This is a genomic window from Mesorhizobium sp. M0830, from assembly GCF_040319965.1.
Classification (GTDB): Bacteria; Pseudomonadota; Alphaproteobacteria; order Rhizobiales; family Rhizobiaceae; genus Mesorhizobium.
Genome location: NZ_JAMYOR010000017.1, coordinates 54,479 through 111,003, shown reverse-complemented (window position 1 = coordinate 111,003; position 56,525 = coordinate 54,479). Strand labels below are relative to the sequence as shown.

The window sequence follows — 56,525 nt, the reverse complement described above, 5'->3', positions numbered from 1 at the left end:
AATCCTCGGCGAGGTCACGTCAACCGAATGCCGAAATTACTTCACCGAGGCTGGCTATGCCCAACCTAAATTCATCCCGCTCTAACCTATTGCCGCCAACGCTCGTCCAACGCGGCTTCCTTTCCCTCCGGAGGGGGAAAGGTGGCGCTGCGAAGCAGCGACGGATTGGGGGAAGCCGGTCGTCAAACGAACAGCCGATGACAAGTGAGTACGAACGAGGTGGTCTGATGTCAGCGTCATTCAGACAACCATGGTGTGATCTCACTCGACGATCGCAATGGCAAAGCCGTCGTAGCCCTTCGCGCCGACCGTCTGGATGGCGGTGCCGTCCAGATGCTTCTCGCCGCCGATAAACGAGAACGCAGCGCGCGCGCCTTCGACTTTGGCGTCGCGACCATCCTCATTCAGCACGGCACCGTCGCGGATGACGTTGTCGCAGATGATGACGGTTCCGGGCAGAGACAGCCGCATGGCCCAGGACAGATAGTGCGGATTGTTCGGTTTGTCGGCGTCGATGAAGATGAGATCGAACGGCCCGGCATTCTCGGCCCCCAGAGCCGCAAGCGACTGAAGGGCCGGCCCGATCCGCAAGTCGATCCGCGCCGACACCCCTGCCCGCTCGAAATTCGATCGCGCGACCTTTGCATGGTGCTGATCGAGTTCAAGCGTCACGATCCTGCCGTCGGCGGGCAATTCCCTTGCCATCCAGATGGTCGAGTACCCACCAAGCGTGCCGATCTCCAGCACGTTCTTGGCGCCGCGGATACGCACCAGCAACGACAACAGTTTGCCTTGCGCGGCCGAGACATCGATCGCAGGCAAACCCTGATCGTGGTTGGCCGCCAGAACGGCATCAAGAACGGGATCTGAATCAAAAAGGGAGGCGACGATATAATCGTCGACAACGGCCCAGGTCTTTTCGCTCATGGCTTTCTCCTCAGATGCGGATATGGAAGCCTAAAGCGTGTCGCGTCTGAACGGAATTCGGGCGAGGTCTTTGACATGCTTCAAACGCGAAAAAGGGGCCGCTTGGGCCCCTTTTTCTTCTTCTCGTCTTCCGCGCTTACTGCGCGGCGTGCGTCATGTCGGCAAGCATCGGCTCGGCAACTTCCACACCGGAGGCCTTGCGGCGCTCGTCGATGATCAGTTCGTCGCGCGATGTGGCGATGCGCCGGATCTGGCTCATCGTGCCGCCGGTGCCGGCCGGGATAAGCCGGCCGACGATGACGTTTTCCTTCAGTCCCTGCAGCATGTCGGTCTTGCCGGCAACAGCAGCTTCCGTCAGCACTCGGGTCGTCTCCTGGAAGGAGGCGGCCGAGATGAAGGACGGCGTCTGCAGCGAAGCCTTGGTGATGCCGAGCAGCACGGGCTGGCCTTCGGCCGGCTTCTTGCCGTCCTCGACCAGGCGATCATTGACCTCCTCCAGCTCGATCACGTCGACGTGGTCGCCCGGAATGTAGGTCGAGTCGCCCTGCGTGGTGATCTCGACCTTCTGCAGCATCTGGCGAACGATCACCTCGATGTGCTTGTCGTTGATCGACACGCCCTGCAGGCGGTAGACTTCCTGGATCTCGTTGACGAGGTAGGAAGCAAGTGCCTCCACGCCCTTGATCGCCAGGATGTCGTGCGGCGCCGGGTTGCCGTCGAGGATGTAGTCGCCCTTCTCGATGACGTCGCCGTCCTGGAGGTGGAACGGCTTGCCCTTCGGGATCAGGTATTCGACCGGTTCAAGCGTCGAGTCATGCGGCTCGATGATGATGCGACGCTTGTTCTTGTAGTCGCGGCCGAAGCGGATCGTGCCGTCGATCTCGGCGATGATGGCGTGATCCTTCGGACGACGTGCCTCGAACAGTTCGGCAACACGCGGCAGACCGCCAGTGATGTCCTTGGTCTTGGCGCTTTCCATCGGGATACGCGCCAGCACGTCGCCGGGGCGAACCTGCGCACCCGGCTCGACCGAAAGAATGGCCTCGACCGAGAGCAGGAAGCGGGCGTCGCCGCCCTTCGACAGCTTGCCGACCTTGCCCTTGGCATCCTGGATGGCAATTGCCGGCTTCAGATCGTTGCCGCGTGGCGTCGAGCGCCAGTCGATGACCTCACGCTTGGTGATGCCGGTCGACTCGTCGGCCGTTTCCTGAACGGAAATGCCGTCGACCAGATCCTCGTACGACACCCTGCCCTCGATTTCGGTGAGGACCGGACGGGTATAGGGATCCCACTCAGCGATACGCTGGCCGCGCTTCACCTTGTCGCCATCGTCCACGAAGATACGCGAACCATAGGTGAGACGGTGCGTGGCGCGTTCCTTGCCGGCTTCGTCGAGGATCAGCACCGCCATGTTGCGGCCCATGACCATCTGCTGGCCGTCGGAGTTGCGCACCACGTTGCGGTTGCGGATCTCGACCTTGCCCTCATAGGAGGCTTCAAGGAACGAGCTGTCCACCACCTGCGCGGTACCGCCCATGTGGAAGGTACGCATGGTGAGCTGGGTGCCCGGCTCGCCAATCGACTGCGCCGCGATGACGCCGACTGCTTCACCCTGGTTGACCGGGGTGCCGCGGGCCAGATCGCGACCGTAGCAGACCGCGCAGACGCCAACCCTGACTTCGCAAGTCAGTGCCGAGCGAATGCGAACCGACTGGACGCCGGCCTTTTCGATCTGTTCCACGTCACGCTCGTCCATCAGCGTTCCGGCCTTTACCAGGATCTCGCCCGACACCGGATGGGTGATGTCGTCGAGCGACGTACGACCAAGCACGCGCTGGCCGACCGAAGCGACGACCTGACCGGCATCGACGATCGGCTGCATGGTAAGGCCCTTGTCGGTGCCGCAGTCGACGGAGTTGACGATGCAATCCTGCGCCACGTCGACAAGACGACGGGTGAGGTAACCCGAGTTCGCCGTCTTCAAGGCGGTGTCGGCCAGACCCTTGCGGGCGCCGTGGGTCGAGTTGAAGTACTCGAGCACGGTCAGGCCTTCCTTAAAGTTCGAGATGATCGGCGTCTCGATGATTTCACCCGACGGCTTGGCCATGAGGCCGCGCATGCCGGCAAGCTGACGCATCTGGGTGGGCGAGCCACGCGCACCGGAGTGCGACATCATGTAGATCGAGTTCATCGGCTTTTGACGGCCATTGTCCTCGAACTCGACCGCCTTGATGCGGGCCATCATTTCGTCGGCGACCTTTTCCGAGCACTTGGCCCAGGCGTCGACGACCTTGTTGTACTTCTCGCCCTGCGTGATCAGGCCGTCATTGTATTGCTGCTCGTATTCCTTGGCCAAAGCCTCGGTGTCGGAGACCAGCTTGATCTTGGCGTCCGGGATCAGCATGTCGTCCTTGCCGAACGAAATGCCGGCACGGCAGGCATGGCTGAAGCCGAGCGCCATGATGCGATCGCAGAAAATGACCGTCTCCTTCTGACCGCAGTGGCGGTAGACGGTGTCGATCATCTTGGAGATGTTCTTCTTGGTCATCTCCTGGTTGGCGGTCTCGTATGGCACGTTGACATTCTTCGGCAGAAGCTCGCCGATGATCATGCGGCCAGGGGTGGTGTCGTAGATTTTCGACACGACTTTGCCTTCGGCGTCGACCGTGCGGAAGCGTCCCTTGATCTTGGCGTGCAGCGTCACCGCCTTGGTCTCGAGCGCGTGCTGGAGTTCGCCCATGTCGGCAAACACCATGCCCTCGCCCGGCTCGTTCTGGTTGACGATCGAGAGATAGTAGAGACCGAGAACCATGTCCTGCGACGGCACGATGATCGGCGCGCCGGAAGCCGGGTGCAGGATGTTGTTGGTCGACATCATCAGCACGCGGGCTTCAAGCTGCGCTTCCAGCGACAGCGGCACGTGAACGGCCATCTGGTCGCCGTCGAAGTCGGCGTTGAAGGCCGTGCAGACCAGCGGGTGCAGCTGGATCGCCTTGCCTTCGATCAGGATCGGCTCGAACGCCTGGATGCCCAAGCGGTGCAGCGTCGGCGCGCGGTTCAACAGCACCGGATGCTCGCGGATGACCTCGTCGAGGATATCCCAGACTTCCGGACGTTCCTTCTCGACCAGCTTCTTCGCCTGCTTGACGGTCGAGGAGTAACCCTTGGCGTCGAGACGGGCGTAGATGAAGGGCTTGAACAGTTCGAGCGCCATCTTCTTGGGCAGGCCGCACTGGTGCAGCTTGAGCTCCGGACCGGTCACGATGACCGAGCGGCCGGAATAATCGACGCGCTTGCCGAGCAGGTTCTGACGGAACCGGCCCTGCTTGCCCTTGAGCATGTCGGACAGCGACTTCAGCGGACGCTTGTTGGCGCCGGTGATGACACGGCCGCGACGGCCGTTGTCGAACAGCGCATCGACGGCTTCCTGCAACATGCGCTTTTCATTGCGCACGATGATGCCGGGGGCGCGCAACTCGATCAGCCGCTTCAGACGGTTGTTGCGGTTGATGACGCGGCGATAGAGGTCGTTCAGATCCGACGTGGCGAAGCGACCGCCGTCCAGCGGGACGAGCGGGCGCAGGTCCGGCGGGATCACCGGGACCACCTTCATGATCATCCATTCCGGACGGTTGCCGGATTCCATGAAGTTCTCGACGACCTTGAGCCGCTTCAGATACTTCTTCTGCTTCAGCTCGGAGGTGGTCGAAGCAAGTTCCGAACGCAGGTCGCCGGCGATCTTCTCCAGGTCCATGCCGGCCAGGAGGTCGTGAATGGCCTCGGCGCCGATCATGGCGGTGAAGCTATCCTCGCCATACTCGTCGACGGCGATCATGTACTCTTCCTCGCTGAGCAGCTGGTGCTCCTTCAGCGCGGTGAGGCCGGGTTCGGTGACGATGTAGTTCTCGAAGTAGAGGACGCGCTCGATGTCCTTCAGGGTCATGTCGAGCAGCGTGCCGATGCGCGACGGCAGCGACTTCAGGAACCAGATGTGAGCGACAGGTGCCGCCAGCTCGATATGGCCCATGCGCTCGCGGCGAACGCGCGACAGCGTGACTTCGACGCCGCACTTCTCGCAGATGACGCCCTTGTACTTCATGCGCTTGTACTTGCCGCACAGGCACTCATAGTCCTTGATCGGGCCAAAAATGCGCGCGCAGAACAGACCGTCACGCTCCGGCTTGAAGGTGCGGTAGTTGATGGTCTCCGGCTTCTTGATCTCGCCGAAAGACCAGGACAGAATCTTCTCAGGGCTGGCAAGCGATATCCGGATGGAATCGAACACCTGCGCAGGCGCCTGCGGATTGAAGAGATTCATGACCTCTTGGTTCATGCCGTTCTCCTTTTCGGGGTCCTCGAAAACCCCTTGCATCTAGTCGCGAGCCAAACGCCCGCCGTCTTTGTCGGCCACTGGCCGTCGAATTCGATTGGCGCGCCGCGGAATCCGTGGCGCGCCATTGCCTTACTCAGCCGCGTCGGGCAGCCGCATAGGGCCGTCCTCGAGCTTGGTGTTCTCCAGCTCGACATTGAGGCCGAGAGACCGCATTTCCTTGACGAGAACGTTGAAGCTCTCGGGGATGCCGGCCTCGAAAGTGTCGTCGCCACGCACGATCGCCTCGTACACCTTGGTGCGGCCGGCGACGTCGTCGGACTTCACCGTCAGCATCTCCTGCAGCGTGTAGGCGGCGCCGTATGCTTCGAGCGCCCAGACCTCCATCTCGCCGAAGCGCTGGCCACCGAACTGCGCCTTGCCGCCCAGCGGCTGCTGGGTGACGAGCGAGTACGGACCGATCGAACGCGCGTGGATCTTGTCGTCCACGAGGTGGTGAAGCTTGAGCATGTAGATGTAGCCCATCGTCACCTTGCGATCGAACGGCTCGCCCGTGCGTCCGTCATAGAGCTGCGACTGACCGCTGGTGTGCAGGCCCGCCTGCTCCAGCATGATGTTGATATCAGCCTCATGGGCGCCGTCGAACACCGGGGTCGCGATCGAAACGCCGCGGCGCATCTGCTCGCTGAGGCGAACAATGCTCTCGTCGTCATAGTCGCGTACCGGCTCGTTGCGGTCGTTAGACGGAATGAAGCTCTCGAGCGTCTTGCGCAGCGGCTTGATGTCGCCGGCTGCCTTGTACGTGTCGATCAGCTCGCCGATCTTCCTGCCCATACCGGCGCAAGCCCAGCCCAGATGCGTTTCCAGGATCTGGCCGACATTCATGCGGCTCGGCACACCCAGCGGGTTGAGCACGATATCGGCATGAGTGCCGTCCTCGAGGAAAGGCATGTCCTCGACCGGAACGATCCGCGACACAACACCCTTATTGCCGTGACGGCCGGCCATCTTGTCGCCGGGCTGCATCTTGCGCTTCACGGCCACGAAGACCTTGACCATCTTCATGACGCCCGGAGGCATTTCGTCGCCGCGCTGGACCTTCTCGACCTTGTCCATGAAACGCTGTTCGAGCGCCTTCTTGGAATCGTCGTACTGGCCACGCAGGGCTTCGAGTTCGCTCTGGAGCTTTTCGTTCTCCACGGCAAACTGCCACCACTGCGAACGCGGATACTCGTCGAGCGTATCCTTGGACAGCGTCGAGCCTTTCTTGAAGCCCTTCGGTCCAGCGATCGCTTCCTTGCCGACGAGCACGTCGGAAAGACGCGCATAGACGTTACGGTCCAGGATGGCCTGCTCGTCGTCGCGGTCCTTGGCGAGGCGTTCGATCTCCTCGCGCTCGATCGCCATGGCGCGCTCGTCCTTCTCCACACCGTGGCGATTGAAGACGCGCACCTCGACGACGGTGCCGAAGGTGCCCGGAGGCATGCGCATCGAGGTGTCGCGCACGTCCGATGCCTTTTCGCCGAAGATGGCGCGCAGAAGCTTCTCTTCCGGCGTCATCGGGCTTTCGCCCTTCGGCGTGATCTTGCCGACCAGGATGTCACCCGGCTGAACTTCGGCACCGATATAGACGATGCCGGCTTCGTCGAGGTTCTTCAGCGCTTCTTCCGAGACGTTTGGAATATCGCGCGTGATTTCCTCCGGGCCGAGCTTGGTATCGCGCGCCATGACCTCGAACTCCTCGATGTGGATCGAGGTGAAGACGTCATCGGCGACGATGCGTTCGGACAGGAGGATCGAGTCCTCGTAGTTGTAGCCATTCCACGGCATGAACGCGACCAGCACGTTGCGGCCGAGCGCCAGATCACCGAGCTCGGTCGACGGACCGTCGGCGATGATGTCGCCCTTGTTGACCCGATCGCCCATACGAACCAGCGGACGCTGGTTGATGCAGGTGTTCTGGTTCGAACGCTGGAACTTCATCAGCCGGTAGATATCGACGCCGGACTTGCCCGGATCGAGATCCTCTGTGGCGCGGATAACGATACGCGTCGCGTCCACCTGGTCGACGATGCCGCCGCGGCGGGCGCCGATGGCGGCGCCCGAGTCACGGGCGACGATCGGCTCCATGCCGGTGCCGACGAACGGCGCCTCGGCGCGCACCAGCGGCACGGCCTGACGCTGCATGTTCGAGCCCATCAGAGCGCGGTTGGCGTCGTCGTTTTCCAGGAACGGGATCAGGGCCGCGGCCACCGACACCATCTGCTTGGGCGACACGTCCATCAGATCGACGTTTTCGCGCGGCGCCATCATCACTTCGCCGGCGCTGCGGCAAATGACGAATTCGTCGACGAAACCACCGTTCTTGTCGAGCTCGGCGTTGGCCTGCGCGACATGGTGCTTGGCCTCTTCCATCGCCGAGAGATAGACGACGTCATTGGTCAGCTTGCCGTCGACGATCTTGCGGTACGGGCTCTCGATGAAGCCGTACTTGTTGACGCGTGCGAAGGTGGCCAGCGAGTTGATCAGACCGATATTCGGGCCTTCCGGCGTCTCGATCGGGCAGATACGGCCGTAATGCGTCGGGTGCACGTCTCGCACCTCGAAGCCGGCGCGCTCACGGGTCAGACCGCCCGGTCCAAGCGCCGAAAGGCGGCGCTTGTGGGTGATCTCCGACAGCGGGTTGGTCTGGTCCATGAACTGCGACAGCTGCGAGGAACCGAAGAACTCGCGCACGGCGGCAGCCGCCGGCTTGGCGTTGATCAGGTCCTGCGGCATGACCGTGTCGATCTCGATCGAGGACATACGCTCTTTGATCGCGCGCTCCATGCGGAGCAGGCCGACGCGGTACTGGTTTTCCATCAACTCGCCGACCGAACGCACGCGGCGGTTGCCGAGATTGTCGATGTCGTCGATTTCGCCCTTGCCGTCGCGCAGTTCGACCAGCGTCCTGACCACGGCCAGGATGTCGTCCTTGCGCAGCACGCGCACGGTGTCCTCGGCCTTGAGCTCGAGACGCATGTTCATCTTGACGCGGCCGACGGCCGACAGATCGTAGCGCTCCGAGTCGAAGAACAGCGAGTTGAACATGGCTTCGGCGGTTTCGAGCGTCGGCGGCTCGCCCGGGCGCATGACACGATAGATGTCGAACAGCGCGTCCTGGCGGCTCTCGTTCTTGTCGACGTTGAGCGTGTTGCGGATATAGGCGCCGACATTGACATGGTCGATGTCGAGAACCTTGATCTCGTCCTCGCCCGTGCCGAGCAGCACCTTCAGCGTCTTCTCGTCGATCTCGTCGCCGGCTTCGAGGAAGATCTCGCCGGTGGCGTAGTTGACGATGTCCTCGGCCAGGTAGTTGCCGAGCAGATCCTCGTCGGTCGCCTTGATCGCCTTGAGACCCTTCTCGCCAAGCGCCCTTGCCTGGCGGGCGGTGATCTTCTTGCCGGCCTCGACAACGACTTCGCCCGTATCGGCATCGACCAGGTCGCCGACAGCCTTGAGGCCGCGGAAACGCTCGACGTTGAACGGAATGCGCCAGTGGTCGCCCGCACGCACATAGGTGATCTTGTTGTAGAAGGTCGACAGGATCTCTTCGCCGTCCATGCCGAGCGCCATCAGCAGCGACGTCACCGGAATCTTGCGGCGACGGTCGATGCGGGCGTGCACGACGTCCTTGGAATCGAACTCGATGTCAAGCCACGAACCGCGATAGGGAATGACGCGCGCGGCAAACAGAAGCTTGCCCGACGAGTGCGACTTGCCCTTGTCATGGTCGAAGAAGACGCCCGGCGAGCGGTGCATCTGCGAGACGATGACGCGCTCGGTGCCGTTGACGATGAAGGTGCCGTTCAGGGTCATGAGCGGCATGTCACCCATGTAGACGTCCTGCTCCTTGATGTCCTTGATGGACTTGGCGCCGGTATCCTCGTCGATATCGAACACGATGAGGCGCAGCGTCACCTTGAGCGGTGCGGCATAGGTGAGGTCGCGCTGACGGCATTCGTCAACGTCGAATTTCGGTCCTTCGAACTCGTACTTCACGAACTCCAGCATCGAGGAGCCGGAAAAATCGGAGATCGGGAAGACCGACTTGAAAACGGCCTGCAGTCCCTCGTCTGGACGCCCACCCTTGGGCTCCGCCACCATCAGGAACTGGTCATAGGACGCCTTCTGAACCTCGATCAGGTTCGGCATCTCCGCAACTTCCGGGATCTTTCCGAAGAACTTGCGTACGCGTCTGCGGCCATTGAAAGTCTGGGTCTGGGCCATCGTCGCTCCTTAGCTCTAAACTCGGGACGAACCTCGCCGCGGCTCGCCTTGCATGCTGGGCTACCTTGGCGGCAACCCTCTGTCTGTTTCCCGGTGCCTGTCGGCTGCCGGCTAGAACGGGAGAAAACCCGTTTCCTGAAGGCCGGTTTTCGGCCCTCAGGAAAGAGGTTCTCGTACGTCTCGCGTTACGCGTCCTCCCTTCCAGGCGAAGGGAGTGGCGGACGGCGCGAGGCCGCCCGCCGCTTTTACGCTTACTTCAGGTCGACCTTGGCGCCGGCTGCTTCCAGCTGGGCCTTGAACTTGTCAGCGTCGGCCTTGGAAACGCCTTCCTTGACCGGCTTCGGAGCCGCTTCGACCAGGTCCTTGGCTTCCTTGAGGCCAAGACCGGTGATGGCGCGGACTTCCTTGATGACGTTGATCTTCTGAGCGCCTGCCTCGGTGAGGACGACGTCGAATTCCGTCTTTTCCTCGACCGGAGCAGCTGCGGCCGCACCACCGCCAGCGGCGGCAACAGCCACCGGAGCAGCGGCGGAAACGCCCCACTTTTCTTCCAGAAGCTTCGACAGCTCGGCCGCCTCGAGGACGGTCAGCTTCGAAAGGTCGTCTACGATCTTTGCGAGATCAGCCATTGTTGTATTCCTTCATAAGGTTCGAACGTGTGTTTGTGATAGCGAGGAACGGCCTCATGCCGCCTCGTCCTTCCGGGCGTAAGCGCCGATGACGCGCGCGACCGAGGCCGCTGGCGCATTGACGATCTGGGCGATCCGGGTTGCCGGCGTGGCGATCATGCCAACCAGCCTGGCGCGCAGCTCATCGAGCGACGGAAGTGTGGCGAGTGCCTTCACACCGTCGGCATTGAGCGAGGTGGTGCCCATTGCGCCGCCGAGAATGACGAGCTTGTCATTTCCCTTGGCGAAATCGGACGCGACCTTCGGCGCCGCAATCGGATCCTCCGAATAAGCAATCAGCGTCTGTCCCCTGAACAGCTCGATGATCGATGCGGAGTCCGTGCCCTGAAGAGCGATTTTGGCGAGACGGTTCTTCGCGACTTTGACGGTGCCACCGGCGGCGCGCATTTTCGACCGAAGGTCGTTCATTTGCGCGACGGTGATACCGGCGTAGTGGGCCACGACCACTGAACCTGCGTTCGAGAACGCACCGTTCAGGCCCGTGACGAGTTCGCGTTTTTCCGCTCTGTCCACTGCCTATCTCCAGTTGACCCCTGCCCCATTAACGGGGACAGGCGTCGGGTTGCCTTTGTCGGCCGGGCCATCCAGTAACGGATCTCCCGAACGACGCTCGAGGATCCTGCCCCCTTTCGCCACATCGACAGTCAAGCCGGCGATGCGCAGACAAAAGGCAAACACGGTTCGAACCTTTCATTGGAGCGATCGCTCCGTTGTCCGGTCTTCACCCGTCTCATGCAGGCCCAAATCGAATTAAGGCTTCTGGGCCGCCTGCAATCTCGGACAGGATGTCCGGAAACCTCTCGGTTTCCGGTACCGGGCCGCCGACAAGTCGGAGGCCCGGAATTCACTTGCGGATCAGGCCTTTAGCGGCCCGATCCAAATGTTCGTATCAGGACGCTGTGAGCGTCGCGACGTCGAGCTTGAGGCCCGGACCCATCGTCGAGGTGACCGACACCTTCTTCACGTAGTTGCCCTTGGCACCAGCCGGCTTTGCCCTGGTCACCGCGTCGGCGAAGGCGCGGATGTTCTCTTCCAGAGCCGTGACCTCGAACGAGACCTTGCCGACGCCGGCATGAACGATGCCGGCTTTCTCGACGCGGAACTCGACAGCGCCGCCCTTCGATGCCTTGACGGCGGCGGCAACGTCGGTGGTGACGGTGCCAACCTTCGGGTTCGGCATCATGCCGCGCGGGCCGAGCACTTTGCCCAGACGGCCGACGAGCGGCATCATGTCCGGAGTGGCGATGCAGCGATCGAAATCGATCGTGCCCTTCTGGACGATGTCGACCAGATCCTCGGCACCGACGATGTCGGCGCCGGCGGCGCGAGCTTCGTCAGCCTTGTCGCCGCGCGCAAACACAGCGACGCGCACCGAGCGGCCGGTGCCGTTCGGCAGGTTGACCACGCCGCGGACCATCTGGTCGGCGTGGCGCGGGTCGACGCCGAGGTTCATGGCGACTTCGATGGTCTCGTCGAACTTGACCGAGGAACGGTCCTTGAGCAGCTTCAGCGCGTCACCCAGGGCATAAGCCTTGTTGGGATCGATGCCTTCGCGGGTCTTCGATACACGCTTTGCAATCTTTGCCATGATCTTAGCCCACCACTTCCAGACCCATCGAGCGGGCGGAGCCCTCGACCATACGCATGGCCGCTTCGACGTCGTTTGCGTTCAGATCCTTCATCTTCGCGGTTGCGATCTCGCGGACCTTGTCGCGCGAAACCGTACCGGCCTTGACCTTGCCCGGCTCCTTGGAACCAGACGTCAGGTTGGCCGCCTTCTTCAGGAAGTAGCTCACCGGCGCCGTCTTCATGACGAAGGTGAAGGACTTGTCCTGGTAGTAGGTGATGACGACCGGAACCGGCGATCCCTTTTCCATTTCCTGGGTCTGCGCGTTGAACGCCTTGCAGAATTCCATGATGTTGATGCCACGCTGACCAAGCGCCGGGCCGATCGGGGGAGACGGCGTCGCCGATCCCGCTTTCACCTGGAGCTTGAGCTGGCCTGCAATTTTCTTAGCCATCTCTTTTCCTGCCTTTGTCTATGCCGGCCCAACTGTCTGGGAAACCCGGCGGTTGCAGTCTGGTGGTGCGATCCATGCGGCCGGCTAAAGCCGCACTCGTCTCCCACCGCCCTCAAGAACCGCGCGATCTCCGCGCCGCTCTTTCCTGCCGCGCTTGGCGGCAGGGATTTCGGATCAGCCCTTTTCGACCTGTCCGAATTCCAGATCGACAGGCACGGCGCGCCCGAAGATCGAAACTTCCACCTTGAGCCGCGCCCGCTCCTCGTCCACTTCCTGGACGAAACCATTGAACGACGCGAAGGGACCATCCGAAACGCGGATCGCCTCGCCGATCTCGAACGTGACCGAGGGCTTGGGCCGCTCGACGCCTTCCTGCACCTGGTTCAGGATGCGCTGGGCTTCCGCCTCGGTGATCGGCACCGGCTTGGAGTCACCCAGGAAGCCGGTGACCTTCGGCGTGTTCTTGACCAGCGAGAACACAGCGTCGGTCAGATTGGCCTTCAGCAGTACATAGCCCGGGAAGAACTTGCGCTCGGCATCGACCTTGCGTCCGCGGCGAACCTCGACGACCTTCTCGGTCGGAACCACGATCTGGTGGATGTCGGCGGACAGGCCCTTCTGCTTGGCCTTGTTCTCGATATCCTCTGCGACCTTCTTTTCAAAGTTCGAATAGGCGTGGACGATGTACCAGCGCGCGGTCATTTCAAGACTTCTCCGTAATCGCCGGACTTAGCGTCCGATGCCCAGAATCTGTTCGACCGCGAGGCCCATGAGCTGATCAGCGGTGAAGAAAAAGATCATCGCGATCACAGCGAAAGCCAGGACCATGACCGTCGAGATCATCGTTTCGCGCCGCGACGGCCAAGTCACCTTGGCGGTCTCCGCGCGAACCTGCTGGAGAAAGACGAAAGGATTTGTGGTTTTCGAAGCCATATGCCGCTCTGTCTTCAAGACCCGTTGGCCGGGTCCCCTGGATGATCCCGCTGGCCGGGACGTGCCGCCTGAGCCAATCTCGCGCCGAATCAGCGCAAACAATTCGCCCATGCAAATCAGACGCGTAAAGCCGGCTTCCCAGCTCCACGCGTCGCGTGTCTGTTTCGTCTACATAAAACCGATTCTTGATCCACGCAAGTGGCAAGTGTCCGCTTTATGACCAAACGCCGCCTCGGAACCATCCAGTCGTTCCGTCCCGGCTATGGCGCCCTTATGCCCCAATTGAGCCAATATGGCAAGCGGGTCGCCGATTTTCAAAGGGTAGACCGTAGAAATATCGTTTTGAAACGCCATTTCGAAAAATGGCGAAATATCACGTTGAGTGCCATTTCGAGAAATGGCACGGGCAGCAGGGCTCGAACCTACGACCTGCGGTTTTGGAGACCGCCGCTCTACCAACTGAGCTATGCCCGTATCGTGCGCATGTCGGCGCAGCAGGCGCTTCCTAAAAGCTTCCGCTCGCTCTGTAAAGAGTGGTTTGCACGCAAACGCGCCTTAAGCCCGTTCCTCAGCACCAGATGTTCGAGGCTGGAGCCACCTCACTCGCGCCAGCGCAGGACCTTGAAGTTTTTCAGCATCGCTCCGGGACCTCCCGTGGCGACCGAAAGCTACTTTGGATCCGGCGGCCGATACGGCCCGCCAGGCACGCCCCAGCCCCAGGCCGGCATCGGTTCCGTCTCGGGATCGCAGGTTTCGCCGAGATTGGAGTTCATCTTGGCCAGCCGCGATCCCCATTCGACATAGCCCATGAAGGCCGAACGGAATTCCGGATCGTCGGGCAGGCCGACCGCGTCGGCGGCATCGGCAAGGAGGTTGATCCAACGGCGGCGCTGCTCCTCGGTCAGATGCTTGCCCAGATGGTGCATGACCATCTCGCGATGGCCGCCCAATTGCTCGCTGTAGGTTTTAGGTCCGCCGAACACCTCGCCGATGAAGGCCGCGACATGGGCGGGATGATCCGGCGACATGGCCTTGAACACCGGCCCGACGATCGGGTCCTGCGCCACTCTGTCGTAGAAAGTCCGGGTCAGCCGGTTCAACGCCTCGCCGCCGCCGGCCCAGTCGTAGAGTGTCGGGATATCCTGGCTCATTCTCGATCCTCCGCCGGCCCCGTAGCCGCCAGCAGCGACGATAGCGGAAAAGTCGAGAATGGCTCAACCTGCCTCGATGGCCAGTCTTCGACCTCGGCGCCCTACAATTTGGCGGGCGCGTCAGCCTCGGCATTGGCGGAAGGCCGGATCCGGCAATTCTGCGGTTTCGGCACAGCGCCGCAGATGGTGGCGCCGGTCAGCGCGTCGACGGATTGCGAGCTCGTCGTCAGCCCGAGCCTCAGCATCATGCCTGGTTCCAGCTGCCGCTCGACCGAGCGCCCCTCGATCGCCGCGAACAGAGCAGGGCCGAGCGCCATCTCCTCGAGATAGGCCTTGACCACCTGCTTTTGCCCCATCGGGTAAAGGCTAAGCCGCGCACGGGAACCGACAAGCCGTTTCGCCCCGCCGGCAAGCATAAGCGCACAGGCCGAACCGCATTCCACTCCCGCATCGATGCTCAGCCCGGCATAGGCGCCCTCCTTGGCCAGGCAACTCCACTTTGCCGGGTCACAGTCGACGAAGTCGGTGCGGCCAACGGCGACGTCGAGCTTCCTTTGGTGGATAAGCCGTCCCGCCGCCAGAGCGCCAAGCAGGTCGCCACCTTTTGAGCTGATCACGACAGGCAGTTGCCGGTCGCCAAGCGTGGCAAGCAACTGGCGCAGTTTTTGCGGGGTCTGAGGCGTGATCGCACCTTCCGCCGAGATCCATTCCGGGCAATCCGGATTGCACAGTGGATTGCTGCCGCGAACCACGACGAAACGCATGTCGTCATCGCGCTGCACGCCCTCGGGCTCGGCCGGCAGTGGGGCAGGCTTGGCCGCGGTCGTCAGGCCATCGGGCTTGTTCCCCGGTATTTCCAGGCAATTCCCGGCCAATCGGTCCGGCCTGCACAGGCCTGCGGCGGTCAACAGGTCCGCAGCATCCAGGCTGGTGACCAATTTCATCCTCAGCATGTCGTCGAGGGCGATCTGGTGGATTTCGGTGGCCGGCGTGCTCTTCATCGTTTCGAGTACGCCCTGATCGATGCCCATCTCGTCGAGATAGGCCGCCAGCCTTTTCTCCACCGCCTTGCTCATCTCGTAGGTCTTGTAGCTGCCGGCGTCCTGGCGGCTGACGATCCTTGTGTTGAGCACTTTCTTCTTGCCACCCACGATGCGGTAGGTGGTCCTGTATTGCAATTTCGTGCGGATGTAGGTCGTGGTGATCTGGTGGACGCCGAGAAACGCCCATTCGCCAACCACACGCCGGACACCGCCGGCAAACATCAATGGGCAGGCGGAGTTGCACATGGCGCCGTAGTCAACGACATCGCCGAGGTAATGGGCGCCATTCTTGTTACGGTCCTGGCAACCCTCCGCGTCAGGGTGGCAACCGGAGAACACCGTCTTGCCGATCGCGATATCAAGCATGTTCTTGCGCATCAGCCGGCCAAGCGCCAGCGCCGCCTCGACATTGCCGCCGGGAGAATCCACGACAATCGGCAAGCTTCGCCCACCAAGCGTCTTCAGCATGCGCCTGAACAGGGCCGGCGTTCCGGCTTCTATCGAGCCTTCGGCCGAGATCCATTCCGGGCAGGTCGGCTCGCACCCCGGTGCATTGCTGCGGACAATGACGAACCGCATCGTCGGACCGGGACCCGGGGCAGTATCCGCCGCAAAGGCACGTCCCGCAACAAGCAACGCCAGCAGGCAGATCAGCCGCAGCGACCACAATGCCCGCCGATGGAAAAGGCGCTCTGAGAGCATTTGGAAAAAAGCCCCTTATTGGAAATGTATACTAGACGAGGTCCAAAGGCTTGCAACAGGACTCGGGCGGCAAGGCGAACACCCGATCGCCAGGCAAAAGAAAAGGGCGGCCCCAAGGACCGCCCTTTCCGTCTCGAAGCCGACCGGCACAGGCCGGTGTCGGTTATTCCTTGATGGTGACGACGATGCCCGCACCGACGGTGCGGCCGCCTTCACGGATAGCGAAGCGCAGCTTCTCTTCCATGGCGATCGGCACGATCAGCTCGACATCGACGGTGATGTTGTCGCCCGGCATCACCATCTCGGTGCCTTCCGGCAGCGACACGATGCCGGTCACGTCGGTCGTGCGGAAATAGAACTGCGGACGGTAGTTGGTGAAGAACGGCGTGTGACGGCCACCTTCGTCCTTGGTCAGGATGTAGGCTTCGGCCACGAACTTCTTGTGCGGCTTGACCGTACCCGGCTTGGCCAGAACCTGGCCGCGCTCGACACCTTCACGGTCGACGCCGCGCAGCAGCGCGCCGATGTTGTCGCCAGCCTGGCCCTGGTCGAGCAGCTTGCGGAACATCTCAACGCCGGTGCAGGTCGTCTTGGTCGTCGGACGGATGCCGATGATCTCGAGTTCCTCGCCGACCTTGACCACGCCGCGCTCGACGCGACCGGTCACCACTGTGCCACGGCCCGAGATCGAGAACACGTCTTCGATCGGCATCAGGAACGGCTTGTCGAGCGGACGAACCGGGGTCGGGATGTAGGCATCGACCGCAGCCATCAGCTCACGGATCGCGTCCTCGCCGATCTTCTTGTCCGAATCTTCCAGAGCAGCCAGCGCCGAACCCTTGACGATCGGAATGTCGTCGCCGGGGAACTCGTTCTTGGTCAGAAGCTCGCGAACCTCGAGCTCGACCAGTTCGAGCAGCTCGGCGTCGTCGACCTGGTCGACCTTGTTCAAAAACACCACGATCGACGGCACGCCGACCTGACGGGCGAGCAGGATGTGCTCGCGGGTCTGCGGCATCGGGCCGTCGGCAGCCGACACGACCAGGATCGCGCCGTCCATCTGCGCGGCACCGGTGATCATGTTCTTCACATAGTCGGCGTGGCCGGGGCAGTCGACGTGAGCGTAGTGGCGGTTGGCCGTCTCGTATTCGACGTGCGCCGTCGAGATCGTGATGCCGCGCGCCTTTTCTTCAGGGGCAGCGTCGATCTGGTCGTAGCGCTTGTATTCACCAAAATACTTGGTGATCGCAGCCGTCAGCGACGTCTTGCCATGGTCGACGTGGCCAATCGTGCCGATGTTCACGTGAGGCTTGTTACGCTCGAATTTACCTTTTGCCATAGTCTCTTTCCTTGGACGGCCCGGATCTTCAGTTCGGTCGAAGACCTTCAGTTCAGTCGAATGCGGGGCGATTAGCGACAAAGGCCAGAAAACACAAGCGTCTTTTGGCTGGGTGCCGTCTCACTCAGTCCGAACCATCGATCCGATTGCGGGGATGTGGCCCGGATATAGGAAAGCTCAATACCAAATGAAACGGGTGACAAGCCGATCGACTGAAGCCGCGTTAGCGCTGCCGTGCTTGCGTAATCCCCTGTCTGATCCACGGCCGGGCCATGGACCATTGCTGAAGTCATCGAGGTCTGATCTCCTGACCGGATGCATTTCATCCCACCCTCAATCCGTGGCCCGTTGTTCATGATCGTTTCGACGGGATCGTATCTCGTCAACGACACGATGATGAAACTCGCCACGTCAGGCCTGCCGTCCTACGAAGTGCTGTTTCTGCGCGGTGCCGCGGCGACACTCTGGGGCTTTCCGCTGTTGTTCGCACTGGGCTACGGCAAGCAGATTCCGTTGATCTTCGACGGCCGTGTGCTGCGCAGAAACCTGCTCGAGATGGCGGCGATCCTCTGCTATGTCGTCGCGCTCGCCAACATGCAGATCGCCGATTCCACCGCGCTCGGACAGATCACGCCGCTCTTGATGCTGGTCGGCTCCTCGATCCTGTTTGGCGAACGGATCGGCGGGCAGCGCATGGCGCTGATCGGGCTCGGCTTCATCGGCGCGCTGATGGTGGCGCAGCCGACCATGCAAGGCATTTCCGTCTACGCCCTGCTGGCGCTCGGCAACGCAGCCCTTGCGGCGGCGCGCGACCTTGCCGGCCGGCGGGTCTCGGCCGAGGTGCCTGGGATGATCGTGGCGATTTCCGCCGTCGTGGTTGTGCTGATCGGCGCCGGTGCCGCGCATCTGGTTTCCGAGCGCTGGGTGATGCCCGGGATGCACCACCTGCTGCTGATGGCCGGCGCCGGATTTTTCCTGATCTTCGGCCACTTCTTCATCTTCATGGCCTACCGCGTCGGACCGACCAGTGCCGTGGCGCCATTCTACTATTGCTTCACCGTCTGGGCGGTGATTTCAGGCCTACTGGTGTTCGGGCAATTCCCCAACGCGCTGGCGATCTGCGGCATCCTGCTGGTTGTCGGCAGCGGGCTGACCATCGTGTCGCTGGATCAGCGCAAGCGCCGGCTGACTGTCGTCGCGTAGTCACCGTCTCGTCGAGCCAAGCAGCACCGCGCGGCGTCCCGGTCTGCCGATCGTAGGAATGAAAAACTGGAGCGGGTAGCGGGAATCGAACCCGCATATTCAGCTTGGAAGGCTGCTGCTCTACCACTGAGCTATACCCGCGCCTTTCCTGAAGTACCGGATTCACCCGAAAAGCGCCATGCACTTTTCGGTCCGATTCTTCTCGCGTTTCAGGGCTTCCGGGCCGGCAGTGGTGGAGAGGGTTGGATTCGAACCAACGTAGGCTAAGCCAACGGATTTACAGTCCGTCCCCTTTAACCACTCGGGCACCTCTCCAATCTGCCGCCGGAGCCATGCAACGAGGCATTCGCGCCAATCCGGACCCGAGATATGTCTTCTCCGAAACCAGCGCAGCGCCTTATGGCGGCAAGCCCATTGGGTGTCAACCGCGCAACCAGCGTTTTTCGTTTCTGTTCGCCGGCTGCGGCGACGGGCCGTATCCTTGGCCGGAGGACACGGCTATAGAAGCCAGCCATGAGCGATAAAACCAACACCCCGAAAGACACCCATTACGCCAAGCTGCGCCGCGCCTATCGCGACGAGAAAAGCGGCGGCGCGCCGGCGTTCAGGCCGCGGCAGCCGGTTCCGCCGGGCGAAAATGCCGCGGACGGCCTGGTGCGGCTCTATGGCCTGCACACGGTGCGGGCGGCACTCGACAACCCGCGCCGCAAGATCAGGAAGATGATGGTGACGCGCAATGCGGCCGAGCGCCTCGAAATCGCCGATCTCGCCGCCCTGCCCTTCAAGACGGAACTGGTCGAACCCAGGGACATCGACAAGGTCACCGGCTCGGACGCCGTGCACCAGGGCGTGGTGATCGAGGCCGAGCCACTGAAACCGAAGCGGCTCGATGCACTCGGCGATGCCAAGCTGGTGCTGGTGCTCGACCAGATCACCGATCCGCACAATGTCGGCGCCATCATGCGCTCGGCGGTCGCCTTCGGCGCCGGCGCGCTGATCACCACGGCTCGACACAGCCCGCAGGAATCCGGCGTGCTGGCAAAATCCGCCTCCGGCGCGCTGGAGCATATCGACCAGATCGAGGTGAAGAACCTCGCCGATGCGCTCGGCCAACTGCACGAGGCCGGTTTTCAGACCATCGGCCTCGATTCGGACGGGCCGGCGGAACTCGAAACCAGCTTTGCCGGTGACAAGATAGCGCTGGTGCTGGGTGCCGAGGGCAAGGGCCTGCGCCAGAAGACGCGCGAGACGGTGACGACGCTGGCGCGGCTCGACATGCCCGGCGCCATCCATTCGCTCAACGTATCCAATGCCGCGGCGATCAGCCTTTACGTGGCGCGGACATTCTTGAAGCGCGGCTGAGCCAGGACGGCAGAAACATCTGGAAACGAGAAACAGGTTCCAGCGACAGACGCCGGAACCCGTTCTTCGACAGGAAAGAGTTTGCGGCTTGGGAACGTTGCGCCGCCCTATGCCGCTTTACCTTTGGTTTCGGCTGCCTTGCTACCGACCTCGAAATTCGCCATCCGCTCCAGCGCCCTGACCAGGGCCGAATGATCCTCCTTTGCGCCGCCATTGGCCGCGCAGGAATTGAACAGCTGCTGCGTGGTCGAGGTGTTGGGCAGCGACACGCCGAGCGCCTTAGCACCCTCCAGCGCCAGGTTCAAATCCTTCTGATGCAGCTCGATGCGGAAACCCGGAGCGAAGGTGCGCTTGACCATGCGCTCGCCATGCACTTCCAGAATGCGCGAAGCCGCCAGCCCGCCCATCAGCGCCTGCCTGACCTTGGCCGGATCGGCGCCGGCTTTTGACGCAAAAACAAGCGCTTCGGCGACGGCTTCAATGGTCAGCGCGACGACGATCTGGTTGGCCACCTTTGTGGTCTGGCCAACGCCGTTGGGGCCGACCAAAGTGATGTTCTTGCCCATCTTCTCGAAGATGGGTTTGGCGCGCTCGAACGGCTTTTCCTCGCCACCAACCATGATGGTCAGCGACGCAGCCTTGGCCCCGACCTCGCCGCCCGAGACCGGCGCGTCGAGATAGTCGCAACCCAGCTCGTTGATCTTCTTGGCAAAAACCTTGGTGGCGATCGGCGAGATCGAGCTCATGTCGATGACCAGCTTGCCCTCCGTCAGGCCGGACGCGACGCCATTGTCGCCGAACAGAACGTCGGCGACCTGTGGGGTGTCGGGCACCATCAGGATGATGATGTCGGCAGCCTTGGCCACAGCCGCATGGCCGGAGACCGACTTCAGGCCCTTGGCGACGAGATCAGCAGGCGGCTTGGAGCGATGATCGCTGGCGATGACCTTGTAGCCCGCATCCAGCAGATGCCCCGCCATCGGCGCGCCCATGATGCCGAGGCCGATGAAACCGATGGTTTCCATTGTGGTTCTCCGTTTTTTGTTAGGGCGAAAGAACGCGAACTTAGTTTGTTAGCCTCAGCGACTAAGCCGCCGCGCTCCCCTTCCCGCTCAATTCCCTGAACCATCCCAACCCAGCTTCCGTGCCGGCCTTCGGCTTGTATTCCGCCCCGATCCAGCCGGAATAGCCGATGCGGTCGATGTGCTCGTAGAGGAACGGAAAGTTGATCTCGCCCGTCCCCGGCTCGTGACGGCCGGGATTGTCCGCAAGCTGGATATGCGCGATGCGGCTGAGATTAGCCTCGATAGTACGGGCGAGATCCCCCTCCATGATCTGCATGTGATAGATGTCGTACTGCAGGAACAGGTTCTTCGACCCGATACGATCGATCAGCGCCAGCGCCTGTTCGGAGTGTGTGAGGAAGAAACCCGGAATGTCGCGCGTGTTGATGGGCTCGATCAGCAGCCTGATGCCGGCCTGTTCCAGCTTCTCCGCCGCGAAGGCGAGATTTTCGGCAAAGACATCCTCCAGCACTTTGCGGTCGGCGCCCGCCGGCGCGATGCCTGCCAGGCAGTTGACCTGCTGGCAGCCAAGCGCTTGCGCATAGGCGACCGCCTTGGCGATGCCCTGGCGGAATTCCGGCACGCGGTCCGGCAATGCGGCAATACCGCGCTCGCCCTTGCCCCAGTCGCCTGCCGGCAGGTTGAACAGCACCTGGGTCAGGCCGTTCTTCTTCAGCCGGGCAGCGACGATTTCGGGCGCATGGTCATACGGGCCGATATATTCGACGCCCTTGAAGCCGGCGCGGGCGGCCGCATCGAAACGGTCGAGGAAGTCATGCTCGCCAAAGAGCATCGACAGATTGGCTGAAAACCGTGGCATTCGTCTTGTCCTTCTTCTCAATCCAACATCACGATCGCCGTGGGCGCATCTTCCTGATGCTCGGCAAGGTCCTCGAATTCGGTGATCTTGTCGATCTCGGTGCCCATGGAGACGTTGGTGACGCGTTCGAGGATGAATTCGAGCACGACCGGAACCTGGTGTTCTTTCATCAGCCGCTGCGCCTCCTTGAAGGCGGCGGCAAATTCCTCGGGCTTGCGCACCCTGACCGCCTTGCAGCCCATCGCCTCTGCAACCGCAACGTGGTCGACGCCATAGCCAGCTTCGGGATCACCTGATCGGTTGATGTTCTCGAAGGCGAGACTGACCTCGAAATCCATCGAAAAACCGCGCTGCGCCTGGCGGATCAAGCCAAGATAGGCGTTGTTCACGACGACATGGAGATAGGGCAATTTGTGCTGCGCGCCGACCGCCAGTTCCTCGATCATGAACTGGAAATCATAGTCGCCCGACAGCGCGACGATGGTGCGGTCGGGATCGGCGGCGCGAACGCCAAGGGCTGCCGGCAAGGTCCAGCCGAGCGGGCCGGCCTGGCCGCAATTGATCCAGTTGCGCGGCTTGTAGACATGCAGGAATTGCGCGCCGGCGATCTGCGACAGGCCGATCGTGGTGACATAGGTGACGTCGCGGCCAAACGCCTTGTTCATCTCCTCGTAGACGCGCTGCGGCTTCAGCGGCACCTGGTCGAAATGCGTCTTGCGCTTCATCGTCTTCTTGCGGGCCTGGCACTCTTTCGCCCAGGCGGACCAGTCGCGCAGTTTTCCTGCCGTCTTCCACTCGGTGGCAACGTCGAGCAGCATCTTCAGAGCCGCACCCGCATCCGACACGACGCCGAGGTCCGGCGCGAAGACACGGCCGATCTGGGTGGGCTCGATGTCGATATGGATGAATTTTTTGCCCTTGGTGTAGACATCGACCGAGCCGGTGTGCCGATTGGCCCAGCGGTTGCCGATGCCGAAGACGAAGTCGGCCTCCAGCATCGTCGCATTGCCATAACGGTGCGAGGTCTGCAGGCCGCACATGCCGGCCATCAGCCGGTGGTCGTCCGGGATCGCGCCCCAGCCCATCAGCGTCGGGATGACCGGAACGCCCGAGATTTCGGCGAATTCGATGAGCAGATCAGACGCATCGGCGTTGATGATCCCACCGCCGGCGACGATCAGCGGCCTCTCGGCCGCGTTGAGCATCGTCAGCGCCTTTTCGGCCTGCGCGCGCGTCATGGCCGGTTTGAACGGCGTCAACGGCTCATAGGCATCGATGTCGAACTCTATCTCGGCCAGCTGAACATCGACCGGCAGGTCGATCAGCACCGGGCCCGGTCGCGACGAGCGCATCAGATGAAACGCCTTCTGCAGCACCATGGGCACCAGATAGGGCTCCATGACGGTGACCGCCCATTTCGCGACCGGCGCGGCGATGGCTGATATGTCGACGGCCTGGAAATCCTCCTTGTTCAGGCGCGCGCGTGGCGCCTGACCGGTGATGCACAGGATCGGAATGGAATCCGCGGCGGCCGAATAGAGCCCGGTAATCATGTCGGTGCCGGCCGGACCCGAGGTGCCAATGCACAGGCCGATATTGCCAGCCTTGGCGCGGGTATAGCCCTCCGCCATGTGCGAGGCGGCCTCGACGTGACGGGCAAGCACATGGCGGATGGTGCCCCTCGCCTTCATCGCCGAATAGAACGGATTGATCGCCGCGCCCGGCACGCCGAAAGCGCAGGAAATACCTTCCTTTTCGAGAACGAGAACCGCGGCATCGACAGCGCGCATCCTGGCCATTTCCAGCCCTCCACAGGGTTTGTCATTGTTGGATTGGCCAAGGATGCCAGCAAGTCAGCTATTTTTCAATTTTTTCAGAATATTTTTTCATTTCTAGAAAACTGCGACTATATCTTGATTTTATTGGATTTTCTGTTTTCCAGAAACGCATCCATCCAACCGAGTGAAAAAGTTTTTCATTGCCTGTTTGGCGAAATCGGCGAGAATGGCGACATGGAAACAACAGAAAAACGCCAGCGCGGCCGCCCGCGCGCTTTCAACGGCCCATCGGAGGCTTCGGTGCAGTCGCTCGATCGGGCGTTGCGTATCCTGGCCATCGTCGCGGAGGGCAGCGGCCTGTCGTTGAGCGAGATATCGGCGCAGAGCGGCTTGGCCGCGTCGACCGCCTACCGCATGCTGACGACGCTGCAAAACCACGGCATGGTCGAATTCGATACCAGCGATCAGTTGTGGTCGATCGGCGTCGAGACCTATCGAATGGGCGCGGCCTTCCTGCGCCGCCGCAAGCTGGTCGACCGCGCCCGTGTCGTCATGCAGGAGCTGATGGAGAGAACCGGCGAGACCGCCAATCTCGGCGTCGCCGAGGATGATTGCGTGATCTTCGTCAGCCAGGTCGAGACCCATCAGGCGATCCGCGCCTTCTTCCGGCCGGGCACACGCAGCCCTTTCCATGCGTCGGGCATCGGCAAGGCGGTGCTGGCGCATCTCGAGCCGGAGCGCGTCGGAACTATCCTGCGCAAGGCAGGGCTGCAGCGCTTCACCGACAAGACGCTGTCCGACATCTCCGCCCTCGCCCACGATCTGGCACGAATCAAGCTGCGCGGCTGGTCGGTCGACGACGAGGAGCGGCACCCCGGCATGCGCTGCGTGGCGGCCGCCATCTTCAACGAATTCGGCGAGCCGATCGGCGGCGTTTCGGTCTCCGGGCCGACCGTGCGGGTGACGCCGGAGCGGCTGGCCGAAATCGGCCCGCTGGTGCGCGATGCCGCGGCCGAGGTGACCAGGATGATCGGCGGCGTCAGCTCGGCCTGAGATCATACGAACAGCGAAAAGAGAGGCGGTGGGGCGCCCCTCTTTTCAGCTGATTGGAACGCCACCTCCTCTCAGAGCCGGCAGTAGTGACGATAGCCGTCGTGGCCGATATAGGTGTCGGAGTCGACGTCGTAGCTTGCGTAACGATCGTAGCAGCGGCGGACATGCCATGAGCCGCCGTCTTCGTCGACATAGACGGTCCGGGGCTGCTGGGAGAGCAGGCTGCCCAGTACAAAACCGCCAACGCCTGCGGCGATGCCGATACCGATGTCGCGGTTGTGATGGCTGTGGGCGGCCGAGGGCTGAACGGTGCCGAGCAGAGAGCTGGCGGCGACGGCGGTGGCGATGACGCCGGAAACGAGTGTGCGCGTGAACATGATGATCTCCTTGCTTCGTTGACCGAGGCGATCCATCCGCCTCTTGATCATCTGTCGCTGCGGCAAGGAAAAAGGTTCGAATCTTTTTTCGATTTTTCTGGAACGGCTTGGTTCGCTTGGGCCGTGGTCGTGCTGGCGGCCAGTTCGGCCCGCAGAGATCGGCGAGGACGTTGACGATGGCCAATGTCCTCTTTGCTAGGGAGATCGGTAGCTTCGCCGGCGGCCTGCTTCGTGGCTACTCTCTCACCCCATGCCCGTGACGTGGCGAAGCCAGAAGGCGAGCGCGATGAAGCCGATGATGGTGGTCACGCCAACCCAGTCGACATTGGCCTTCTTCACATCGTTGATGATCTTCACCAGCAGCATCCAGGCTACGAAGATGATCGGGAGAATGATGACAAATCTGATCATGCCACACCCCTGCTCGAAGCGATTGCAACGTTTCCATATGTAGGAAACAATCCGGCGGTTTTCAGGATGCCCTCCCCGACGGCCCACATCACATGCCGGGCAAACGGAGTTTTGTCTTTACTGGCGCAACAAATATGTTAACCGGAGTGCCGTGCCCTTGTAGCTCAGCTGGTAGAGCAGCGGTTTTGTAAACCGAAGGTCGGCGGTTCGATTCCGTCCGGGGGCACCATCCCACACGAGCCTCGACGACGTTCGGGAACAGTTCGGTCGGTTTACCGCTAACCGCAATTCGATCGGTATGCTTTGCTCACTGCTCAAGCGCTTCGATATTCGCGAGGACGCGCTGGAGCAGCGACACGAGTGTGTCGACCTCCTCCGGCGACAGACCTTTCATGATATCGGCATTGCCCTGCCGCAGTATCGCGCGGCCAGCCGGCAATCGCGCAAGCGCTTCGTCCGTCAGCGATATCAGGCTCGAGCGCCCGTCGCGCGGATCGGGCTCACGCTTGACGATGCCATCGCGCTCCATCCGGGCGAGCATCTGAGCCATGGTCGGCTGCTCCACCTTCGCCCAACGCGCGAGTTCCGTCTGTGACAGTCGTTCTCCATCCTTGAGTGCCACCAGTACGGGCAACTGCGCCGTGGCGAAGCCGAGGTCGCGCAGCCGCGCGTCGCCGATACGGCTCAGTTCGCGTGCGATACGGCTGAAGTAATGGCCAGGATGGCGAAGCGGCTCCCAATCATCATCGGTATTGGGCATTGCATAGGCTCCTATGTTCATTTACATAGGCTCCTATGTACATGGAGGTTGATGATATGGCAATGGATCGGATCGCGATCATCGGCGGCGGCCCCGGCGGGCTGTTGCTGGCGAGACTGCTGCAATTGGGCGGTCTCTCCCCCGTCGTGTTCGAGCGGGATGCGCATGCCGGGGAGCGGCCGCAAGGCGGATCGCTCGACCTGCATGACGAAACTGGCCAACGCGCGATGCGGCTGGCGGGCCTAGAATCCGAGTTCACCACTGCGGCCCGCCCCGAGGATCAGGGGGACCGGCTTTGCGACGTTGACGGCACCCTGCTGTTCGACCGCAACGGGCCCGCTGACGATCGGCCCGAAATCGATCGGACGATCCTGCGTCAGATCCTTCTGGATGCGCTCACGCCCGGCACGGTGCGCTGGGGACATCGCGTCCTCGAAATCACGCCTGCCGACGATGGCCATGCGCTGATCGGCGATAGGTGGTGCGAGCGCTTCGATGTGGTGGTCGGCGCAGATGGCGCATGGTCGCGCGTTCGACCGCTGCTCAGCCATGCCGTGCCAGCCTATGAAGGCGTGACATTGGTCGAACTGGGCTTCGGCGTAGAACGGCATCCCGCCATCGACGCACTGACAGGCAGTGGCAAGATGTTTGCGGTCGGTAACAATCGCGTCCTGATCACCCAGCGAAACGGGCTCGGCCATATTCGCGGATATGCCGGCCTGCGCCTGGACGAGGCGACCGCGCGGAACTGGCAGGCGGTGTCGCCCGAAAGGGTGCGCGCAGAGTTGCGTGAGCCCTTCGCCGAATGGGCTCCCGCGTAGGAAATCATCGAGACCGGGGATTTCATCGCGGTCCGTCCACTCTATGCGCTGCCTGTCGGGCATCGCTGGACCAGTCGTTCGGGGCTGACTCTCCTGGGCGATGCGGCGCACCTGATGTCTCCCTTCTCGGGTGAAGGGGTGAATCTCGCGCTCGCCGATGCAGTTGATCTCGCCGAGGCATTGACCTCGGGCCACGGCTGGCGGGCCGTCACCGGATATGAAGAGGCAATGGCGGGACGGGCTGCCATCGCGGCAGAAGGGGCTGCTCAGGGCCTGAGCGGCGCCTTCTCGTCCGAGGGAGCTAGTCCGGTTTTGCAACATTACTTGTCACGGGTGAATGAACATTGACAGCAGACAAGGTGGTTGGACCCCGGTGGTACCCAGTTCACTGGCGGGTAACTTGGTTACTGGCAGTCACAAGAGGCACCGATAACTTTGCAGCTTGATGAGCTTTCGTGCCCTTCTTCACCGGGCACGCGAGGTCGACTTTATGGATGTCGCGCTGTTTTACGCCGCCTTGTTCTATGTCGGCTGGATCGCGAGCGCCGGTCCAACATAAACAATGCAGCTAGCTTAGTAGGTCCGCCATTTCAAACCCAATCGCCGCCACCAATATCCGGTTCTGCCTCCGTATCGCCGCGCGCAGTTCCGGTATCTTCGCCGCGTCGCGCTTCACGAACTCAATGAACATCATGTTCATGTTGTTGAAGACCAGTTCGCCGAGCGCTTCCCCATCGATGCCGCACCAGGCCGAGCGCCTGCAGCCGGGCGATGAGCGCGCGGATCTGCTTGGTGAGCGCGCGGTCTTGCCCGGTATAGGCCTGGCCGAACGGCCACTCGCCCGGTGGCATCGCGCTCTGCCAAAACAGGACTGACATCCTGTTATCCGACGGCATCCTCTATGACGGCACGCTGATCGATCGACGTCTATCACTCGGACATCCCCGACTACATGGCGACACTCACTCGCCTGAGCGACCTTGATGTCCGACCGCCCCGATATCTTTTATGAGGCGCTCGCAATTTGGGCAGATGCGTTCGCCCTGGTGAACGTATTCCTCACCCTCACTGACTTATAGACATAAGCGGTCCAGATGCCGGTCCCTACAAACGACGCTATGGCTGCCAGCAACGCATCACCTGCGAGCACCTTGTTCGCCGGAACGCCCAGAAGTGACGCGATCCAGATGGTGTCCAGGATGAATACGACCGGAATTGCAAACCACTGGAACAGAAACAACCGCGGGAAGCGGTGGCTTCGCCGCAGCATCGAAACAAGCACGACCAGCTGAAGCACCAGAAATGCCAGATTGAGGGCAAGCTCGCCATAGGCCGCCATGACCCCGTTCGGGAGAGCCATGAGTTGCTGGTAGCCTTCGGCCGAAATGGCCAAGTTGGCGAGTGTGCGCAGCGGTGACAATGCCTGACCGATCGCCAGCAGCATCAGCCAGCCGCCGATGCCGACAAGAGCCTCAGGATTCTGTGACGGCTTCGTGGCTGATCGAACAGCAAAGAAGACAGGCACGCCGATCAACAGCAGCACGATCGCCCAATGCCAGATGGAAAACGCCCCCATTTACCCCTCCCCTATTTATGCCCCTATAAGTTGTACCAGATTTCAAATTCAACTCAAGAGGCGAGCCTCGTCTGAAACCAAGTCTTATGCCGAGCGACGATTTCTCCTGTCTGCTCCTGACTCCTCACACCCCGATCGCCGCTACCAGTAGCCGGTTCTGCCTGCGTATCGCGGCGCGTACCTCCGGGGTCCTCGCCTCGTCGCGCTTCGCGATGAACATGGTGTCATGTTGCTGAAATCAGTTCGCCGAGCGCTGCCCTCGTCGATATCACTGCCGTATAAGGCCAAGCGCCTACGGCCGGGCGACCAGGGGCAAATCCGCGCGGTGAGCGAGCGATCGGGGCCCGGTACAGGCCTGGGGCCGAACGGGCTGTCGGGCAGTTGTGTCGAGATCGCCATCGCCTGCCGCCACATCTCCTGGGCCAGATAGTGCAGCGAGGTGCTTGATAGGATGTCGATCACCTTCCGATTTTTTGACACATTTTGTGATTTGCACGATACCGCTAACGGGGCTCTGGTAGGCGCAGGCCTTTCCGGCTTCAGGCACTTGGCGGAATGGGCGGGGCGGGGTGAAAGGTGGCCAACCATGGCCCAGGCAAGCACCATTGTCTTAAGCGGCGACTATGGCTACACCCAGTATAAGGCATCCGGCCTGCCCGCCGATACCACCATCGATGCCACCGACGCCTCGTGGATCGTCGCCAATCAGGGAAGCCCCACCAACCTCTATCCCTTCGCGGTCGTCAACCCCGGCGCCAACCTCCTGGCATTTGGCGGCACGATCAACGGCACGGTCTCCCAAACCGGCGACTGGGAGGACATTTACGTCAACTCCGCCGCAGTCCGTATAAATTCAGCCCACAACTTTGTCATCGACGATTGGACGGTTACCCAGCCCTGGGATGGCATCCGTGTCGGCGGCACGGGCACCTTCGTCATCGAAGATAGCTATGTCGGCTACTCCCGCGACGACGCGGTCGAGGACGATGACGTCATCGGCGGCACGATCAAGGATTCCCTGTTCGACCACGTGTTTTCCGGAGTGAGCCTTGGCGACGGTGACGTTGATGGGTCTGACAACACGGTCATCATGGATGGCATGCTTCTGGGCATGGGAGAGTACCTTCGCAAAGGCGAGATGACCCACGGTTCGCCGTTTAAACTCGACAAGGGGACAGGCTCTAACGATATCGTGCCCAGCCTGCACTTTATCGATTGTGTGGTGGCGATCACCGACGTGAACCACAACGGCATGGAGCGGCTGCAGCGGGCCTGGGACAAGACGGTCGAGTCGCACGGCAACTACTATCTCAACCTCTCTGACACGCCGCTGCCGTCCAGTTATCCAATGCCGCCCGACGGTTGGACGGTCCTTCAAGGCCAGGCGGCGCGCGACTACTGGGCCAACGCCAAGGCGGTCTGGCATGCAGCCCATGACGGGACTGACCAGCCACCGTCACCGCCGACCCCGCCTACCGACCCGACCACGGGAACTACCGGGGACGACACTTTTTTCGGCACTGCCGCGGCCGATACCTATGATGCTTTGGCTGGCAACGACATACTGTGGGGCCGGGGTGGCAACGACGTGCTCAACGGTGGCGCCGGCAAGGACACCTTCGTGTTTGACACGGCCTTTGGCCCGGACAATGTCGCTACGCTCCCCGACTTCCACGCAGCGGACGACGCGCTCTATCTCGACAACGCCGTCTTCACCAGCCTCGGCCCCGGATCGTTGTCCAGCCCGACGCAGGTGAACTCGTCCTATTTCGAGTTGCGCCAGCACGCCACCAGCCATAACGATTACCTGCTCTACAACCAGACCACAGGCATTCTGTACTATGACCCCGATGGCTCGAAATCGGCCGCTCAGGTGGAAATCGCCCACCTACAGGCCGGGGCGGTCCTGACCTTCCACGACGTGTACGTCATTTGATCGCCGATGCGATCGCACACGGCACTACGAAGCGCGGGCGTGAGGTCCGACGAGCTACGCCGGATTCTGTGAAGGCTTATTGGCGGATCGGACTGCAAAGATCCCTCCCCTAGAGATGCCGCTATGGGTTGCACTTCAGGTTCGACTCAAGAGGGCTGGGCACCGTCGCCTTCCAACGATCGATGCCGCCGCCTGTTCCTGGCAATTACACCCCAATCGCCGCCACCAGTATCCGGTTCTGCCTGCGTATCGCCGCGCGTAGCTCCGGTATCTTCGCCTTGTCGCGTTTAACGAACTCGATGAACATCATGTTCATGTTGTTGAAGATCAATTCGCCGAGCGCCGCCCCGTCGATGTCCTGCCGCACAAGGCCGAGCGCCTGCAGCCGGGCGATCAGCGCGCGGATCTGTTCGGTCAGCGCGCGGTCAAGCGCGGTGTAGGCCTGGCCGAACGGGCTGTCGGGCAGTTGCGTCGAGATCGCCATCGCCTGCCGCCACATCTCCTTGCTGAGATAGTGCAGCGAGTGCTCGATATAGATGCCGACCAGCGTGTCCAGCGCATCGCCGACATTGGCCGGCGGCCTGGCGACGACGCCCTGCCCGGCATTGAGCACCTCGTTGACCTCCAGCGAGACGATGGCGCCGAGGATGTCGCCCTTATTCTGATAGTAATTGTAGATGGTGCCGATCGAGACTTCGGCCTGGGCAGCGATAGCCTCGATCTTGGCACCCTCATAACCCGCGTCGCGGAAAAGCTCCGCGGCCGCCTCGATGATGCGGCGGTGCCGATCCGCCTTTTGCCTTGCCCGCAATCCGCTCATCTTAGCCTCTTGCCATAAAAACAGAATTGACTCAATTTTAGAATTGGTTCAATTTTTTGCAAGAAGCCACAAAGGCAAGGGAGAACACTCGATGTCCGCTAAACCTACATCTAGGAATCCGCTTTCCGTTCTGAAGAGCCATCTGCATGCCGCGTGCGCCGCCACGGCGCTGCTGCTTGGAGCAGGCAGCGCTGCCCAGGCCGCCGACCTCAATGCGCTGATCTGGTGCGATCATGCCGATCCGGCGTTGCTGCAACCCTTCGAGGAGGCCAACAATGTCAAGGTCAACGTCAAGGAATTCGAGGGCACCGGCGCTGGGCTCGCCATCGTCGAACAGTCGCAGCCCGGCGACTGGGACGTGATGGTGATCGACAGCATCGACGTGCCGCGCGGTGTCGAGAAAGGCCTGTTCGAGCCGCTGCCGGAAGACAGACTGCCGATGTCCGACCTGTTCCCGCAGGTGAAGATGGACGGCTCCACCGTGGTCGGCGGCAAGCGCTACGGCATCACCGAAAAGTTCGGCTACAACACGATCGGCTACAACAAGACCAAGGTGGATCCGGCCGATATGCAGTCGATGGCGGCGCTGACCGGCGACAAGTACAAGGGCAAGGTCGCCATCTACGACTACTATCTGCCGGTCATCGGCATGGCGGCGCTGGCCATCGGCAAGAAGACGGCGGATCTGACCGAAGCCGACCTGCCCGCCCTCAAGGACGAACTTCTCAAGATGAAGGCCAATGCCAAGCTTGTCGGCGAAGTGACCGCCAGCCAGACGGCGCTGGCGACCGGCGAGGTCGACATACTTGTTGGTGGCGGCGAATGGGTGACGGCGGGGCTGGCCAAGGAAAACCCGGCGCTGGACTTCTCTATTCCCAGAGAAGGTGCAGTTCTGTGGTCGCAGTCGCTGGCCATGTTCAAGGATTCCAAAAATAAGGACATGGCGCTGAAATTCATCCAGTACATCATGAGCCCGGAAGGCCAGGCGCGGCTTGCCACCTCGTCCTGCTACTGGGGCATGCCGGCGAACACCAAGGCGACGCTGACCGACGAGCAGAAAAAGATCCTGCGTTTCGACGAGCAGCCGGGCTTCCTCGCCCGCGCCCAGTCCTATCCGGCGCCGAACGCCGATCTCGACAAGAAGATGCAGGATATGTGGACCGAAATACTGCAGGCAAAATGAGCGATTGCGGCTGATGAAGTCAATTGGAAGCAACGGGCGTGCCTTGCCCTGGGCGCTGGTGACGCCAGCGCTCAGCTGGACGCTTTTGTTCTTCGTGCTGCCCTTCATCGCCATGGGGCTGTCCAGCCTGACGGCGCATGAGGGCGGCGGCTTCACGGCGTCCAACTACAGCCAGTTCTTCACCAACCCCTCCTACTGGCAAGCGATGGTGAACTCGCTTGAGGTGACGGCGATCGTCACCGTCGTCTCCGTGCTGCTCGCCTACCCGTTTGCCTGGATCCTGGCGGAACAGGTGCCGGAACGCTGGCAACGGCTGGCGCTGATGCTGGCCGTGCTGCCGTTCTGGACCTCCTATGTCGTGCGCTCCTATTCCTGGCTTCTGGTGCTGGCGCAGAACGGCGTGGTCAACCGGGCGCTGACCGGCACCGGCCTGTTCAGCGAGCCGCTGCAACTCGCCAATACACGGTTCGCCACCGTCACCGGCTTCGTGCATTTCTTCATCATGCTTTTGACGCTGACGATCTTCGCCAACCTCAAGCAGCTCAGCCCGAGCTACCGCAAGGCCGCCGCCGATCTCGGCGCCGGGCCGGTGCGCACCTTCCTGCATGTCGTCCTGCCGCTGACTTTGCCCGGCATCATGGTCGGCGCCTTCCTCACTTTCGTGCTGTGTATCGGCGACTACATCACGCCGCAGATCCTGGGCGGCAACAACGAACTCCTGATGCCGCAGCTGGTGATGATGCAGATCGGCCGGCGCGGCGACTTTCCGCTGGCCTCGGCGCTGTCGATCATCCTGATGGCGGTGGTCACCTTTGCCTATCTCGGCTGCGCGCGCTGGCTTAAGATCGAGCGGGCCTGAGATGGGCAGGATCGTCCGCATCGCCTCGTGGCTCTACGCCGTCCTGATCTACGGCTTCATCTTCCTGCCGGTGATCGTGCTGGTGCTGTTTTCGCTGCAGGCGACGTCGTTTCCGATCCCGCCCTTCACCGGCCCGTCGATGCGCTGGTACGAGGCGGTTCTCACGGACCCGCGGCTGACCTCGGCGCTGGTGAATTCGCTGCTGGTGGCGTCCATCTCGTCGCTCGCCGCCGTCACGCTCGGCTTCCTCTCGGCCTGGGGCTTTGCCCGTTTCGTCCTGCCCGGCTCCGGCCTGCTGCGCGGGCTGATCACGCTGCCACTGACGGTCAGCTATCTCATCATCGGCATGGGGCTTCTGGTGCTGTTCAACTGGGCTGGCGTGCCGAAATCGCTGCTTGCGGCAGGGATCGGCCATGTCGTGATCAACCTGCCGCTGTGCTTTGCCATCATCTACAGCCAGATGGGCGACCACCAGATCAACATCGAACGCGCCGCGCGCGATCTCGGCGCGCCGGAATGGAAAGTGCTGCTGTTGATCACCGTGCCGGTCATGGCGCCGGCCATCTTCGCCGGCTTCTTCCTGTCGATGACCTTCTCGTGGGACGAGTTCGTCATCTCCTTCCTTTTGACCCGTTTCGACACGACGTTGCCGGTGGAAATCTGGAACCTGCTGCGCTCCGGTCTCAATCCGAAAACCAATGCCGTCGGCTCGCTGGTCTTCGCCGTCTCGATCGTGCTGGTCGTGCTGTTCGAACTGACATTGCTGCGCAGGAGAAGAGCATGACCGCCCCCCTGGTCGATGTAAATTCCGTATCGCATCGCTTTGGCCAGCAAATCGTGCTGAAGAATGTCTCGCTCAAGATCGAGCCGGGCAGCTACACGATCCTGCTCGGACCCTCAGGCTCCGGCAAGACGACGCTGCTGTCCATTCTCGGCGGCTTCGTCAAACCGAGCGAAGGCAAAGTGTTCATCCGCGGCGAGGACTGCACCTCGGTGCCGCCGGCCAAGCGCCCGACGACGACGGTATTCCAGGATTACGCGCTGTTCCCGCATATGAGCGTCGGCGGCAATGTCGGCTTCGGCCTGCGCATGCAGGGCGTCGACGGCGCCACACGGGCGGCAAGGGCACGCGAGGCGCTGGCGCTGGTTGGGCTGGCCTCCGCTTTCGACAAGAAGCCGCATCAGCTCTCCGGCGGCCAGCGGCAGCGCGTGGCGCTGGCGCGTGCGCTGGTGATCGAACCGGCGGTGCTTTTGCTCGACGAGCCGCTCGGCGCGCTCGACCTCAAATTGCGCCGGCAGATGCAGGACGAGTTGAAGGCGATCCAGAAGCGCGTCGGCACAGCCTTCATCCATGTCACCCACGACCAGGAAGAAGCGATGGCGCTGGCCGACCATTGCGTGGTGATGAATGACGGGCGCATCGAGGACGAGGGGCCGCCCGAGCGCGTCTATGCGCGGCCGGCGACGCGCTTCTCCGCGACCTTCATGGGCGAAAGCACGATCCTCGCCGGCACGGTTGCGGAGGCCAAGGACAGGACCAGCACGGTCGCGACGCCGGTCGGGCGGATTTCACTGCCCTGCACGTTGCCGGTCGGCTCGGCCGTCGGGCTTGCCATACGGCCGGAGCATCTCGTCTTCGGCGTGGGCAGCGGCGGTGTCAGGCTGGGTACGGCCGAGGTGAGCGACATCGTCTTCCAGGGCAGCTTCAAGCGCGTGCTCGCCGTTTCCGTCGAAGATCCGTCGCTACACTTCATCGCCAGGCTGCCGCCTACCTCCACCGTCCAGCCCGGCGACACGGTCGCGATTTCGTGCGATATCGGCGCGATCATCCTTTTGACGGATTGAACATGGGCACGCTTCGGCTCATCGACGCGCCAGACTGGTACGAGACCATCCGCATGGCCGACGGTGTCACGCTGATCCACGAGCCGTGGATCAAGCCATTCTTCCGCTGCAACATGTGGCATGTGCGGGGCCGCGACCGCGATCTCCTGTTCGACACTGGCCTCGGCCATTTCAGCCTCAGGCGTCATGTGCCGCTGGTGAGCGAGCGACAACTGACCTGCGTCGCCAGCCACACGCATTTTGACCATATCGGCTGCCACCATGAATTTCCCGATCGCTGTGTGCATGCAGCCGAGGCTCAAATCCTCGCCGATCCGCGCAACGAATGGACCGCCGCCGGCACCTATGCGACCGACGAGATGTTCGATGGCATGCCGCAAGGCTGGGACACGGCGCGCTACCGCATTCTGCCCGCACCCGCCGGTCGTCTGCTCGCGCAGGGCGACGTCGTCGATCTCGGCGACCGCGCCTTCGAGGTGATCCATACGCCCGGCCACTCGCCCGGCGGCATCGCGCTCTACGAAAACAGGACGGGCATCCTGTTATCCGGCGACATCATCTATGACGGCCCGCTGATCGACGATGTCTACCACTCTGTGGTCGATGACTATATCGCCACCTTGCTGCGCCTGCGCGACCTCGACGTCTCGGTCGTGCATGGCGGCCATTTCCCGAGCTTCGGAAAAGTGCGCTATCGCCAGCTTATCGACGAGTACTTGGCGCAGAAGCGGCAAGCCGGCTGCCATCTGCGGCAGCGTTCATAGCTGAGGATCCGTTGGCGCAACAGCTGGAATGTCCGCTCAATATCCGGCACCCGGTCTTCGCTTCCAGCCAGGAAGCACATGCCCGGCCAGGTCAGGTCCGAGTTACAGCGCCCTTTGCGGACAAGGCGCCCCGGCGGCATCACCACAGCGCGACGCCGTGGGTTGAGGCCGGAAGCTCGTCTCTTCGGACTGGCGCACCAGTTCGGCAAAGAGGAGCGCGAAGCTTCCCAGCATCAGAAAGACGATGATCAGGCGTGTTACCGGCAATATGACAGCCTCGACTGGCTAGCCCCACGCCACCCATCCGATGCCCGGCTAACATGACGGGTCCGGCTTTACGAGAGCTTAAGCCCGGTCTTAACCATCACATTCGCGCAGCCTCTGACATGACGCGCGAACGGCAGGCCCGCATCCCGCCTTTTGCCGCCGCCTTGCCGCCCGGGGTGGCCTTGCCATCCGGGATGGCTCTCTTTGCAGACCTAGCCCGCCCATGCTACCCCGGCGCTGGCGCGGCCCAGCAACAGCCTGCTGCCAACCGGTCATCGTCAGGGAACCATGAGCAGAACCGCCAGCCGCATCGCCTTCGTCTCGTCCGATACCGCCGACGCCAAGACGGCGCTGGAAAGCCTGTCGGCGCGCTATGGACAGTCCTCCGTCGAGGATGCCGAGATCGTCGTCGCGCTCGGCGGTGACGGCTTCCTGCTGCAGACGCTGCGCGAGACGATGGGGACCGGCAAGAAGGTCTACGGCATGAACCGTGGCACCATCGGTTTCCTGATGAACGAGTACCGGTCCGGCGGGCTCACCGAGCGGATCGCGGCCGCGGTCGCCGAAACGATCCGCCCGCTGGAGATGCTGGCCGAGACCTCGGCAGGCGAAACGCTTTCGGCGCTGGCGATCAACGAAGTCGCGCTGTGGCGGCAATCCTATCAGACGGCCAAGATCCGCATCACCGTCGACGAGCAAATACGGCTCGAGGAACTGAGCTGCGACGGTGTGATGATCGCGACGCCGGCCGGGTCCACCGCCTACAATCTTTCCGCGCACGGGCCCATCCTGCCGCTCGACGCGCCACTGCTGGCGCTGACCCCGGTCAGCCCGTTTCGCCCGCGCCGCTGGCGCGGCGCGCTGCTCTCCAACAAGGCGACCGTGCGCTTCGACATTCTCGAGCCGGAAAAGCGGCCTGTGAACGCCGCCGCCGACCATACGGAAGTCAAGGCGGTGACCTCGGTCACGGTCAGGGAATCGCCCACTGCGACGGCGACGTTGCTGTTTGATCCCAACCATTCCTGGAACGAACGCATTCTCGCCGAACAGTTCCGCTATTGAGCCGGCGCCGCAACCGACACCTCGATTAAGCATCCCGATTAAGGTTACAACTTCACAATCGCGCCAATCACGGCCGTTTCTGTTGACAAATCGAGGGCTTGCTCCTAATTGCAATACCAATCTTGCAGGCGCGTGGCGCTTGCCGCGATAGACGCCGTTAGACGCCGTTGCGCTTCCCCGAACCAGCCAAAGACAGCAACAATTGTCCTCAGACACCACGACCGCTCCAGAAGCGTTGACCTTTTCAGACCTAGGCCTGTCGCCGAAGGTTCTTTCCGCAGTCACCGACGCCGGCTACACGCAGCCGACGCCGATACAGTCTGGTGCCATTCCGCACGCGCTTCTCGGCAAGGACGTGCTGGGCATTGCCCAGACCGGCACCGGCAAGACGGCATCCTTCGTGCTGCCGATGCTCACAAGACTGGAAAAGGGCCGCGCCCGTGCCCGCATGCCGCGCACGCTCATTCTCGAGCCGACACGTGAGCTTGCCGCGCAGGTCGAGGAAAACTTCGTCAAATACGGCAAGAACCACAAGCTCAACATCGCGCTCTTGATTGGCGGCGTGTCGTTCGACGAACAGGACAAGAAGCTGGAGCGCGGCGCCGACGTGCTGATCGCGACGCCCGGCCGCCTGCTCGATCACCGTGAGCGTGGCAAGCTGTTGCTCAATGGCGTCGAGATCCTTGTTATCGACGAAGCGGACCGCATGCTCGACATGGGCTTCATCCCCGACATCGAGCGCATTTGCGAGATGATCCCGTTCACTAGGCAGACGCTGTTCTTCTCGGCGACGATGCCGCCGGAGATCACCAAGCTCACCGAAAAATTCCTGCATGCGCCGGTGCGCGTCGAGGTCTCGAAGGCCGCGTCCGCAGCGACCAACATCATCCAGCGCCTGGTCAAGTCCGGCTCCAAGCCATGGGACAAGCGCGAGACCTTGCGCAATTTGATCAAGGCAGAGGATGCGGAGCTGAAGAACGCCATCATCTTCTGCAACCGCAAGGTGGAAGTGTCGGAACTGTTCCGCTCGCTGCTGAAGTATGATTTCGACGCCGGCGCGCTGCATGGCGACATGGACCAGCGCGCGCGCATGCAGATGCTGGCCAATTTCCGCGATGGCAAGCTGCGCTACCTGGTCGCCTCCGACGTCGCCGCGCGCGGTCTCGACATCCCCGATGTCAGCCACGTCTTCAATTACGATGTGCCGATCCATGCCGAGGACTACGTTCACCGCATCGGCCGCACCGGACGCGCCGGGCGCTCTGGAAAATCCTTCACCATCGCGACCAAGTCGGACACCAAGTACATCGACGCCATCGAGCGGCTGATCGGCAACAAGATCGAGTGGCATGATGGCGACCTGTCGACAGTGGTCGCCAGCGAAGGCGAGGACGATGCTCCGCGCCGCGGCAAAGGCGCGCCGCGCCGTGCCGGCCGCAAGGACGACGAACGCAAGGACAGGGGCGACCGCAAACCACGCGAACGCCACGCCAGGCACAGTGAAGAACCGGCACCGGAAACGGTCCGCGAGGATCAGCCCGATGTGGCCGAGGGCGCGGTCGCCGACATCGGCGAACGCCGCTCGCGCAAGGACGCGATCCGGTCGGAAAACACCGAGCGCAAATCATCCGATCGCAACGAGCAGCGCGCACCGGAACGCGGCGACACCAGGCCGCAGCGCGACAGCAACCGCCCTGCCCGCCAACGCCACCAGGAAGACAACGACTCCACCGTCGGCTTCGGCGATGACATGCCAGCCTTCATGAAGATCGTCGCCAAGGTCTGATACGACAGCGCTGCGCGTCCTCTTGGACGCGCAAAAGCAGCCGTTTGCGCTGGAATCGGCAATTTGCCGATTCGTATCGCCAGATCGGCACCGAGATCGACAAATCCATCGGAAAGCTGGAGGTCAACCTCGACCCGAGGATAGGTCCGCATGTAATCCGCGATGACCCGTACGAGGAAATCCGGACCGAACAGAACTGGTGCGCTCACGCGCAGGATGCCTGACGGCTCCGATCGCTGGTTGCGGATTGCAGTGCTCGCCAGACAGCAGCAATCAATTGTCGGGAAGCGGCAGCGGTGTGTCACTCAAGGTCCGCAGGTAAGCGATGAGGTCAGCTCGCTGCTTCTCGTCCTGCAGACCCGGGAAAATCATATCTGTTCCGGGCAAAGCGAATGCCGGATTTGAGATAAAAGAATTGAGGTCCTCAAAGGTCCAAGTGCCGCCGGCTTCCTTTATAGCTGACGAATACGGGACATCGCTTTGTGAGGCCTTCGGCCGCCCTACGACGCCCCACAGATTAACCCGTTTGGGAATCTTAAGGTTCGGCGATGCAAGATGACAAGCCCCGCACGTTCCGTCGAAAATTTCCTTGCCTGATTCAGCGCTTGCCGATGCAAGTCGAGCCGAAATCGGCGCAACGGCCGGTCGTCCGGCGCCATGACTGCGCAAGTAGGCCACGATGTCATCGTGACCCCTGAGCTTAGCCAAATGTATGGGCGGATTTCCATTCGATGTCAGTGCGTTGACCTCTGCCCCGGCGTCCACAAGATGAATGACGCATTGAAGGCAGCCATTTTCGGCAGCCACGTGCAGCGGCGTCTGCGCTTTCGCCACCTGATTTGGATCGGCCCCATTGTCGAGCAACAGCTTCACAATCTCGGCGTGCCCAGCCTTGTTGGCGGCATAGAGTGGCGTTCTTTGCCAGCTGACGGGCAGGTTGACGTCCGCGCCACGATTGATCAGAAGTTTGGCTAACTCGACATTTCCGCCTTCGCAGGCGATGTAGAGCGCCGTAACGCCGTCAATTTCGTTGACAGCGGCGCCTTTGTCCAAGGCGGAAGCCACCGCCGCGACGTCGCCATTCCTGACAAGATCACCTAAGTTGCTCGCGTGGGCGGGCAGTGTAAAAAGGCAAAGGACGCATGAAGCTCTTGTCACCCACATGCGTCCTCGCTTGATCATTGTATCCTCCCTGAAGAGAGTTCCATGACGGGTTGATCTAGAACAAGAGCTTGCTGGTGGTGACACGGCTAGCCGAGAATGGCCGCTTTCGCCTCGGAAGCAGACATGTTGATCCAACCATGCCCGTTTATGAATTCACGCCCTAAAGCGTGTCGCGTCCGAACGGATTCAGGCAACCCGCTTTAGGTCTTTGTGTCATGCATGTCGTTGTCCCATAACCGAGGTTGGGCGACATGCATTAGCCAGCCTGGCTCGCCCGTCACATCGGTCCAGGCATCATCTTGGTCGGCTTCTCCAGCATCGGAAATTCGGCCTTACTGCATTTCACGTTCGGGTTCGTCGGACTGAACATCCCGTTCGGGTTGTCCGTCAGCCAGGCGTGAAGATCATAGTGCACGAACTCCCGCGGGATGAGCGGATAGTGCCCCTCCATCGGTCCCATGAAGGTTTGGCCGAAAAGCTTCGGAGGTTCCTTGATGTCTGGCGTCAGAGGCACCAGCCATTCCGCACCCACCAGGCGCAAACCCTTCTTGGTCGGTTCGTAAATGAGCACATTGGGGTGCATCGGGTCGAGTTTTTGGCCGACACTCGGGACGTTGACGAAATGGATACCCATGGCGCCTTTCGGGTAATCCATCGCACCCGCTATCTTTTCGCCGCTGTAGTAGACGCAGCCGACTGTCGACAGATAAAGATCGCGGACGGCTGCGGTGTAGTCTTCATATTTGGCGAGCGACTTTTTCAAGGCATCGATGTCGGCCTTGTTGGCGTCCTCGGCCCGCGCCGTAGCGACGCCCAACCATGCGCTCATCAGGCCTGTTAAAGCAAGGACGCCGCAGCGCCCAAGACTGGCTGTTCTTGGCATGCATTCCTCCCAGATTTTCTCATCTGGCCGTGCAAGACCCGAGGCGGAAAAATTTCTGAGTGCGCGGCCAGTTGCACCGCCTCATCCCCTACGGAACGGCAATTACGCTATTCCTTTCCGTGGTTGCGGGGAAGTTTTTATTTAGCATAAACTAATGTTCTGGCGCGAATCCGAAGAGCGCCCTTAACAGCCCAAACAAAAACGGCCCCAACGCGGGGCCGCTTCGCATTCCTCGCCGAACAGATCAGGTAAGCGGCGACAGCTGGATTTCGACGCGGCGGTTCTGGGCGCGCCCTTCGGCCGTAGCGTTCGATGCGACCGGACGCGTCTTGCCGAAACCGGTGACGGCGAAGCGGCGCTGATCGACGCCTTGGCCGGACAAATAGTTGGCGACCGCCAGGGCGCGGCGCTGTGACAGGTCGAAATTGTGCTGATCCCCACCAGTCGAATCGGTGTGGCCGAACACATCGACCGTGGTCTGCTTGAACTTCTTCAGCACCAGCGCGACTGAATTCAGCACTTGGTAGAAGCCGGGCTTCACTGCGTCCTGATCCGTATTGAAGGTGATATCGGAGGGCATGTTGAGGATGATCTGGTCGCCGCTACGGGTAACGCTGACGCCGGTGCCCTCGAGCTGCCGGCGCAGTTCGGCTTCGTTCTGGTCCATTGTGGCGCCGATGGCGCCACCGGCGAGCGCACCGATGCCCGCGCCGATCAGCGCGTTGCGGCGGTCATTGCCGCCAGCAAGCAGGCCAAGGCTGGCACCCGCCAGGGCGCCAAGTCCAGCGCCGGCTGCGGTGTTGGAAATCTTCTGGTCGCCTGTATACGGATCAGTGGTGGTGCAGGCACTCACGAGCACAGCCGTCGCCACGACGACGAGCACAGTCTTTTTCATAGATGGTCCCTCTCCAAGTCACGCCTTGCGGTGGCGCCAAATCAGCCCTTCCGGCGACTTGTACCATGAATTGCGGCGAAAAGCGGAACGGCAAAAACGCCGCCCACGGCTTTTCCGGGGATCAATACCCCGGCGAAGGCGCCGCATCGCCACGCCGGGGTGGCCTGAATTAGGCTACCAGAGATTCTTGCCATCGATGACCACCACTTCGACCTTGTCCAGATCGAAATCATCGAACAGCCGCGAATTGACGCTGATCTTGGGATTCTCGAAATTTGGCTCGCCCGTCGACCAGTCCGGCGTTTCCGTGAAGGTGCCGCAGCCGCAGGTGGCGCAAAACCCATGCTTTACCGTTTTCGACCCCCACCGGTAGAAAGAAACGTTCTCCATCGGGCTGGTGAGCTTAAATTGCGATGGAATGTAGTAGGCCCAGAGCGAGCCGCGTTTCGAGCAGAACGAACAGGTGCATTGCGTCACAGTCTGCGGTGCCTGCGAAACCTCGAACGTCGTCGCCTTGCAATGACAGCTTGCCTTAATGGTCATCAACGAATTCCTCTCCATTGCCCGCCACCTATGCGGCAAAGGCAGCACAAAGAGGTGCTCCTGACAACCGTCGTCATCATGCGTCCACCGAAGCACGAATGCCCGGGCTGCGGGCATAGACAAGCTCCGGCAACAGCCTGCCCGTTACACGCGGCCGCGGATGTCGTGTCGTCAATAAGAGCGAGGCGGCACGAACAGGCAGATTGTCTTGCCGGCGTCGAGACCGGCCTGATGCGCGCACCAGTGGAACTCACCATCCGGGCTATCCTTGACGCGCTTGTCGCTCATGGGAACAACCTCACCCGTGCCGGCGATGACATATCCCTCGGGTTTTTCCAACACTTCGCCAGTATGAGCCGTACGACAATCGTAGTTGGCGCAGCATGCGAATGGGTAACTCCAGCCTAGTGGCTTTGCCGCTGTCGGTGTGGCGTCATGCGCAAAGGCAGGTGCCGTCAGCATTGCGATTGCGGCAATTGCGAACAGGGAAAACAAGAGTCGGCCGGCCGGTTCAGCGGCATGGGCCGATCTGGAAGTGGCAGCAGACATGGAAGCGTTCCTTTCAAACGAGCATCAAGCAGTTGGCTTGCCCGTTCCCGGAACGTGTCTTCCCAGCGGCCAGATCGTCAGCTTGCAGATATGCCGCGCCCGGCCATAAATGCTTTTTGTCTCCCCTCAATGCCGTGATGGTGAGCGCAAATGTGAGTCGGCGCAAGAAATTGCTGCGTTCACGAGTACCGCGGCGCATGCCAACCAATCATCCGCTACCGACCGCTGAAATCAACTTCCCGGCAAACAGGTGTCGAATAAACGGGATCGGTGCCGTGTGGTTCCAGCCTATGGCTGGTTGGCGATCACATGCTCTTGATATTGAGGCAGGCCGTCGGCATTCTCTCCTCGTCCTGGGGCGCAGGGTTCGGGTCCATCAGCACCGGCAGCGCATGAGCCGCCGTTTGCAGGCCGGCCTCACCTGAATATGAGCATACCCTTAGTCCAGGTCCGCCACTGCTTCGCCGGCACCGCCTTCGATGCGCTGCGACAATGAGGCCTCCATGAAATCGTCGAGGTCGCCATCGAGCACGCTCGACGGGCTGGTGCTCTCGACGCCGGTGCGAAGATCCTTCACCAACTGATAGGGCTGCAGCACATAGGAGCGTATCTGGTGACCCCAGCCAATATCGCTCTTCGAGGCTTCGGTGGCGTTTGCAACCGCCTCGCGCTTCTTCAGCTCCTCCTCATAGAGGCGCGAGCGCAGCATTTCCCAAGCCTTGGCCTTGTTCTTATGTTGCGAACGTTCGGCCTGGCAGGCGACAGCGATGCCTGTCGCAAGGTGGGTGATGCGCACCGCGGAGTCGGTGGTGTTGACGTGCTGGCCGCCGGAGCCGGACGAGCGATAGGTATCAATGCGAACATCGGATTCGGAAACGTCGATCTCGATCGTGTCGTCGATGACCGGATAGACCCAGACGCTGGCGAAGGACGTATGCCGACGTGCGTTGCTGTCATAGGGCGAAATACGCACTAACCGATGCACACCGGATTCGGTCTTCATCCAGCCATAGGCGTTGTGGCCCTTGATCATCAACGTGGCGGACTTGATGCCGGCCTCTTCGCCGTCATGCACCTCCAGGACCTCGACCTTGAAGCGGCGCCGCTCGGCCCAGCGCGTGTACATGCGCAGCAGCATCGACGCCCAATCCTGGCTTTCGGTGCCGCCGGCGCCGGCATGGATTTCGAGATAAGTGTCGTTGGCGTCGGCTTCACCCGACAGCAGCGTCTCAACCTGGCGGGCCTTCGCTTCGCCCTGCATCGAACGGAGCGCGGCTTCGGCTTCGGCGATCACGCCCTCGTCGCCCTCTTCCTCGCCGAGTTCGATCAGGCCGATATTGTCTTCCAGCGCCTGCGTCAGCCCTCTCACCGAGGCGATGCCTTCTTCGAGGCTCTGGCGTTCGCGCATCAGTTTCTGCGCTTCCAGCGGTTCGTTCCAGAGACTGGCGTCCTCGGCGCGCACATTGAGGTATTCAAGCCGTTTTATGGCCTGATCCCAGTCAAAGATGCCTCCTCAGCAGGGTGATCGCCTGCCTGATCTCGTCGACAATATTCTGCGTTTCCGCGCGCATGGCTGGCTGTTCTGTCCTGTGTTTGCTGAAATCGGTCGGCGCGATACATAGGGAGGCCGCCGCCGGCTGTAAAGCAAAATGGGCTGGCGCAAGGCCAGCCCACCCGCCCATGAAAGTCGTCAGTAGAGGCCGCCGCCGCCGGACTGGATGGCTTGATTGGCCTGTGGCGACAGCGCGCCACCTGTGGCATTTGAGCCGTCGGCGCCCATGCCGATCACCCAATAGCTGTCAGCAGGACCGGTACCCGGCTTGAAGGCTTCCGTGATGGTGCCGGGATCACCCGCTGCGGCGCGCATGCCGGTCTTGCGATTGATGGCGACCAGACTCATGCCGTCCGGAACCTTGAAGTCGACATTGGGCGTGCCATCCAGCGCCACCCGCATGAAGTCCTTGAAGATAGGTGCTGCAAGACCACCGCCGGTGGCGCCATGACCAAGGCCGCGCGGCGTGTCGTAGCCCATGTAGAGACCGACGACGAGATTGGGCGTGTAACCGATGAACCAGGCGTCCTTCTCGTCGTTGGTCGTTCCGGTCTTGCCGGCGATGTGGCGGCCGAGTTCGCCGATGGTGGCGCCGGTGCCACGCTGCACGACGCCTTCCATCATCGAGGTGATCTGGTAGGCGGTCATCGGATCGAGCACCTGCTCGGAGTTGTCGACCAGTTCCGGCTCGGGCTGGTTCTGCCATTCGGTCGCATTGCACCCCTGGCAGCCACGTTCGTCCTGCTTGAACACCGTCTTGCCGTAGCGGTCCTGGATGCGGTCGATGAGCGACGGTTTGATCGACTTGCCGCCATTAGCCATGATCGAATAGGCCGACACCATACGCATCACGGTCGTTTCGCCGGAGCCCAGCGCCATCGGCAGATAGGGGGCCAGATGGTCGTAGACACCAAAGCGCTCGGCATATTCGACGACCAGCTTCATGCCCATGTCATTGGCAAGCCGCACCGTCATGAGATTGCGCGACTTCTCGATGCCGGAGCGCAGGGTCGCCGGGCCCGCGACGGTGCCGTCGTAGTTCTTCGGCGTCCAGGTCGTGTTGCCGCTCTGGATGGTGATCGGTCCGTCCATGATCACCGAGGCCGGCGTATAGCCATTGTCGAGAGCCGCCGAATAGACGATCGGCTTGAACGAGGAGCCCGGCTGGCGCATGGCTTGCGTCGCGCGGTTGAATTCGGACTGAGCGTAGGAGAAGCCGCCGACCATGGCCAGCACCCGGCCGGTATGCGGATCCATGGCGATCAGGCCGCCTTCCACTTCGGGGACCTGGCGCAGGCTGTAGGCGCTATCGGAGCCATCGTTCTTCTGCACGAAGATGACGTCGCCCGGTTTCAACACCTCTGCCGGCGACTTGGCCTTGACGGTCTTGCCGTCGACCACATGGCGCATGGCAAAACCCATGTCCTCCTTGCTGACGGTGCCTTCGACGCGTTCCTTGGCGATCTCGCCCGACGCCTGGCGCGCTGGCTGAAGGCCGATCGACAGACCGGTCGCCGAACTGTCGAGCACGACGGCGAGCGACCATTCCGGAACATCCTCCAGCCCCTTGACGCTGCCCAGCGGCACGCCCCAGTCGCCGGACACGTCGATTGACGTCACCGGCCCGCGATAACCGCGCAGGGTGTCATATTTCATCAACCCGTTCTGCATCGACTTGCGGGCAATGAGCTGGATCTTCGGATCAAGGGTGGTGCGGACGGAAAGGCCGCCCTCGTAGAGCGCATTCTCGCCGTAACGGGCAATGATCTGGCGGCGCACCTCTTCGGTGAAGTACTCGCCGGCAAACAGATAGTTGCCGTTCCGGCGCGGCGTCACGCCCAGCGGCTCGGCCTTGGCCTTGGCACCTTCCTCACGCGTGACATAGCCATTCTCGACCATCTGGTCGATGACCCAGTTGCGGCGCTCCAGCGCGCGATCGGTATGCTTGAAGGGGTGATAATTGTTCGGACCCTTCGGCAGGGATGCCAGATAGGCGGCCTCGGCCACGCTGAGCTCGTTGACCGACTTGTCGAAATAGGTCAGCGCCGCACCGGCGACGCCGTAGGCGCCGAAGCCGAAGAAGATTTCGTTCAGGTAGAGTTCGAGAATGCGGTCTTTGGGATAGGCCTGCTCGATGCGGAAGGCGAGGATCATCTCCTTGATCTTGCGCTCGTAGGTCTGGTCCGAGGACAACAGGAAGTTCTTCGCCACCTGCTGGGTGATCGTCGAGGCGCCGACCTGGCGCCTGCCGGAGCCGAGATTCTGCAGGTTGACGATGATGGCCCGGCCGAGACCGGTCACGTCGATGCCGGGGTGATTGTAGAAGTTCTTGTCTTCCGCGGACAGGAAGGCCGCCTTGACGCGATCCGGTATGGCCTGGATGGGCAGATACAGGCGCCGTTCGCGGGCATATTCGGCCATCAGCGCACCATCCGACGAATGGATGCGGGTGGTCACCGGCGGCTCGTATTTGGCCAGCACCTCGTAGTCGGGCAGATCCTTCGACAAGTGGCCAATGTAGATCGCAACGCCCGCCGCGACCAGAAGGGCCAGCGTCGTGCCGATGCCGAAAAAATAGCCAATAAGACGAATCATACCCGCTCCAGTCCTTGGTTCGGGAATTTCCTAAACGAAGCCGCCTTTCGCGCAAGCATTCGAGCCGGTCCCAATCCGTAATCGAAAACCCTTGTCGCCACCATGTGGGCAAAATACGGCAATGCCGGATTTCGCGGCCCCGAGCCGGAAATAAAAGCACCGGTGTTGTCGTGGCGCCACGCCGCCTCTGGTTGCAGAGCCGCCGGACATGTCAGCCTCCGGCCCTTGCTCCGGCTTTGGCTGAAGCGAAAAGCGCTACGGCGTTGGTTATGCTCTGGGCCGCCTTGCCGCGCCAGTCGGCGTTGAGCAGCTGGGCCTCGTCCTTGGCGTTCGAGAGGTAACCGAGTTCAACCAGCACGGACGGCACATCGGGTGCCTTCAGCACCTTGAAGCCCGCCGAACGCTGCGGATTGTTTATGAGCCCGACGCTGGTCGACAGCTGGCCGACCAGCGTGTGAGCGAAACTCATCGAGAAATTGTGCGTTTCGCGACGGATCAGGTCGATCAGGATGTCGGTGACTTCCTTGCTGTCGTTCTTGATCTCCATGCCGGCGAACTGGTCGGAGAGGTTCTCACGGTCGGCAAGCGCCTGCGCCTCGGGATCGGAAGCCTTGTCGGAGACGGTGTAGACAGTGGCGCCGCGGATGCCCTTGACGCTGATTGTGTCGGCATGGATGGAAATGAGGAGGTCGGCCTCGTGCTGGCGGGCAATGCGCACGCGATCGTCCAGACGCAGGAATTCGTCGGTGTCGCGCGTCATGAACACATCGTAATTGCCGACGGCGGCTAGTTTGTCGCGCAACTCCGTGGCGAAGGCCAACGTCACGTTTTTCTCGATGGTGCCGTTCAGGCCCTCGGCGCCGCCGTCGATGCCGCCATGACCTGGATCGATGACGATGGTGAAGCGATGGCCCGGATTGGAGACCGGTCCAGTGCCGACCCGCTCGCCCTTGTCGGTCGAAACCGTCGATCCGGTAGTCAGCGCCTGATTGGCAAGTGCGGCATCGAATTCGCGCTCGGAAGCCGCCGACATGTCGATGGCAATGCGGTAGCCGGTTCCGTCCTCGTTCTTGAGCACATCGAGCTTGTCGACGGCGAAGGGCCCCTTGCCGGTGACGATCAGCCGCGAAACGCCCTTCCCGAGATCGCCCAGACGTACGCCCTTGACCAGGCCGCGTGGCTTCAAATCCTTGGCGTCAATGGCGAATCTCGTATTCGCTAGGTCGATGACAAGGCGGTTGGGACCGCGCAGCAGGAACCATTTGATATCGGGCTCGCGGTCGAAATCCATGACGATCCGCATCTTGGTGGCGTTGCCCGCCATCTTGTAGCCTTTTGCCACGGCCGGAGCGTCGGCGGCTTGGGCAATCGAGGAAAAGGCAGACGAGATCGTCAGCAGCAGCAAGAAACAGAAAGTGGCCAGAATCCGGCTGCCGACACGACATCCCTTGTCTGTGAAGTCTGCCGGTCCCATCTTTCGTCCAGTCGCTCCCGGTTTGGCGCCAGGCGCCTAGTCGTTTCGTCGAAGTGCCGGTTAGGCCGCGAACTCGATTAACGATTGGTATCCAGAGAAGGTTAACCAAGCCTTTTCATGCAAGGGTCGAACCAGACTTACGCAACGGAACTGCTTTTTGCCGGCATCGGAAATCGGGGTTGCCTTCCACCCCGCCAAATCATAAAAGCGATGGTGGATCACTGCAATCCTGGAACCGCCCTCCTCCGCAGCTTCCTGCTACAGGGTCAGATGAAAAAGGCGGCTCCTTTCGCTTCACGCGAAAAGGCTCCAGGTGATCGCGACGAATTTCGCAGGTGTGCGCCCGTGGCGGGGGAATCGCCTGCGTGAGGAAAACGGCCGGGTTTGTTCCCGTGCCGGCTCTGTATGAGCAAACAAGCTGGTCCGGTTCGTCCGGGCTTTGGTTCAAAAGGTTCTGCTGGTGACGATGGCTTCAAGCGCAATCATGGAAAGGTCCGCATCAAACCGCGCCAGTATGGCTGCGGGCGGCACCGCCATGGCGCTCAAGCGGCGGCCGGCGGACGTTAAGATATCCGGCACCCACACTCCAGACACGCAGCAGCAGGCATTGCCTCGCAAGCTGCGGCTGACGGCTGCCGGGGGGAAACGAAATAATGCCCAACAAAATGCTGATAGACGCCTCCCACCCGGAGGAAACACGCGTTGTCGTCGTTCGCGGTAACCGTATTGAAGAATTCGACTTTGAATCCCAGGACAAGAAGCAGCTTAAAGGAAACATCTACCTAGCCCGCGTAACGCGCGTAGAGCCCTCCCTTCAGGCAGCCTTTGTCGAATATGGCGGGAACCGTCACGGTTTTCTCGCCTTTAGTGAAATTCACCCCGACTACTACCAGATTCCGGTCGCCGATCGTCAGGCACTGCTGCGCGCGGAAGCGCAGGAGGCCGAGGACGAGGAGAATGAGGACGGCGATGGCGAAGATCGCCAGAGCCGCGATCGTGGACGGCGCGGCCGTCGGCGCGGCGGCAAGACACGCGACCGTGGTGAGCACAAGCGCGATGCAGCCGAATCCGGCGAGGCAAGCGAAGCTGCCGGGGCAAGCGAAGATAACGACAATGGCGCCGACGCTGTTGTCGAGGACATCTCCCACACCTCCGAGATCATCGAACATGCGGCCGATACGTCGGAACATGCCGATGCGTCCGGACATGAAGAAGCTGAGCAGGACGAAGGCGAAACCCGCGAAGGCGGTCCGACATCGATCGCAGCCTCCGTCGAAGCCGATGTGATTTCCGAATCCGTCCCGCAGGCCGAACAAAACAGCGAAGCTACGTCAGGCGACAGTGATCGCGGCATGCTGGAAGAAGTGCAGTCCTCGCATCCGGATGATCATGAGATCGAATCGGTCGGTGCCGAGGATGCGCTGGAAGAAGTGCGCAACCGGCGCAAGCCGGTGCGCCGCCAGTACAAGATCCAGGAAGTGATCAAGCGCCGGCAGATCCTGCTTGTGCAAGTCGTCAAGGAAGAGCGCGGCAACAAGGGCGCGGCGCTGACCACCTATCTTTCGCTTGCCGGCCGCTATTCGGTGCTGATGCCGAACACGGCGCGCGGCGGCGGCATTTCGCGCAAGATCACCAGCGCGGTCGACCGCAAGCGCCTCAAGGAGGTCGTTGCCGATCTCGAAGTGCCGCAGGGCATGGGCGTCATCCTGCGCACCGCCGGCGAGAGCCGTACCAAGGCGGAGATCAAGCGCGATTACGAATATCTGATGCGGCTTTGGGAAAATGTCCGCAGCCTCACCTTGCAGTCAACGGCGCCTGCCCTGGTCTATGAGGAAGGCAGTCTGATCAAGCGTTCGGTGCGCGACCTCTACAACAAGGATATCGACGAGATTCTTGTCTCCGGCGAGGAAGGCTATCGCGAGGCCAAGGACTTCATGCGCATGCTGATGCCGAGCCACGCCAAGGTGGTTCAGCCTTTCCGCGACACGACGCCGATCTTCGTGCGCAACGGCATCGAGGCGCAACTCGACCGCATGCTGCAGCCGCAGGTGACGCTGAAGAGCGGCGGCTACATCATCATCAACCAGACCGAGGCGCTGGTTGCCATCGACGTCAATTCGGGCCGCTCCACCAAGGAGCACTCGATCGAGGACACCGCGCTCCACACCAATTTGGAGGCCGCCGAGGAAGTCGCACGCCAGCTCAGGCTGCGCGATCTCGCCGGCCTGATCGTCATCGACTTCATCGACATGGAGGAGAACCGCAACAACCGCTCCGTCGAGAAGCGGCTGAAGGATCACCTCAAGAACGATCGCGCGCGCATCCAGGTCGGCCGTATCTCGCATTTCGGTCTGATGGAGATGTCACGCCAGCGCATCCGCGCCAGCGTGCTGGAATCGACCATGAAGCCCTGCCCGCATTGCGGCGGCACCGGCCATGTGCGGTCCGATTCGTCGGTAGCGCTGATGGTGGTGCGGGCAATCGAGGAGTTCCTGCTCAAGGATTCGCGCAGCCACATCACCGTGCGGACACCGGCGGCGACCGCGCTCTACGTGCTCAACCACAAGCGCGGCACGCTTGTGGAACTCGAAAGCCGCTTTGGGCTGACGATCACCATCGAGGCCGACGACTCCGTCGGCGCGCAGCACTATGCGATCTTCCGCGGCGCGCTGGCCGAGAAGCCGGAAGGCTTTGTCGAGGCGCGCAGCTTCCCGGCCTATGTCGAGCCGGAAGAGCCCGAGGACGAGATTGTCGTCGTCGAGGAAGACGATGAGGCGCCGGTGCAGGCCGAACAGCCACGCCCGCAGCCGCAGCAACAACCCCGACCCGCTGCCGGCGGTGAGGAAGGCGAAGGCCGTGACCGCAAGCGTCGCAAGCGCCGCAGACGTCGCGGCGGCAAGGATCGCGACCGCGAACATGGCGCGCCAACGGACGGCGCTGTCATTTCCGCCCCAGCCGGCGAGTTCTCAGAATCCGCCGCCAGCGACAGTGACGCGGAAGCGGGCGATAACGCCCCTCTCGGTGTTGCCGAAACGGCTGAAACTTCGGATGAAGGCCAAGGCAAGAAGCGGCGGCGCGGCAAGCGCGGCGGCAAACGCAACCGCCGCGAAGACGGCGAAGGCGAGGCCGAGGCAAGCACTGGCGAAACTGCCGACGCGTCTGAAGGCGAAGTCTCGGTAACCGAGGCCAGCGAACCTCTGGTCGCCGCACCGGTCGAAGAGCCGGCGGCGCTTGCTCCGGCCAATGACGACGCGCCCAGCACCGAGAAGCCGAAGAAGCCACGTCGTGCCGCCAAGCCGAAGAAGGCCGCGGCCGAGGTCGTCGCGGAGGAGCCGGCTGCCGAGGCGGAAGCACCGGTCGAGACGCCGGCCACTGCGTCAGACGAGGCCATTGCCGTCGAGCAGGCACCGAAGGCCCGCCCGTCGCGGCGCAAGCCGGCCGCCGTCAATGCGCCGGTTGTGCCGGTGGTGTCCTCGACCGTAGCCGAAGAAGCGGCGGCGAAAACCGAGGACAAGCCGAAGCGTGCAGGCTGGTGGCAGCGAAAAGGGTTTTTCTAAGCCTTTCAGTCGCTTGAAGTGATTTTCTGACAAATAAATCCCGCGCTGCTTCGAAAGACGGCGCGGGATTTTTGGTAGCGAGGGGCGGCGCCCCTGGTTCCTCGTTGACCTATCTGTTCTTGCCCGGCAGGTCCGACGTGGTCGTCGTTGAGCAGTTATTACAGTCGGTTTCGCCCTGTTTCACCTGACCATGTGGTCCTGAAGTCGTGGTTGTCGTTGTCGTCGTGCCACTGTTGTCCGGGTTGGCGCTGTCATTTGTTTTTCCGCCATTTCCCTGTCCGGATGTGGTTGACGTATCGCTGTCAAATCCATTCTTCACGGCAGACGCGGGAGCGGACGCTGCGAGCGCGAGTGCCAAAGCCGCCGCGAAAGTAAGGAGCGCTTTCATCTCTTCCTCCACTGAGAAGCCTAAAGGCGACGCATCTTTTTTGAGAGGCCGCATTTTTTTCTGAGGCAGAGGCACGTGAGAGGCAGAGGCACGGCCTGATGCCGCAAAGAACTATATGAGACCCTTCCAGCGAAGGGGGCCATTCTCCGTTCGATAGTATATGGTCAATGGCCCGGAACTGATCGAACGATATATGTCGTTCGGGTTAGACGGTGCCGCGGCAGGCGCTGTGGGCACTCGCCGGCAAATCCAAGATTCTGAACTGACCCACTACCGAATTTTTCACATCTGGCGTTCCGATCCGCCGCGAGATGCTAAAGCGCTTCTTTGATTCTACGCATGTCGTTGTCCCAAAACCGCTGCGCACTTTTGGGCGACACGCATCAAGGCGCGAAGATCGACCAGTTCATCATCCTGGCCAACTTTTCCAGCGCGATCGATCCCAGCTTGGAATTGCCGTTGGCGTTGAGACCGGGCGACCAGACGGCAAGCGACGCCACGCCCGGGACGATGCCCAATATGCCGCCGCCGACGCCGCTCTTGCCGGGAATGCCGACGCGGAAGGCGAAGTCACCGGAGCCGTCATAGTGGCCACAGGTTAGCATCATGGCGCCGATGCGTCGCGCCCGCTCGGCCGACACCACGGAATGCCCGGTCGCCGGATTCTTGCCGCCATTGGCCAGGAAGCGGCCGGCCAGCGCCAGTTGCCGGCAGCTCATGGCGATGGCGCAATGATGGAAATAGACGCCCAGCGCCAGCTCCGGCGCATGGTGGAGATTGCCGAAGGATTTCATGTAGTTGGCGAGCGCGAAGTTACGATAGCCGGTGGCGCGTTCGGACGCGGCGACCTCGCGGTCGATGATGATCGTTTCGTCATCGGCGAGGAACTGGACGAAGCGCAGGATTTCGCCGATCGCTTCGCGCGGCTCGTGGCCGGCGAGCAGGATGTCAGAAATGACGATGGCGCCGGCATTGATGAACGGATTGCGCGGAATGCCGTTCTCGTGCTCGAGTTGGACGATCGAGTTGAACGGATTGCCCGAAGGCTCGCGCCCGACCCTTTGCCACAGCGCGTCGCCGATATTGCCGAGTGCCAGTGTCAGGGTGAACACTTTCGAGATGCTCTGGATCGAAAAGGCCTGTTCGGCATCGCCCGCCATCAACACGCGGCCGTCATTGGTGACAGCCGCGATGCCGAACTTCTTCGGATCGACCTTGCCCAGTTGCGGAATATAGGACGCGACGTCGCCACGATCGGTGCGTTCCGCCATTTCGGCGGCGACTTCGGCCAATGCCTGGTCAAGTTTCGGGGCCTGTTCGAGCTCCGGCATGGCGCTACCTCAACCAGCGTTCAATGCGCGCCATCGCTTCGACCATGTCGTCATGGCTGCCGGCATAGGAAAAGCGCATGGTCCGATGTCCCGCCTGGGTATCGAAGTCGCGACCGGGGGTTGCCGCGACATGCGCCTCAGCCAGCATCTTTCGCGCGAAGGCCATGCTGTCATTGGTGTGCCGGGTGACATCGCAAAAGGCATAGAAGGCGCCGTCCATCGGGGCTGCCAGCGGAAAGCCGAGCTCAGGCAGGCGTCTCATCAAGAGCTCGCGATTCCAGGCGTAGCGGGCCTTCACCGCTTCCAGCTCCTCGGTCGCCTTGAACGCCTCGATCGCTGCGATCTGCGACAGTTCCGGCGGCGAGATGTAGAGGCTCTGGGCGACACGCTCGACCGGCCGCACAAGATCTTCGGGCAGCACCATCCAGCCGATACGCCAGCCGGTCATGCAGTAGTATTTGGAGAAGGAATTGATCACCGTCACGCTATCCCCATAGGCGAGCGCCGTGGTGTCGGGAGCGGCGTAGGCCAGCCGGTGGTAGATCTCGTCCGAGATCACGGCGATACCAAGTTCCTCGGCGGTCCGTACCAGCGCCGCCAGGTCATCGGCCGGTATGACCGCGCCGGTCGGATTGGCCGGACTGGCGAACAGAACGCCTTTCAGCGGTTTCTCGCGATGCGCCGTTTCCAGGTGGCCGGCATGCAGGTAGGCGGCGTCGCCGAGTTCGATCTCGACCACCTCGATGCCGAGTGCTGCCATGATGTTGCGATAGGCGGGATAGCCGGGAGCCGCGATGGCGACGCGATCGCCCGGATCGAACATTGCCAGGAAAGCGAGGTTGAAAGCGGCCGACGATCCCGTGGTCACCGCGATCCGGCCGGGCTCGATGGCGAGCCCATAGTGATCGGCGTAGTGTTCGGCGATCGCCTCGCGCAAACCTGCCAGTCCCAGCGCGTCGGTGTAGCCGATGCGTCCGTCCTGCAAGGCCTTGGCCGCAGCCGCGCGAACCAGAACCGGTGCGGGATCGGAAGGCTGCCCGACGGCCATCGAAACAACCGGCACGCCTGCTGCCTTCAGCCGGTTTGCCTCGGCCAGAATGTCCATGGCATGGAAGGGCTCGACATTGCCGCGGCGTGAGAGCGAAACTACCATTTTATCCCTGTTCCCGACGATCAAGCGCGCCAAGCCCCTGACGCATACGCCGCACAAATGCCCGATTGATGTGAGGATCACAAGTTGAGGAAGTTTCCGGCGCCGACTTTTCATCTTTCGCCCGCTCGTCTACCAGTGGAGCCATCATGTTGAGCCGACCCAGATCGACGATTGCCCGGGCAGCGCGCGTCTTCGCGACGCTTTCGCTTGGCGTTGCGGTCGCAGCGGCAAGTTCGATCAGCGCTTTCGCCCAGAACGTGCCGGTGGTGCGCGACGCCGAGATCGAAGCGCTGGTGCGCGACTATGCGCGGCCGATCTTCAGGGCGGCGGGTCTGGCAAATGACGGGATCGACATCGTTCTGGTCAACGACCAGAGCTTCAACGCCTTCGTCACCGGGCGCCGGCTGTTCATCAACACCGGTGCGCTGATGACGGCCGAGACGCCCAACGAGATCATCGGCGTCATTGCCCACGAAGCCGGCCATATCGCCGGCGGTCACCAGCAGAAACTGCGAGACCAGCTCGAACGCGCCAAGACGATGGCCATCATCGCGACGTTGCTTGGCGCCGGCGCCATGGTCGCCGGTGCGACCACCAACAGCCGCGGCCTTGCCGGCGCCGGCATGGGCGTGGCGGCCGGCGGCGGCGAGATGGCACAGCGCAGCATCCTCGCCTATCAGCGCACCGAGGAGATGACGGCCGATCGCTCGGCTATCACCTATCTCAACGCCACCGGCCAGTCCGGCATGGGCATGCTGAAGACCTTCCGCCGCTTCCAGACGGCGCTGTCGCTTTCGGGCGCGCAGGTCGATCCCTACCGGATCAGCCATCCAATGCCGCAGGACCGCATCTCCAATCTGGACGTGCTGGTGAAACAGAGCCCCAATGTCGATAGGCTGGACCCTCCCGCCCTGCAGCAGCGTCATGACATGATGCGGGTGAAGATCGCCGTCTACATGGATGGCCAGGCGGCTGCGTCGCGGCTGATGCGAAAGATGCAGGGAACACTGGCCGCACAGTATGGTGACGCTCAGTCGACCTACCTGTTCGGCAACATTGCCGCCGCCCTCGCCAAGACCAATGCATTGATCAAGGCGCAGCCGAAGAACGCCTATTTCCAGGAGCTGCGCGGCGATATCCTGATGAAGGCGAACAAGCCCAAGGATGCGGCCGAGTCCTATGCGAAGGCGGTCAGCCTCGATCCGGCGCGGTCCGGATTGCTGCCTGTCTCCCTTGGCCAGGCGCTGATGGCCGTCGGCACGCCCGACTCGCTGAAAAAGGCCGTGGTGC

General features: G+C 61.9%; 45 protein-coding genes, 4 tRNA genes and 2 pseudogenes (1 of these 51 cut by a window edge). 15 read left to right on the top strand and 36 right to left on the bottom strand.

The window, feature by feature from the left end:
• Positions 1-261: 261 nt before the first annotated feature.
• The 13 genes from NKI20_RS13325 to tuf form a co-directional block, all read right to left on the bottom strand.
• A complete protein-coding gene (locus NKI20_RS13325) occupies positions 262-927 on the bottom strand; it encodes an O-methyltransferase (RefSeq protein ID WP_352831089.1) in 666 nt (221 codons plus the stop codon).
• A 136-nt stretch (positions 928-1,063) separates the two neighbouring features.
• Complete coding sequence (rpoC, locus tag NKI20_RS13320; RefSeq protein WP_023762909.1) at positions 1,064-5,260, bottom strand: DNA-directed RNA polymerase subunit beta'; 4,197 nt, start codon at positions 5,258-5,260, stop codon at positions 1,064-1,066.
• Between the two features lie 129 nt (positions 5,261-5,389).
• The gene (gene rpoB, locus NKI20_RS13315) at positions 5,390-9,526 is read right to left on the bottom strand and encodes a DNA-directed RNA polymerase subunit beta (protein WP_023762908.1); all 4,137 of its coding nucleotides are present in this window, start codon (positions 9,524-9,526) and stop codon (positions 5,390-5,392) included.
• Between the two features lie 251 nt (positions 9,527-9,777).
• Positions 9,778-10,155 carry a 50S ribosomal protein L7/L12 gene (gene rplL, locus NKI20_RS13310; protein ID WP_023762907.1) on the bottom strand — a complete coding sequence of 126 codons (378 nt, stop codon included), beginning with the start codon at positions 10,153-10,155 and terminating at the stop codon, positions 9,778-9,780.
• A 54-nt stretch (positions 10,156-10,209) separates the two neighbouring features.
• Entirely contained in the window at positions 10,210-10,728 is a 519-nt protein-coding gene (gene rplJ, locus NKI20_RS13305) for a 50S ribosomal protein L10 (protein WP_352831087.1), read from the bottom strand.
• 376 nt (positions 10,729-11,104) lie between these two features.
• The gene (gene rplA, locus NKI20_RS13300) at positions 11,105-11,803 is read right to left on the bottom strand and encodes a 50S ribosomal protein L1 (protein ID WP_023762906.1); all 699 of its coding nucleotides are present in this window, start codon (positions 11,801-11,803) and stop codon (positions 11,105-11,107) included.
• A gap of 4 nt (positions 11,804-11,807) precedes the next feature.
• Entirely contained in the window at positions 11,808-12,236 is a 429-nt protein-coding gene (rplK, locus tag NKI20_RS13295; protein ID WP_013531410.1) for a 50S ribosomal protein L11, read from the bottom strand.
• A 174-nt stretch (positions 12,237-12,410) separates the two neighbouring features.
• Positions 12,411-12,938, bottom strand: a complete 528-nt coding sequence (gene nusG, locus NKI20_RS13290; RefSeq protein ID WP_013531409.1) for a transcription termination/antitermination protein NusG — start codon at positions 12,936-12,938, stop codon at positions 12,411-12,413.
• A gap of 27 nt (positions 12,939-12,965) precedes the next feature.
• Positions 12,966-13,169 (bottom strand): preprotein translocase subunit SecE, encoded by a 204-nt coding sequence (secE, locus tag NKI20_RS13285; RefSeq protein ID WP_013531408.1) that lies wholly within the window; start codon positions 13,167-13,169, stop codon positions 12,966-12,968.
• 398 nt (positions 13,170-13,567) lie between these two features.
• Positions 13,568-13,643, bottom strand: a tRNA-Trp gene (locus NKI20_RS13280).
• 194 nt (positions 13,644-13,837) lie between these two features.
• A complete protein-coding gene (locus NKI20_RS13275) occupies positions 13,838-14,320 on the bottom strand; it encodes a group II truncated hemoglobin (protein ID WP_352831085.1) in 483 nt (160 codons plus the stop codon).
• A 101-nt stretch (positions 14,321-14,421) separates the two neighbouring features.
• Positions 14,422-16,065, bottom strand: a complete 1,644-nt coding sequence (locus tag NKI20_RS13270; protein WP_352831083.1) for a COG3904 family protein — start codon at positions 16,063-16,065, stop codon at positions 14,422-14,424.
• 163 nt (positions 16,066-16,228) lie between these two features.
• Positions 16,229-17,404 carry an elongation factor Tu gene (gene tuf / locus NKI20_RS13265; RefSeq protein ID WP_013531404.1) on the bottom strand — a complete coding sequence of 392 codons (1,176 nt, stop codon included), beginning with the start codon at positions 17,402-17,404 and terminating at the stop codon, positions 16,229-16,231.
• 315 nt (positions 17,405-17,719) lie between these two features.
• Between tuf and NKI20_RS13260 the strand changes: the two genes are divergently transcribed.
• Positions 17,720-18,607, top strand: a complete 888-nt coding sequence (locus NKI20_RS13260) for a DMT family transporter (protein WP_352831081.1) — start codon at positions 17,720-17,722, stop codon at positions 18,605-18,607.
• A gap of 67 nt (positions 18,608-18,674) precedes the next feature.
• On the opposite strand, the gene NKI20_RS13255 is transcribed toward NKI20_RS13260, so the two are convergent.
• Both NKI20_RS13255 and NKI20_RS13250 read right to left on the bottom strand, forming a co-directional pair.
• Positions 18,675-18,748: transfer RNA gene (locus NKI20_RS13255), tRNA-Gly, on the bottom strand.
• Positions 18,749-18,837: 89 nt separating this feature from the next.
• Positions 18,838-18,922 (bottom strand) — tRNA-Tyr (locus tag NKI20_RS13250).
• 198 nt (positions 18,923-19,120) lie between these two features.
• Here NKI20_RS13250 and rlmB point away from each other — a divergent pair.
• Positions 19,121-19,969, top strand: a complete 849-nt coding sequence (rlmB, locus tag NKI20_RS13245; RefSeq protein ID WP_352831079.1) for a 23S rRNA (guanosine(2251)-2'-O)-methyltransferase RlmB — start codon at positions 19,121-19,123, stop codon at positions 19,967-19,969.
• 107 nt (positions 19,970-20,076) lie between these two features.
• Here the strand turns inward: rlmB and NKI20_RS13240 are convergent, their stop codons facing one another.
• From NKI20_RS13240 to gcl, 3 genes are all read right to left on the bottom strand, one after another.
• Positions 20,077-20,994, bottom strand: coding sequence for a 2-hydroxy-3-oxopropionate reductase (locus tag NKI20_RS13240; protein WP_352831077.1), 918 nt, complete (start codon positions 20,992-20,994; stop codon positions 20,077-20,079).
• Between the two features lie 61 nt (positions 20,995-21,055).
• Entirely contained in the window at positions 21,056-21,853 is a 798-nt protein-coding gene (gene otnI / locus NKI20_RS13235; protein ID WP_352831075.1) for a 2-oxo-tetronate isomerase, read from the bottom strand.
• A gap of 17 nt (positions 21,854-21,870) precedes the next feature.
• Entirely contained in the window at positions 21,871-23,652 is a 1,782-nt protein-coding gene (gene gcl, locus NKI20_RS13230) for a glyoxylate carboligase (RefSeq protein ID WP_352831073.1), read from the bottom strand.
• A gap of 213 nt (positions 23,653-23,865) precedes the next feature.
• Between gcl and bhcR the strand changes: the two genes are divergently transcribed.
• A complete protein-coding gene (gene bhcR, locus NKI20_RS13225) occupies positions 23,866-24,684 on the top strand; it encodes an HTH-type transcriptional regulator BhcR (protein WP_352602467.1) in 819 nt (272 codons plus the stop codon).
• 71 nt (positions 24,685-24,755) lie between these two features.
• Here bhcR and NKI20_RS13220 read toward each other — a convergent pair whose 3' ends face one another.
• Positions 24,756-25,061, bottom strand: a complete 306-nt coding sequence (locus NKI20_RS13220) for a BA14K family protein (protein WP_352831071.1) — start codon at positions 25,059-25,061, stop codon at positions 24,756-24,758.
• 243 nt (positions 25,062-25,304) lie between these two features.
• Positions 25,305-25,472: a hypothetical protein gene (locus NKI20_RS13215; RefSeq protein ID WP_023757987.1), complete on the bottom strand. Its 168-nt coding sequence runs from the start codon at positions 25,470-25,472 to the stop codon at positions 25,305-25,307.
• A 153-nt stretch (positions 25,473-25,625) separates the two neighbouring features.
• On the opposite strand from NKI20_RS13215, the gene NKI20_RS13210 reads away from it, so the two are divergent.
• Positions 25,626-25,701: transfer RNA gene (locus NKI20_RS13210), tRNA-Thr, on the top strand.
• A gap of 78 nt (positions 25,702-25,779) precedes the next feature.
• On the opposite strand, the gene NKI20_RS13205 is transcribed toward NKI20_RS13210, so the two are convergent.
• Positions 25,780-26,232, bottom strand: a complete 453-nt coding sequence (locus tag NKI20_RS13205) for a MarR family winged helix-turn-helix transcriptional regulator (protein ID WP_023759357.1) — start codon at positions 26,230-26,232, stop codon at positions 25,780-25,782.
• 35 nt (positions 26,233-26,267) lie between these two features.
• Here NKI20_RS13205 and NKI20_RS13200 point away from each other — a divergent pair.
• Positions 26,268-27,401 (top strand): annotated as a pseudogene (locus tag NKI20_RS13200) (FAD-dependent oxidoreductase).
• Positions 27,402-27,733: 332 nt separating this feature from the next.
• On the opposite strand, the gene NKI20_RS13195 reads toward NKI20_RS13200, so the two are convergent.
• Positions 27,734-27,931, bottom strand: a complete 198-nt coding sequence (locus NKI20_RS13195; RefSeq protein WP_352831068.1) for a hypothetical protein — start codon at positions 27,929-27,931, stop codon at positions 27,734-27,736.
• 128 nt (positions 27,932-28,059) lie between these two features.
• Positions 28,060-28,629: a DUF2569 family protein gene (locus tag NKI20_RS13190; RefSeq protein WP_352831066.1), complete on the bottom strand. Its 570-nt coding sequence runs from the start codon at positions 28,627-28,629 to the stop codon at positions 28,060-28,062.
• Between the two features lie 586 nt (positions 28,630-29,215).
• Between NKI20_RS13190 and NKI20_RS13185 the strand changes: the two genes are divergently transcribed.
• Positions 29,216-30,565, top strand: a complete 1,350-nt coding sequence (locus NKI20_RS13185) for a calcium-binding protein (protein WP_352602477.1) — start codon at positions 29,216-29,218, stop codon at positions 30,563-30,565.
• Positions 30,566-30,770: 205 nt separating this feature from the next.
• Here NKI20_RS13185 and NKI20_RS13180 read toward each other — a convergent pair whose 3' ends face one another.
• Positions 30,771-31,385 carry a TetR/AcrR family transcriptional regulator gene (locus NKI20_RS13180; RefSeq protein ID WP_023759364.1) on the bottom strand — a complete coding sequence of 205 codons (615 nt, stop codon included), beginning with the start codon at positions 31,383-31,385 and terminating at the stop codon, positions 30,771-30,773.
• A gap of 91 nt (positions 31,386-31,476) precedes the next feature.
• Here NKI20_RS13180 and NKI20_RS13175 point away from each other — a divergent pair, with 91 nt between their 5' ends.
• From NKI20_RS13175 to NKI20_RS13145, 7 genes are all read left to right on the top strand, one after another.
• Complete coding sequence (locus NKI20_RS13175) at positions 31,477-32,568, top strand: polyamine ABC transporter substrate-binding protein (protein ID WP_352831064.1); 1,092 nt, start codon at positions 31,477-31,479, stop codon at positions 32,566-32,568.
• A gap of 13 nt (positions 32,569-32,581) precedes the next feature.
• Positions 32,582-33,427, top strand: a complete 846-nt coding sequence (locus tag NKI20_RS13170; RefSeq protein ID WP_352831062.1) for an ABC transporter permease — start codon at positions 32,582-32,584, stop codon at positions 33,425-33,427.
• Position 33,428: 1 nt separating this feature from the next.
• Positions 33,429-34,211 carry an ABC transporter permease gene (locus tag NKI20_RS13165; protein WP_352831060.1) on the top strand — a complete coding sequence of 261 codons (783 nt, stop codon included), beginning with the start codon at positions 33,429-33,431 and terminating at the stop codon, positions 34,209-34,211.
• The gene (locus NKI20_RS13160; protein ID WP_352831058.1) at positions 34,208-35,272 is read left to right on the top strand and encodes an ABC transporter ATP-binding protein; all 1,065 of its coding nucleotides are present in this window, start codon (positions 34,208-34,210) and stop codon (positions 35,270-35,272) included. Before NKI20_RS13165 ends, NKI20_RS13160 begins: the two co-directional genes overlap by 4 nt.
• Before the next feature lie 2 nt (positions 35,273-35,274).
• Positions 35,275-36,036, top strand: coding sequence for an MBL fold metallo-hydrolase (locus NKI20_RS13155; RefSeq protein ID WP_352831056.1), 762 nt, complete (start codon positions 35,275-35,277; stop codon positions 36,034-36,036).
• A 555-nt stretch (positions 36,037-36,591) separates the two neighbouring features.
• Complete coding sequence (locus NKI20_RS13150; protein ID WP_352831054.1) at positions 36,592-37,365, top strand: NAD kinase; 774 nt, start codon at positions 36,592-36,594, stop codon at positions 37,363-37,365.
• 202 nt (positions 37,366-37,567) lie between these two features.
• Positions 37,568-39,151, top strand: a complete 1,584-nt coding sequence (locus tag NKI20_RS13145; RefSeq protein ID WP_031260221.1) for a DEAD/DEAH box helicase — start codon at positions 37,568-37,570, stop codon at positions 39,149-39,151.
• A gap of 65 nt (positions 39,152-39,216) precedes the next feature.
• On the opposite strand, the pseudogene NKI20_RS13140 reads toward NKI20_RS13145, so the two are convergent.
• The 9 genes and pseudogenes from NKI20_RS13140 to NKI20_RS13100 form a co-directional block, all read right to left on the bottom strand.
• A pseudogene (locus tag NKI20_RS13140) lies at positions 39,217-39,456 on the bottom strand (LysR substrate-binding domain-containing protein); the annotation flags it as partial.
• Positions 39,425-40,333 carry an ankyrin repeat domain-containing protein gene (locus NKI20_RS13135; protein WP_031260222.1) on the bottom strand — a complete coding sequence of 303 codons (909 nt, stop codon included), beginning with the start codon at positions 40,331-40,333 and terminating at the stop codon, positions 39,425-39,427. The gene NKI20_RS13135 and the pseudogene NKI20_RS13140, both read right to left, overlap by 32 nt.
• 259 nt (positions 40,334-40,592) lie before the next feature.
• A complete protein-coding gene (locus tag NKI20_RS13130) occupies positions 40,593-41,198 on the bottom strand; it encodes a hypothetical protein (protein ID WP_023759375.1) in 606 nt (201 codons plus the stop codon).
• 244 nt (positions 41,199-41,442) lie between these two features.
• The gene (locus NKI20_RS13125; RefSeq protein WP_352602494.1) at positions 41,443-42,093 is read right to left on the bottom strand and encodes a YiaD family glycine zipper/OmpA-like lipoprotein; all 651 of its coding nucleotides are present in this window, start codon (positions 42,091-42,093) and stop codon (positions 41,443-41,445) included.
• A gap of 174 nt (positions 42,094-42,267) precedes the next feature.
• Positions 42,268-42,636 (bottom strand): GFA family protein, encoded by a 369-nt coding sequence (locus NKI20_RS13120; protein ID WP_352726714.1) that lies wholly within the window; start codon positions 42,634-42,636, stop codon positions 42,268-42,270.
• Between the two features lie 171 nt (positions 42,637-42,807).
• Positions 42,808-43,185 carry a hypothetical protein gene (locus tag NKI20_RS13115; protein ID WP_023759378.1) on the bottom strand — a complete coding sequence of 126 codons (378 nt, stop codon included), beginning with the start codon at positions 43,183-43,185 and terminating at the stop codon, positions 42,808-42,810.
• 439 nt (positions 43,186-43,624) lie between these two features.
• Positions 43,625-44,756, bottom strand: a protein-coding gene (prfB, locus tag NKI20_RS13110; RefSeq protein ID WP_156938544.1) for a peptide chain release factor 2 whose coding sequence is annotated in 2 segments (ribosomal slippage) — positions 43,625-44,689 and positions 44,691-44,756 — 1,131 coding nt in all. Because the reading frame shifts where the segments join, the coding sequence is not laid out codon by codon here.
• A 119-nt stretch (positions 44,757-44,875) separates the two neighbouring features.
• Entirely contained in the window at positions 44,876-47,332 is a 2,457-nt protein-coding gene (locus NKI20_RS13105) for a penicillin-binding protein 1A (protein WP_352831050.1), read from the bottom strand.
• 211 nt (positions 47,333-47,543) lie between these two features.
• Positions 47,544-48,806, bottom strand: coding sequence for an N-acetylmuramoyl-L-alanine amidase (locus NKI20_RS13100; RefSeq protein ID WP_352831048.1), 1,263 nt, complete (start codon positions 48,804-48,806; stop codon positions 47,544-47,546).
• Between the two features lie 653 nt (positions 48,807-49,459).
• Between NKI20_RS13100 and NKI20_RS13095 the strand changes: the two genes are divergently transcribed.
• On the top strand, positions 49,460-52,363 hold the full coding sequence (locus NKI20_RS13095) for an Rne/Rng family ribonuclease (RefSeq protein ID WP_352831046.1): 2,904 nt from the start codon (positions 49,460-49,462) through the stop codon (positions 52,361-52,363).
• Positions 52,364-52,472: 109 nt separating this feature from the next.
• Here NKI20_RS13095 and NKI20_RS13090 read toward each other — a convergent pair whose 3' ends face one another.
• The 3 genes from NKI20_RS13090 to NKI20_RS13080 all read right to left on the bottom strand — a co-directional run bounded on the left by NKI20_RS13090 (position 52,473) and on the right by NKI20_RS13080 (position 55,235).
• A complete protein-coding gene (locus tag NKI20_RS13090) occupies positions 52,473-52,751 on the bottom strand; it encodes a hypothetical protein (protein ID WP_156938545.1) in 279 nt (92 codons plus the stop codon).
• Between the two features lie 383 nt (positions 52,752-53,134).
• Complete coding sequence (locus NKI20_RS13085; protein WP_352831044.1) at positions 53,135-54,082, bottom strand: glutaminase; 948 nt, start codon at positions 54,080-54,082, stop codon at positions 53,135-53,137.
• 4 nt (positions 54,083-54,086) lie between these two features.
• Positions 54,087-55,235 (bottom strand): pyridoxal phosphate-dependent aminotransferase, encoded by a 1,149-nt coding sequence (locus NKI20_RS13080; protein ID WP_352831042.1) that lies wholly within the window; start codon positions 55,233-55,235, stop codon positions 54,087-54,089.
• Positions 55,236-55,381: 146 nt separating this feature from the next.
• On the opposite strand from NKI20_RS13080, the gene NKI20_RS13075 reads away from it, so the two are divergent.
• On the top strand, positions 55,382-56,525 hold the 5' portion of the coding sequence (locus NKI20_RS13075) for a M48 family metalloprotease (RefSeq protein ID WP_352831040.1). The gene runs 251 nt beyond the window's last position; only the first 1,144 of its 1,395 coding nucleotides appear in the window; its start codon is at positions 55,382-55,384; its stop codon lies off the right edge, out of view.

Bases quoted from the DNA above. Each gene is read 5' to 3' on its own strand.
- NKI20_RS13325 (WP_352831089.1), bottom strand. From the start codon at position 927: ATGAGCGAAAAGACCTGGGCCGTTGTCGACGATTATATCGTCGCCTCC.
- rpoC (WP_023762909.1), bottom strand. From the start codon at position 5,260: ATGAACCAAGAGGTCATGAATCTCTTCAATCCGCAGGCGCCTGCGCAG.
- rpoB (WP_023762908.1), bottom strand. From the start codon at position 9,526: ATGGCCCAGACCCAGACTTTCAATGGCCGCAGACGCGTACGCAAGTTC.
- rplL (WP_023762907.1), bottom strand. From the start codon at position 10,155: ATGGCTGATCTCGCAAAGATCGTAGACGACCTTTCGAAGCTGACCGTC.
- rplA (WP_023762906.1), bottom strand. From the start codon at position 11,803: ATGGCAAAGATTGCAAAGCGTGTATCGAAGACCCGCGAAGGCATCGAT.
- rplK (WP_013531410.1), bottom strand. From the start codon at position 12,236: ATGGCTAAGAAAATTGCAGGCCAGCTCAAGCTCCAGGTGAAAGCGGGA.
- nusG (WP_013531409.1), bottom strand. From the start codon at position 12,938: ATGACCGCGCGCTGGTACATCGTCCACGCCTATTCGAACTTTGAAAAG.
- secE (WP_013531408.1), bottom strand. From the start codon at position 13,169: ATGGCTTCGAAAACCACAAATCCTTTCGTCTTTCTCCAGCAGGTTCGC.
- NKI20_RS13275 (WP_352831085.1), bottom strand. From the start codon at position 14,320: ATGAGCCAGGATATCCCGACACTCTACGACTGGGCCGGCGGCGGCGAG.
- NKI20_RS13270 (WP_352831083.1), bottom strand. From the start codon at position 16,065: ATGCTCTCAGAGCGCCTTTTCCATCGGCGGGCATTGTGGTCGCTGCGG.
- tuf (WP_013531404.1), bottom strand. From the start codon at position 17,404: ATGGCAAAAGGTAAATTCGAGCGTAACAAGCCTCACGTGAACATCGGC.
- NKI20_RS13260 (WP_352831081.1), top strand. From the start codon at position 17,720: ATGCATTTCATCCCACCCTCAATCCGTGGCCCGTTGTTCATGATCGTT.
- rlmB (WP_352831079.1), top strand. From the start codon at position 19,121: ATGAGCGATAAAACCAACACCCCGAAAGACACCCATTACGCCAAGCTG.
- NKI20_RS13240 (WP_352831077.1), bottom strand. From the start codon at position 20,994: ATGGAAACCATCGGTTTCATCGGCCTCGGCATCATGGGCGCGCCGATG.
- otnI (WP_352831075.1), bottom strand. From the start codon at position 21,853: ATGCCACGGTTTTCAGCCAATCTGTCGATGCTCTTTGGCGAGCATGAC.
- gcl (WP_352831073.1), bottom strand. From the start codon at position 23,652: ATGGCCAGGATGCGCGCTGTCGATGCCGCGGTTCTCGTTCTCGAAAAG.
- bhcR (WP_352602467.1), top strand. From the start codon at position 23,866: ATGGAAACAACAGAAAAACGCCAGCGCGGCCGCCCGCGCGCTTTCAAC.
- NKI20_RS13220 (WP_352831071.1), bottom strand. From the start codon at position 25,061: ATGTTCACGCGCACACTCGTTTCCGGCGTCATCGCCACCGCCGTCGCC.
- NKI20_RS13215 (WP_023757987.1), bottom strand. From the start codon at position 25,472: ATGATCAGATTTGTCATCATTCTCCCGATCATCTTCGTAGCCTGGATG.
- NKI20_RS13205 (WP_023759357.1), bottom strand. From the start codon at position 26,232: ATGCCCAATACCGATGATGATTGGGAGCCGCTTCGCCATCCTGGCCAT.
- NKI20_RS13195 (WP_352831068.1), bottom strand. From the start codon at position 27,931: ATGTCAGTCCTGTTTTGGCAGAGCGCGATGCCACCGGGCGAGTGGCCG.
- NKI20_RS13190 (WP_352831066.1), bottom strand. From the start codon at position 28,629: ATGGGGGCGTTTTCCATCTGGCATTGGGCGATCGTGCTGCTGTTGATC.
- NKI20_RS13185 (WP_352602477.1), top strand. From the start codon at position 29,216: ATGGCCCAGGCAAGCACCATTGTCTTAAGCGGCGACTATGGCTACACC.
- NKI20_RS13180 (WP_023759364.1), bottom strand. From the start codon at position 31,385: ATGAGCGGATTGCGGGCAAGGCAAAAGGCGGATCGGCACCGCCGCATC.
- NKI20_RS13175 (WP_352831064.1), top strand. From the start codon at position 31,477: ATGTCCGCTAAACCTACATCTAGGAATCCGCTTTCCGTTCTGAAGAGC.
- NKI20_RS13170 (WP_352831062.1), top strand. From the start codon at position 32,582: ATGAAGTCAATTGGAAGCAACGGGCGTGCCTTGCCCTGGGCGCTGGTG.
- NKI20_RS13165 (WP_352831060.1), top strand. From the start codon at position 33,429: ATGGGCAGGATCGTCCGCATCGCCTCGTGGCTCTACGCCGTCCTGATC.
- NKI20_RS13160 (WP_352831058.1), top strand. From the start codon at position 34,208: ATGACCGCCCCCCTGGTCGATGTAAATTCCGTATCGCATCGCTTTGGC.
- NKI20_RS13155 (WP_352831056.1), top strand. From the start codon at position 35,275: ATGGGCACGCTTCGGCTCATCGACGCGCCAGACTGGTACGAGACCATC.
- NKI20_RS13150 (WP_352831054.1), top strand. From the start codon at position 36,592: ATGAGCAGAACCGCCAGCCGCATCGCCTTCGTCTCGTCCGATACCGCC.
- NKI20_RS13135 (WP_031260222.1), bottom strand. From the start codon at position 40,333: ATGATCAAGCGAGGACGCATGTGGGTGACAAGAGCTTCATGCGTCCTT.
- NKI20_RS13130 (WP_023759375.1), bottom strand. From the start codon at position 41,198: ATGCCAAGAACAGCCAGTCTTGGGCGCTGCGGCGTCCTTGCTTTAACA.
- NKI20_RS13125 (WP_352602494.1), bottom strand. From the start codon at position 42,093: ATGAAAAAGACTGTGCTCGTCGTCGTGGCGACGGCTGTGCTCGTGAGT.
- NKI20_RS13120 (WP_352726714.1), bottom strand. From the start codon at position 42,636: ATGACCATTAAGGCAAGCTGTCATTGCAAGGCGACGACGTTCGAGGTT.
- NKI20_RS13115 (WP_023759378.1), bottom strand. From the start codon at position 43,185: ATGTCTGCTGCCACTTCCAGATCGGCCCATGCCGCTGAACCGGCCGGC.
- NKI20_RS13105 (WP_352831050.1), bottom strand. From the start codon at position 47,332: ATGATTCGTCTTATTGGCTATTTTTTCGGCATCGGCACGACGCTGGCC.
- NKI20_RS13100 (WP_352831048.1), bottom strand. From the start codon at position 48,806: ATGGGACCGGCAGACTTCACAGACAAGGGATGTCGTGTCGGCAGCCGG.
- NKI20_RS13095 (WP_352831046.1), top strand. From the start codon at position 49,460: ATGCCCAACAAAATGCTGATAGACGCCTCCCACCCGGAGGAAACACGC.
- NKI20_RS13090 (WP_156938545.1), bottom strand. From the start codon at position 52,751: ATGAAAGCGCTCCTTACTTTCGCGGCGGCTTTGGCACTCGCGCTCGCA.
- NKI20_RS13085 (WP_352831044.1), bottom strand. From the start codon at position 54,082: ATGCCGGAGCTCGAACAGGCCCCGAAACTTGACCAGGCATTGGCCGAA.
- NKI20_RS13080 (WP_352831042.1), bottom strand. From the start codon at position 55,235: ATGGTAGTTTCGCTCTCACGCCGCGGCAATGTCGAGCCCTTCCATGCC.